The sequence below is a fragment of the Sphingomonas sp. P3_C6 genome, from assembly GCF_056402595.1.
Map to the genome: position 1 here is coordinate 55984 of NZ_JBFUHB010000011.1, position 56150 is coordinate 112133.

Genomic DNA, 56150 nt, shown 5'->3' on the forward strand with positions numbered 1-56150 from the left:
TGAAGCGGCCATGGTTATAGGCATAGGTCGCGAACAGCGTCAGCGCCTCGGACGGCACGTAGCGGAACTGCCCCTCGAAACCATAGGACCGCGCCTTGCCGGCATTGGTCAGGATGAACTGCGTGCCGACCTGCTCGGTCGACTGGAAGTTGTTGTAATTGTACAGATAGATCGACCCGTCGGCGAACAGCTTGCGGTCGGCCAGCGCGGTCTTCACGCCGACCTCATAGCTGTCGACCGTCTCTGACGGCAGGACCTTGAAGTTCGGCGTGGCAAAAGGAGCGCTCGGGGCCGAGACGCTCAGAACCTCGGGGCGGCGACCCCGGGCATAGGTCGCATAGAAGCTGGCGTCGCTGCTCGCCTCGTAACGCGCCGTGGCACGCCAGGTCAGGCCCTCGTCCTTCAGGCCCTGGTCGAAACGCGTGCCGTTGCCGACGGTCGGCTGGAGCCCGATGCCGAAAAAGGGCACTGCGCTGGCAGGCAGCGTGTTGAGCACGGCCCCCGGCAGCGCGAGTGCGCCGAGCAACTGGGTGCGCTGTGCGACCGGCAAGCCGAGCGCGCCGATGAAACCGCCCAGGATCGACCGGCCATTGACCACCGAAGCGGTAATGCCGGTCGTCTTGTCGTCATGGCTGTACCGTATGCCGCCACCGATATCGAACCGGTCGGTGACATGGATGGTCGCGTCGGCAAACACATCGATGCTGTTGGTGCGGGCGTAGTTGGTCGACGTCTCGAGATGGTTCGCCTTGAGGTTCTTCGCGATGCCGGTCGCGGTCGCCGCGTCGAGCGCGAAGCCACTTGCCCCCGCGACGCCGCGCAGCAGCTGCGCGGTGAAGGCAGGGTTGCTCAACACGCTCAGCGGCGCCGGGTCGGTCGCGGGCCGGCCGGGGATCAGCCCGCCGCCATTGAGCGCGTTCGCCACGCGCGCCAGGGCGACCCGCTCGTCGAACGAGGCAGGCGTGCGCTGCAGCCCGTCTTCATGGAAATAGGTGCCGCCAACAAACGCCGTCAGCCGCTCGCTGTCATAGCTCAGCCGCAGCGTGCCCATGCTCTGGTTGCCGCGCGCATCCTCGGCCGCGGTCAGCGCCGGCAGCGAGATACCGTCGGCATCGAATATCTCGAGCGCGTCGAACCGGCGATAGGAGCCCATCGCGTTGAGCGACCAGTGATCGTCGATCTTGTAGTCGGCGATGCCGGTCGCGCCCCACACCCTGCGGTTCAGCCCGAGCGGCGCGCCATTCTCGAAGCCCGGCTGCGGCGCCAGCGCCGCGCCCGAATTGCGCCCGCGATCACCGATCACCGCGCCCGTCACCGGATCGGTCGGGTTATAGGCGATCGACTTGAACGGCGTGCCGTTGGCGTGATCCTCCTGGTAATTGCCGATCAAATCGACGGTCAGGTTGCCCGGCGCCCAGCGCAGCGAGCCGCGAATCGCCTGGGTATCGACCGAGTTGAAATCCTGATCGTGGCCCGAACCCAACAGATTGTCGACGAAACCGTCACGCTTCTTCGAGCGGCCGGCAATACGGATCGCCAGCGTGTCGGTGATCGGCGCGTTGGCGGTCAGATCGACCTGATACGCGTGGAAATTGCCGTAGCTCGCATGGAAATAGCCATATTGCTCGCTCGGGTCGGCCTTGGCCTGGACGATGTTGACCGCCCCGATCAGCGCGCCGCGACCATAAAGCGTCGATTGCGGCCCCTTCGCCACCTCGACCCGCTCCAGATCGAACAGCTCGACATAGGATCCGCGCGACTTGGAGATGGAGACGCCGTCCTGAAAGACCGAGACGCGCGGCTCGTTGAACGCGCTGCCGCTGTCCGAGGTGATGCCGCGGATCACGAAGCCCGGATTGTTCGGCGACTGGTTCTGCACGACGAAGCCGGGCACGTAGCGCGACAGCTTCTCGAAATCGGTGATGCCCAGATCGTCGAGGAAGCGGCCGGAATAGGCGGTCAGCGCGATCGGCACGTCGCGCGCATTCTGGCTGCGAAGCTGCGCCGTCACGACGATCTCGCCCGCATCCGACGCGTCCTGCGACGCCGCAGCAGCCTCGGGCGCTGCCTGAGCATGAGCAGCAGATGCAAAAGCCAGCGCCGGCAGACAGGTAAGCGCGAGAATCGTCGAACGAATGGTCATGGAAAGCCCCTTATGTGTTTGAAGGGGCGGGTAAGCGGCAGCTGCGTCGCCTATGTTGCAGTGCAGTGACCGTTATGTTGCACCGCGAAAGAATTGCGATCTAGCGATCCGGTCTCGGCGGCGCGACTTTACGCCGCCCGGAGCGCCTCGGCAGCGGCCTCGCGCTGCACGATCGGCCGGAACACGACACTCAGCAGCATCAGGTCGTCGCCCGAGCCCGCCGGCGGCGGCATCAGGGTGAAGGCGCCGGGTGACTGGCAGCGGTACAGGCTGCCGCCCACCGCCTCCATCGCATCCGGGATGACCGTTGCCGGGATCGGCGCGTCAGCATCCGGGGTCGCTTCGGCGAAGTCGGCGACGCGGTGGAAGCTCATCTCCTCCAGCTCGACATAATCATAAAGCTGCCCCCAGCTTATCGCCGCCGAATAGGCCGACCGGCCGACCGGCACGCTGGCGGCATAATAGCCGTCATGGGTCGCCCACGCCTCGACCTCGATGATCGCCTGGCCGCGCTGGTCCATCAGGATCACGGGTAATTTGATCGGCTCGCCGTTGAAATCGGCGCCCTTGAAATCGAGCTGGAACCGGCTGGTGACGAGGAACGACAGGCTCAGCGGCAGCCCGTGGCGGCGGAACTCGCCGGGCAGGAACATGCGGTCGGCCGAGCCGGTGTAGAGCAGGCCGCGGCGGCGCAGATCGGCCCGCGACGCCACCGGATCGATCATCCTCACCTGCTGAGTGCTGCCGCAGTTGAAATCATGCTCGAACGCCTCGAACACGCCAAGCTCGGCATGCGAGGGCAGGAACAACAGCCGCCCCAGCAGCCCCGTCGCCGCGATCCGGCGCGCTTCGACGCCGTCGGCGCGCGAGATCGGGCCGGCACCGCGCCCGCTCCCGGCATAGGCGACGCACGCCGCCTGGACCGTATCGCGCGTCGCGCTCTGCAAGGTCTTGATGCTTTCCGTGGCGCGGACCGGCTCGCCATTCGCCTTATAGTCGACGACCGAGCCCTGTGCCCTGGTGCAAAGCTGCTCCAGCAACGAGATCGGCCCGCAGATTGCGTCGAGCACGCGGAAATCGCTGCTGCGCGTATCGAAATACCCTGCCTTGTCGAGGCCGCTCGGCGCCTCCTCGCGCAGCACCAGATAGCGGCCGGCGACATGCAGCCCCATGCGCTCGCGCAGCACCGGCTCGACCAGATTCTGCACCGATCCGTTATAACCGAGATCGGCGAACACCACGGCATCGCCCTGCGCCACGCCGGCGCGCTCGAGATGCGCGATCAGCCGCTCGGCGAAACGCGCCGATCGCGTGACGATCTTCGCGACATTCGATGGCTGCAGGACCGATCGGACAAAGGACCTCGCGCTTCCCGACAGGCCGGCCGGCGCGATCTTGGCGATCTCGTCGGCGTTGAACAGCAATTGCTTCGCGATCGAACGCGCTTCGGACCCCGGCGGCACGCGCGACAGATGCCGGCGGATCGCCGCCTCGTCGCAGAAGCTCGCCCGCATTGCGGCCATCCGGCTGATCTCCACCATCTGGCTGGCATCCTCGCCATATAGCGCGCCATGGACGCGCGCAGGCAGGTAACCGTCGCGCAGCAGGAACAGCAGATGTGTCTTGCGGCCAGTCGTCGCGGCCACCGCCGCGACCTCGTCCTGCAGCCAGTCGGCATAGGCGGCGAACAACGGCCCAAGCACGTCATGCCCCAGCGCAACCACGGGATCGTCGTCGGCCCGCAGCGACACTGCGGCGCGATGTGGCTGCCACGCCGGCAGGGAAGCGCGAATGCGCGGATCGAGCACCGCGGCCACCGCCGCCTCGAGACGGAGCCGGTGGCCGGCCTCCGCGTCGAACTGGACGAAATGCACCGCGGTGATACCCAGCGCGGCGGGCGCGGTCAGGTCCGCGGTGAGATTGTCGCCGATGTGCAGGATCTGCTCCGGCGCGCAACCCAGCGCTGCCAGCACCGGCTCGAACAGGCCCTGTGCCTTGCTCGCGCCATGCTCGGAAGAACAGAAGACATGGTCGATAAGGCTAAGGATATGCTCGCCAGCCGCCGCGCCGATCAGCGTTCGGAGTTGCGCCTCGGAAAGATAGGTATCGCTGACGATGACGACGCCCAGCCCGCGCGCCTTCGCATCCTCGATCAACGCCATCACCGGCGCAAAGCCGAAGCAATGCCGCGTCTCCGCCTCAAGCTCGGCCGCGGCGGACGCCGCCGCCGCGTCCGCGCAGGCCGGGTTGAAGCGCGCATGGATCATCTCGATCGAGATCTCGGTCCGCCCGGTATCGAGATGCGCCGCGCGCCGCGCCGCGGACTCCGCGCGCTGCCGCGGCTGGATCGCACCGCCGTCCAGAGTCAGGTCGACGAAAACATCGGCCGGCGCGTTGGTGTCGCGCCACAACAGCGTATCGAAACAGTCGAGCGACAGGTAGCGAAGCCCCGTCGGCGCGCGATCGAGCAAGGTCGGCAGTTCATGCGCACGCGCGGTGTTCATCGATATATCCGTCGCCGATAGGGTCAGCCGGATATCGCGAGCTTTGGTTAGCAAGCCGTTAACCCTATTGCCCGGCAAGCGTCGGTTCATCCCTTTTGCGGTCAGGATCGTTGTCCGGCCAGGAAACGGGCGATCATGAGCTATCGACAATCGAGCCCCAGGGACCGCGTCAGGGCCGCCCTCATCGCCGCGGCGCTGCAGGGCCTGCTGGTCTATGCACTCGTCGCGGGCCTCGCCGTGCATGGGTCGCGCCTGGTCGAAAGCCCGCTCACCCTGTTCGGCGTGCTCCCGCCCCCGGCACCGCCGCCGCCCGAGAAGATAACGCCCCATCCGATCCGCAGCACGAAGCCCGAAGGCGCCGCCTCGCCCGCCAATCTGCGGTCGAAGGCGACCGAGATCGTTGCACCCGTGCCGATCGTCCAGGTGACGGTGCCGCCCCCGATCGTCGCCGCGCTCAAGCCCGCGACCGGCACCCAGGCCTCGACCGGCGCGGCCGATGTGCCAGGACCCGGCACCGGCGCCGGCGGCGAGGGAGACGGTACGGGCAGCGGACGGGCGGGCAATGGCGACGGCGATGGCGGCGACGGGACGCCCCCGCGCCTGATCCGCGGCCGGCTCAAGGATTCGGACTATCCGCGCGCCGCGAAGGAGGCGCTCGTCTCTGGCACGGTCGCGGTGCGCTATGTCGTCGCGGTGAGCGGCCGGGTGACCGAATGCACCGTCACCACCTCGAGCGGCAGCCCCGAACTTGACGAGACGACCTGCCGCCTCATCCGGGAACGCTTCCGCTTCAAACCGTCAAAGGACGAGCGCGGCACGCCCGTCGACTCGATCATCGTGGAGAATCATAGCTGGCTGATCAACGACACACCGGAACCAACCCCCGCCCCCAGGCCTTGAGCACTAGGTGGCGGGCTGCACTGGAAATCCCTATTCTGTTCATCTCAGGGCGACTATCGGCGTGCCACATGCCTCGCACAAACGCCACGAACGACAGGAACATGATGGCTCATATATTCGGCAAGGGTGACAGGCACGGGCCTGCGCGGTGGTTGACGGCCTGTGCGATCGTCCCCGCGCTGCTGGCCGCCCCGGTTCAGGCCGGGCAGCAGGCGACCACGCCTCCGCCGGTCGTCCGCACCCTCCCGGCGCCCCCGGTGAAGCCGGCGACGCCGCAGCTCCCCATGCCGGCCCTCACCCCGGCCCAGGCCGATCAGCTCCGTGCCATGCTCGATGCCAATGCGACCGCGCAGGGCCTGCGGTCGGCGCCGGCGACCTCGCCCACCCGGCTCGACGGGAACGCGCTGGTCCGCGCCGTGCTCGACCACGCCCGCGCGGTCCATGCCGGCCGGCTCGACACCGCCGACTTCAACGCCGACTGGGGCCTTCGCCCGCCGCCCTACGATCCCGCACCCGGTTTCGCCGATGCCGTCCGCCGCGACCGGCTGTCGTCCTGGATCGCCAATCTCCCGCCCCCCTATGCGGGGTATGACGGGCTGCTGAAGGGCCTGGCCACCTACCGCGCGATCGAGACGGCTGGCGGCTGGCAGCCCGTTCCCGCTGGGCCCGATCTCACCCTCGGCGCCAAGGGGCCGCGCGTGCTCGCACTGCGCCAGCGGCTCGCGGTGGAGGACAAGGATGTGGTCGCCACCGGCGACAGCTTCGATGCCGAACTCCAGACAGCCGTTCAGCGCGCCCAGCGCCGCTACGGACTCAATCCGGCCGGCGTGGTGTCGACCCAGACCCTCGCCGCGCTCAACGTCCCGGCGATCGACCGCGTCCACCAGATCATGGCCAATCTGGAGCGCTGGCGCTGGCTGCCGCAGGAGCTTCCGCGCGACCGGATCCAGGTCAATATCGCCGCCGCCGTGCTCACCGTGTTCGACGGCGACACGCCGGTCATGTCGATGCGCGCGGTCACCGGCCGGCCGGGGGACGAGACGCCGATGCTGTCCTCGACCATCAACAGCATCGTCATCAACCCGCCCTGGAACGTGCCGACCTCGATCGCCACGAACGAGCTGTGGCCGAAGGAAAAGAAGAGCCCCGGCTATCTGAAGCGCAACGGCTTCAAGGTGATCGACGGCACCCGCCTGCAACAGGCGGCGGGCGACCAGAGCGCGCTCGGCCGGTTCAAGTTCGACTTCAACAACCGCTACGCCGTCTATCTCCACGACACCCCGTCGCGGGCGAAGTTCGCCAGCTTCAGCCGCCTTGCCAGCCATGGCTGCGTACGCCTGGAAAAGCCGGCCGAGCTGGCCGAACTGCTGCTGAAGGCCAATACCGACTGGCCCGCCGAGGCGATTGCCGCTCAGGTGGAAAAGGGCAAGACGCTGCGGGTACCCTTGACCAATCCGGTCGAGGTCTATTTGCTCTATTGGACCGCCTTTGCCAGCACCAGCGGCCAGATGAATTTCCGTGCCGATCCTTATGGCTGGGACAAGACCCTGGCCGCAAAGATCGAGGCGCGGTCGTCCGGCCGGCTGGTCCTTCCTGAACTCGAGGAGTTGACGAAATCATGAGAATGACCCGGGGTAAGATCGCCGCCACGGCCGCCGGATTGCTGGCGCTCACCGCGCTGGCCGGCTGCGAGAAATCGACGCCCGAGCCTGCCGCACCGGTCGAGAATATGGTCAATGAGGCCGAGCCGGTGAATACCGTCGCGCCGGTGGAAACACCCGTGCCCGAAACCACCAACCTGACCGTCGCCGAACCGCGCGACGCCCCGGTCGATCCCGACGCCCAGACGCTCGACGATGCCGACGCCACCGGCATGACCGCCCGCGTCCGCCGCGACGAAGCGGCGGCGAACGAAACGATACAGTAAGCCCTCACTTCGAAAGCCCCTCCCCGTTCGTGCTGAGCCTGTCGAAGCACTGTTCTTTCTTGCCGCGAGAAGAACGGCTCCTCGACAGGCTCAGGCGAAGGGACGATGGCATTCCAAACCCCATCGACAACCCGCCCGAACCGCGGTTATCGCCCCCGCGATGAGCATCATCGCAACCATCATGAACGCCACCACCGGCGCCCCCATCCAGAAAATGACCTTCGGCCGCATGCCGCGCCCCGGCGCCGGATTCGTCCTTACCTCGGGCGAGCGCGTCACCGCCCAGCGAGTCGATGTGGGCAAGCCGGCACCCGGCAAGTTCGTCGCCCCGATCGACGTCTGGGTCACGCCGAAGGACTGATCGTCCTCGTGCCCCACACCGCCATGACGCTGCCCATCCTGTGCGCGCTCCTGGCGATCAACGCCCTCACGATTCTCCGCTTCCGGCAGGACAAGGCCCGGGCGATCGCCGGCGCACGCCGCATCCCCGAGGCCAGCCTGCTCGGCCTTGCCCTGATCGGCGGCACGCCCGGCGCCTTCCTCGCCCGGCGCCTCTTCCGCCACAAGACCCGCAAGCAGCCCTTCTCGACCTGGCTGATCCTGATCGCCCTCGCCCAGGCCGGAGCGATCATGGGGGCGGTGATCGCCTGAGGGTCCCACGGCTCAGTCTTCGTGAAGCGCCCTGTAGGCCATACGCTCCCAGACATTCGCCGCATCGTGTGGGAAGCCACGCCGATTGCCATCGGCCAGCATCCGGTCGGTGGGTGTCCGGAGGATCGTCAGCATACGGATGGCGGCCTGGATATAACCGGCCCTATCGTCATCCGACATCTCGTCCCATTGGGTATCGGCGTCGATCGACGCAGCGCCCGACAGGCTGGCGTGAATTCCTTTCGCGATGCGCATCAGCATGGTCATGCCGCTCGTCCCTCTTCCCGATGTGCTCTCCTTTTTTCCGGCCCTATGTCCGTAGGCGAGAAAGACACCATGAAATGACCGGCCGCGCAATCGGGCAAAAGCGCGCCGCTATCGCACCGATGCAGACGGGGCGAGCCTTGCTGTCGATCCGTCATGGACAAGCTATTTTGTCGAGCGCGGCGTTTAGAAACAACTCGTTCTTCCCGTTCCACCGGCGCGATTCAACCTTGCGCCTCGCTGGCGCACGCTCCCACCATGGCCCGCCCCTCACGCTACCGATCCGACTATGCCCGCCAGGCGCGCATGCTCTGCCGCCTGGGCGGTACCTATGCGGATCTCGCCGAAAGCTTCTCGATCAGTCAGGCGACGCTGTATCGCTGGCTCGAACGCCATGCCGATTTCGCCGCTGCCGCCGCGCTCGGCAGCGCGCAGGCGGCCAGCCCGTTCAAGCCGTCGCTCTACAAACGCGCCACCGGCTATGAGTATATGGCGGAACGCATCTACGCGCCGCGCAAGGACGGAACACCGGTCGTCGCCTATTACAGGCGCCGGGTGCACGCCGACGCGAGGGCGGCGTTCCGCTGGCTGCGCGTGCGCCGTCCTGAGGAATGGTGCATCAACGTCCGGCGGCGTGCCCGGCTTGCCGAGACGATGGACGCGCTGGTCCGAGCACTATCGCTGATGGACAGGTCAAGTGCCGAGTCCTTCGTCGCGGGCATCCTGCGACCCGCACCTGACGCCAGCATCTATTCTCATAACCTATCCACATCGAATACTCGAAAATCGCGTTCGGATATTGCGCGATTACCTGAATCCCTACGACTCGATGGCAATTCTGCTCCACACTATTCGTATCGTGACTTCGCCTGAAAAGACGCGAGCGAAAAAATCCATGGTGACGTAGGGTCGCAGAAATCTTCCACGATTATGCCCTTTACTTGCCGGCGACCCGGAATCGGCCCGGCCTCGTCGCAACCGCCCGATCGCAAGCTCGGCGGACACGCCGCTACCGGTCCGGGAAAGCAAATCGCCCGGCCATCCCACCCTTCCCCAACCCGACCCCTCTTGCTAAGGCCCGCGCGACTCTTCGCATTCGCACAACCCGGAGCGCGCTCGCGCGGAACCTTCCGCCTCCCCGCCGCGCCCGGCCAGACAGGGAAGGAACCCGCCCCAGATGACCGCCATTGGCCAGGATACGCTCGGCGCCCGCAAGACGCTCAAGGTCGGCTCGAAGTCGTACGATTATTATTCGCTGGCCGATGCGGCCGCGAAATATGGCGACATCAGCCGCCTGCCCTTCTCGATGAAGGTGCTGCTGGAGAACATGCTCCGCTTCGAGGACGGCAAGACCGTCACCACCGACGACGTCAAGGCGATCATCGACTGGCAGCAGGAGCGCCGCTCGGACCGTGAGATCCAGTATCGCCCCGCGCGCGTGCTGATGCAGGATTTCACCGGCGTTCCCTGCGTGGTCGATCTGGCCGCGATGCGCGACGCCATCACCAAGCTCGGCGGCGACGCGGCGAAGATCAATCCGCTGGTCCCGGTCCATCTCGTCATCGATCACTCGGTGATGGTCGACGAGTTCGGCACGCCCAAGGCGTTCGAGGATAACGTCGATCTCGAATATAGCCGCAACTTCGAACGCTACGAGTTCCTGAAATGGGGCTCCAAGGCGCTCGACAATTTCCAGGTCGTCCCCCCCGGCACCGGCATCTGCCACCAGGTGAACCTCGAATATATCGGCCAGGGCGTCTGGTCCTCGGCGAGCTGGGGTGATCACGGCGACGGCGCGACGATCGCCTATCCGGATACGCTGGTCGGCACCGACAGCCACACCACCATGGTCAACGGCATGGGCGTGCTCGGCTGGGGCGTGGGCGGGATCGAGGCAGAGGCGGCGATGCTGGGCCAGCCCGTCTCGATGCTCATCCCCGAGGTCGTCGGCTTCAAGCTGACCGGCGCGATGAACGAGGGCATCACCGCCACCGATCTCGTGCTGACCGTCACCCAGATGCTCCGCGCCAAGGGCGTGGTCGGCCGCTTCGTCGAATTCTACGGTCCCGGCCTTGATTCGATGACGCTCGCCGACCGTGCTACCATCGCCAACATGGCGCCCGAATATGGCGCGACCTGCGGCTTCTTCCCGATCGACGCCAAGACGATCGACTATCTGAAGCTCACCGCCCGTCCCGACGACAATGTCGAGCTGGTCGAGGCATACTGCAAGGCACAGGGCATGTGGCACGACGCCGACAGCGTCGACCCGGTCTTCACCGACACGCTCGAGCTCGACATGAGCACCGTCCAGGCGAGCCTCGCCGGGCCGAAGCGCCCGCAGGACCGCGTCTCGCTCAACAAGGTCGACGAAGTGTTCAACGGCGACCTGTTCAAGGTCTATCACAAGGAACAGCCGGTCCGCGCCGCGGTCGAGGGTCGTCCCGACGATATCGGTGACGGCGACGTCGTCATCGCCGCGATCACCAGCTGCACCAACACCTCCAACCCCTCGGTGCTGGTCGCCGCAGGCCTCGTCGCCCGCAAGGCACGCGCGCTCGGCCTGACGTCCAAGCCCTGGGTGAAGACCTCGCTCGCCCCCGGCTCGCAGGTCGTCACCGACTATCTCAACAAGGCCGGCCTGACCGAGGATCTCAACGCCCTCGGCTTCAACCTGGTCGGCTATGGCTGCACCACCTGCATCGGCAATTCGGGGCCGCTCGCCAGCGAGCTGTCGACCGCGATCAACGAGAACGACATCGTCGCCGCCTCAGTGCTGTCGGGCAACCGCAACTTCGAGGGTCGCGTGTCGCCCGACGTGCGCGCCAACTTCCTCGCCTCGCCGCCGCTGGTCGTCGCCTATGCGATCAAGGGCACGGTGACCGAGGACATGGTCGAGACCCCGCTGGGCAAGGGTTCGAACGGCGAGGACGTATTCCTCAAGGACGTCTGGCCGACCAATGCCGAGATCGCCGAAGTGATGGCCGCGAACATCGACGACACCATGTTCCGCTCGCGCTACGGCAACGTCTATGCCGGCGACGAGAAATGGCGCGGCATCGAGGTCGAGGGTTCGGACACCTATACCTGGCGCGCCGGTTCGACCTATGTCGCCAACCCGCCCTATTTCGACGGCATGACCATGACGCCGGCGCCGGTGCAGGACATCATCGAGGCGCGCCCGCTCGCTATCCTCGGCGATTCGATCACCACCGACCACATCAGCCCTGCGGGCTCGATCAAGGCGGACAGCCCGGCCGGCACCTATCTGCAGGAACATCAGGTCAGTCGCGCCGACTTCAACAGCTATGGCGCGCGCCGCGGCAACCACGACGTGATGATGCGCGGCACCTTCGCCAATATCCGCATCAAGAACGAGATGGTGCCTGGCGTCGAAGGCGGCATGTCGAAGTACGACGGCGAGATCATGCCGATCTACGACGCCGCGATGCGCTTCAAGGCGGACGGCACGCCGCTCGTCGTCATCGCCGGCAAGGAATATGGCACCGGCTCGTCGCGTGACTGGGCGGCGAAGGGCACCAACCTGCTCGGCGTGCGTGCGGTCATCACCGAGAGCTTCGAGCGTATCCACCGCTCGAACCTGGTCGGCATGGGCGTTCTCCCGCTTCAGTTCGCCGAAGGCATTACGCGCCAGACGCTCGGCCTGGACGGTTCGGAAAGCTTCACCATCCAGCACGTCGCGGACATCCGCCCGCGCCAGGATGTCGAGGTGATCCTCACCCGTGCCGACGGCAAGACCGAAACCTTCATGACCCGCTGCCGTATCGACACGATCAACGAGCTGGAATATTTCCTCAACGGCGGCATCTTGCAGTATGTCCTGCGCAAGCTCGCTGCCTGAGGAAGTCGAAGGAAGTATCATGCGCAAGGCGATTTTCTGGTCGCTCGCCCTCTCGATCGCCGCCGCGCCGGTCGCGGCGGCGGCGGAGGAGTGGAAGGATTTCGTGACGCCGGACGGCTATGCCAGCGCCATCTCGACCGATAGCCTCAAATCTTCCGGCACGCTGCGCTATTTCCGCCTGCGCGCCGGCAAGATCGGCGACTCGCGCTACGCGATCGCCGACGTGATGCTCGATTGCCAGAGCAAGATGCTGACGATCGGCCGCGCCGAACTCTACGACAAGGGCGTCCAGACGGGCGTCAGGCAGCCCGACCCGGCGCATCCCTTTGCCGAGCCGGTCGCCGACCAGCCCTCGGGCGACCAGATCCTGGCGACGGTCTGCGCGGGCTGATTCAACGGGCGATCGGCGCGGCATAGAAAAGCAGGCGCTTCACCGAGCCGCCCGCTGTTTCTCATCGTTTACCTCAACGTCACCCCGGCCTTGTGCCGGGGTCCACCCCTCCGCCTGGCAATGGCCGGCGTTTCGTAAACGCCACCGCGCGCGGATAAATGCATGCCGGAACGAGTCCGGCATGACGATAGTGGCTATTGCCCCATCACCGCCCGCGACCGCGCGTAAAGGAAATACACCAGCAGCCCGATCCCGTTCCAGATCAGGAACGACACCTGGGTCACATGCTGCAAACTCATGAACAGATAGCAGCAGCCAAGGATCGCCGCCGGTGCCACCACCCAGGCCAGCGGCGTGCGGAACGGCCGCCGCGCCCCGGGGCTGCGCCGCCGCAGCACCAGCACGCAGGCGGCAACCGCGACGAACGCGACCAGCGTCCCCGCATTGGCCAGCGAGGCGATCACGTCCAGCGGCAACAGCCCCGCCAGGATCGCCACGAATACCGCCGTCACCGCCGTGATCCGTGCCGGCGTTCCCCGCTTCGAGATCGCAGCGAGCGACGGCGGCAGGAACCCGTCACGCGCCATCACCAGGAAGATGCGGCTCTGCCCGTACAGGAATGCCAGCAGCACAGTCGGCAACGCGATCGCCGCCGCCGCTGCGACCACCGTCGCCACGCCACCGCTGCCCAGTTCCCGCAGGATCAGCGCCAGAGGCTCGGCGCTCTTCGAGAAGACAGTGTAGTGCACCGCCCCGACCGCCGCCGCCGCGACGACGATATAGATCAGCGTACAGGCAAGCATCGACCCGACGATGCCGATGGCGAGGTCGCGCTCCGGATTCTTCGCTTCCTCCGCCGCGGTCGAGATCGCATCGAAGCCGTAAAAGGCAAAGAAGATGATCGCCGCCGCGCCCATCACGCCGTATTTCACGCCGTGATCGTCGGCGACGCTGCCGAAGCCGCTCGGCGCGAACGGGTGCAGGTTCGCCGCATCGAAATGCGGTAACGCCACCGCGACGAACAGAGTCAGGGTCGCGATCTTCAGCAGGACCAGCGCGCTGTTGATCCGCGCACTCTCCCGCGTGCCGAGCATCAGCAGCCCGGCAACCACCGCGATGATCAGGATCGCCGGCACGTTGATACCCGCATTGGTGAGATGCATGCCACCTTCGGTTACCAACGTCGGCCCGTGGGTCATCCAGTCGGGCAGGATGATGCCCAGCCCCTTCAGGAACCCGACCGCATAACCCGACCAGCCGACCGCGACGGTCGACACTACCAGCGAATATTCGAGGATCAGGCTCCACCCGACGAACCAGGCGATGATCTCGCCCAGTACCGCATAGCTATAGGTGTAGGCGCTGCCCGAGGCCGGGATCATCGTCGCCATCTCGGCATAGCAGAGCGCCGCGCAGGCACAGATCGCGCCCGCCACGGCAAAGCTCAGCAGCACCGCCGGCCCGGCCCGGTCCGCGCCGACGCCGATCAGCGTGAGGATGCCCGTCCCGACGATCGCGCCCACGCCCATCGCCACCAGGTGCGGCCAGGACAGGGTCCGCGCCATGCGATGCTCGTGCGGCTGATCTTCCGCAGCAACGATCGTCTTCAGTCTGAACAGGCTCATTCCATCCCCCGGGATTTTGGGCAAACCTAGGCCTCTTCCGAGCATAGGCGCAATGCTGGCGCACGCGATTGCGGGACGCTACAGCCCGGTCAACAGGTTTCAGGAGAGACGACTATGGACATGACGCTGGACTTCGCCCTCGGCGAGAATGCGGACATGATCCGCGATGTGACCCAGCGCTTCGCCAGCGAGCAGATCGCCCCGCTGGCCGCAAAGATCGACGCCGAGGACTGGTTCCCCAGGGAGCTGTGGCCGGCGATGGGCGAGCTCGGCCTGCACGGCATCACCGTCGAGGAGGAGTTCGGTGGGCTCGGTCTCGGCTATCTCGAACATGTCATCGCCTGCGAGGAAGTCAGCCGCGCCTCCGCCTCGATCGGCCTCAGCTACGGCGCACATTCCAACCTGTGCATCAATCAGATTCGYCGCTGGGCGAACCCGGAKCAGAAGGCGAAGTAYCTGCCCAARCTCGTYTCGGGCGAGCATGTCGGCAGCCTCGCCATGTCYGAAGCCGGTGCCGGCTCSGACGTCGTCTCGATGAAGCTTCGCGCCGAAGAGACCGATACCGGCTATGTGCTCAACGGCACCAAATTCTGGATCACCAACGCCGCCTATGCCGACACGCTCGTCGTCTACGCCAGGACCGGCGAGGGCAGCCGCGGCATCACCACTTTCCTGATCGAGAAGGACATGCCCGGTTTCTCGATCGGCCAGAAGATCGACAAGATGGGCATGCGCGGCAGCCCCACCGCCGARCTGGTRTTCGACGACTGCGAGGTCCCGCACGAGAATGTCATGGGCCCGGTCAATGGCGGCGTCGGCGTGCTGATGTCGGGCCTCGACTATGAGCGCACCGTGCTCGCCGGCATCCAGCTCGGCATCATGCAGGCCTGCCTCGACGTGGTCATCCCGTATCTGCGCGAGCGCAAACAGTTTGGCAAGCCGATCGGCGCCTTCCAGCTGATGCAGGCCAAGGTCGCCGACATGTACGTCGCGCTCAACTCTGCCCGCGCCTATGTCTATGCGGTCGCCAGGGCCTGTGACGCCGGCAAGACCACGCGCTTCGACGCCGCCGGCGCGATCCTGCTTGCAAGCGAGAACGCCTTCCGCGTCGCCGGCGAGGCGGTCCAGGCGCTGGGCGGTGCCGGCTACACCAAGGACTGGCCGGTCGAACGCTTCCTGCGCGACGCCAAGCTGCTCGATATCGGCGCCGGGACCAACGAGATCCGGCGGATGCTGATCGGCCGCGAGCTGATCGGGGCACAATAGAACTCACCGTACCGGCCGGCCCGCCGAAATGGCAGGTGGGTAAGTCGGCTATCGCCTAGCTCCACCCGCCCTGCCCGCGCGCATCGGCGGCGCGGATCTGGCCCCGTCTTGCGGTCGATTCTATCTTGGGCGCCTCCGTATATCTACGTACCAGGACGCCATTGATTCAGGAGCGAAAACAAAGGAACTATTGGGTCTCGATAGATTTTCCCGGTCGGTAATCATCGCGGAGGACAGGGGCGCACAAAGTGAACCGCATGAAAGTCGCGGGATTTGGGGAATGCTGAAAACCAGGTGGGTGGCCGGAGGATTTGTCGTCCTCGCCCTGTTGCTTGACGTCACCGCCTTTTGTGGTTGGGTCATCGACAACGAGACTCTAAAAACATTTGGAGTCAACGGCTTCCCGCTCCGTCCCTGGGCGGCGGTGAGTTACCTTTTCCTTGCGCTCGCCGCGGCGGCGTCCGTGGAAGAAAGGAGGCGCATCGCCGCCATTTTCGCGATCGTCCCGAGCGTGATCGCCACCTGGACCTTCCTGCGCTATCTGGGCGTCATTCAGTTCGACCTGTACCGGCCATTCTTCCCGCACCAGCTCGCGCGCGACGGCCTGCCCCATCCCGGGCTTCCCTCGATCGGTGCGTCCCTCTCCTTCCTGCTGCTGTCTGGCTCGATCCTGCTCACGCCAAACCGTCTCCGGCGCATCGACGACATCAACATCCTGCTCGCAGGCACTGCCCTGCTCGGCGCCGCCACCGGCAGCGTCATTATCCTTTTTTCGCCGTCTCAGGCTGGTGCCTCGGCCGAATTCCTCAGCTCTCTACCCGCCAGCCTGATCGCCCTGTCGATCGCCATCGCCCTGATCATTCCAAGATCGGAGCGCGGGTGGCAGGCGCTGCTGGCAGGCGGCGGCGACGAATGGCGATCGTTCCGGCGGGCAATCCCCGCGATCCTCATCCTCCCTGTCCTGCCCTCGCTCGCCGCCCTCTGGGTGGTTCGCTACCATCTGCTGCCCGAGGCCGGCGCGGACATCGCCCTGGCGGCGGGCAATATCCTGATCGTCGCCGGCCTGATCGCCTGGGCGACATCGCGTGTGCTTAGGCAGCAAGGCGAACTCTCCTATCTCGCCCGTGCGCTGGATACGTCCAACGTCGCCCTGGTCTATCCGAACGGCGTGATCGCCCATTGGTCGGTCGGCTGCGAGCGCCTTTACGGCTATTCGCGGGAAGAGGCCGTGGGGCAGCGCAAATATGAGCTGCTGAAGACGCGCTCCGCCGGCGACGGGGTTCCCGACCTCATGCTCATGGGCGCCGAATATGAGCAGGAGCTGATCGAGGTTCGCAGTGACGGCACCGAGCTATATGTTATCGAGCGCCAGCAGCCCGCCGACATGCCCGATCGCGAGCCGATGATCATATTGAAACTGCTCGACATTACCGAGCGGGTCCGTGCGGAGACCGCGCTCAGGGAAAGCGAGCAGCGCCTCGCGCTGGCGACCGCGGCGCACGAGGTTGGCGTGTTCGAGTGGGACGTTGCGAGCGGGGCGCTTCACTGGTCGCCAGGCGCCGAGCAGCGTCTCGGCCTCGAAAGTGGTGCGATCAGCGACTTCGAAAATTGGCGCGCGCTGATCGTGCCGGAAGACGAGCAGGGCCTGCTCGATACGATTGCTCACGCGATTGCGAGCCGCGCCGACAAGTTCAGCTTTCGCTACCGCCTCCGACCGGTCGATGGCCTCTCCCGCTCGATCGAGGGGTCGTCGCGGTGCATCTATGACGGTCAGGGCAATCTGATCCGCACCGTCGGCGTCTGCCTCGACACGACCGAGCGCGACACCCGGGAAGCCGCCCTGCGGGCGAGCGAGGCGCAGCTGCGCTCGATCCTGGAGACGGTGCCCGACGCAATGGTCGTGATCGACGAACACGGCATCATCCACAGCTTCAGCAGTGCGGCGGAGCGGGTCTGGGGATATCGGGCCCATGACGTGGTCGGCCGGAACTTCACCATGCTCGCCAGCGAAGAAGAAGGGCAGCGCTACGCCACGGCGCTGCGCAACTATGTAGAGACCGGTCACACCACGGCTGTGGGTCGGACGGTGCCGGGCACAGGCCTGACCGCCGACGGGCGGGTGTTTCCGGCCGAGATCCAGGTCGGCATATCCCGCTCGGGCGGCGAGCTGCGCGTCACCATGTTCTTCACCGACATCTCGGAGCGGCTCGATACCGAGGAGCGGATGAGCGACCTCAACAACGAGCTGGCGCACCTGGCGCGCCAGGGCGCGATGAGCGAGCTAGCGGCAGACCTCGCGCACGAACTCAACCAGCCGCTCGCCGCCGTTTCCAATCTGGTCGCCACGGCCCGCATGATGGCAGAACGCGGCGACGAGTCGGCCGGCATCATCGACCTGTTGAAGATCGGCGGCGAGCAGACGCTCCGTGCCGGCGAGATCATCCGTCGCATGCGCGCCTTCATGGCCAAGCGCGACGTTGACATGCATGCCGAACCACTGGCCGAACTGGTCCGCGACACGGTCGACCTGGTGATGGTCGGCACCCGCCCGTTCGACATCCGCCTCGATTTCGATTTCGACCCGGCCGCGCCACGCATCTTCGCCGACCGGGTCCAGGTGCAGCAGGTGCTGGTCAATCTGCTGCGCAACGCGATCGAGGCACTGCGCGATCTGCCCCGCGCGAAGCGGCGCATCTCGATCACCTCCCGACGCGTCGATGACGGAATGGTCGAGATCGAGATGAGCGACAATGGCTCGGGCATTCCTGCCGAAATCCTCGATAATCTTTATGAACGTTTCTCGACCACCAAGCCCGATAGCGGCACCGGGATCGGCCTGTCGATCTCCCGTCGGATCGTCGAGGCCCATGGCGGCAGGTTGGTCGGCGAGAACCTGTCCGGCGGCGGCGCCGCGTTTCGCTTCACCTTGCCGCTCGCCGAGGACGCGCTCGAGAAGGAGGCCGTGTGATGCCGTTCAGCGAAAGACACCGCGCGCGGTAAGAGCATGCAGATCGACCTGTATTCTCAGATCAACCCGAGCGCCCTTGCCCGCATTGCCGCGTCCGTACGATTGGCAGCGCCGATCGCTGCCAGCGCCTGCGCGACATGGGTCTTCACCGTCGCGGGTGAGAGATAGAGGTCCCGCGCAATCTCCTTGTTGGAATAGCCGAGCGCCACCAGCCGCAGGACATCCGCCTGACGCGCCGTCACCACCGGCCTGATCATGCGGGCGGCGGGCACCTGCCCATCAGCCTGGGCGCCTGCAGCCAGTTCGGCGACGCGGGGTGGCATGTACCGGCCGCCGGCAAGTACCAGCTCGATTGCCGCCAGGATGATTTCAGTGCCCGATGTCTTGGGCACGAAACCGGCGACCCCGTCTGCGATCAGGTCGAGCAGCAGCCGGTCGTCATGCGACCCGGTGATCACCAGGACCGGCATGGTCGGTGCCACGCGGCGCAATTCGGCAATACCCGTGCGTTCTTCGGCACCCGGCATGGTCAGGTCGGCGAGACACAGGTCGGGTGCGGCCACTGCCTTGTCCCACGCCTCGGGGAAATTGCCTGCCTGGGCGATCGTCGCATGGGGCCAGCGGCGCGCTACCGCACCGGCCAACGCCTCGCGCACGAGCTGATGGTCGTCGCAGATCAGGCAGCTTCGCATGCAGGCTCCGATAGCGGCATCGGCACCGATGTGATGCGGTGACCGAAAGGCAGGCTGATCAGGAAGGCGGCACCGTGCCGCCAGCGCCGGTCGAAGCTCAGGCTGCCCTGTTGCAGGTCGATCAGCCGACGCGCCGAAGAGAGACCGAGACCGAAGCCGCCGCGATCCTCCAGGCCATGGTCGGAGCCTTGCGCAAAATCCTCGAACAGCCGCTCGACATCTCCCGCTACGATGCCGCGCCCATTGTCGATTACCCAGAGCTCGACCGAGCCTCCGCGCAACCGCGCCCCGACGAGTATCCGTGTGCCCCGAGCATGGCGGATCGCGTTGCCGACCAGATTGCCCAACGCGCGCTGCAGCAGGCGCCCGTCGCCCCGCGCCACGATACGACTCTCCACCAGGGTCAGGCTGACGCCGGCCGATGTGGCGGCCGGGCCATGTTCGAGCACGACCGCATCCACCACCTGGTCGATCGCGATGTCTCCGATCTTGGCCACGACCGCACCCGCATCGAGCCGCAGATGATCGAGCATCGTCTCGAGCAGGGCCTGGACCGACTGGAACGCACTCTTCGCCCCACGCGCGCTGCGGGCTCGCAAGACCGGATCGGCGGTCTCCAGTGCCTGGTCCATGAAGAGATGCGCTGCCTGGATCGGCTGTTGCAGGTCGTGCGATGCCGCCGCGATGAAGCGCGTTTTGGCGTCGCGTTCGGCGCGGACGATGGCGAGCGCACGTTCGAGCGATTCAGCCGCGTGCTCGGTCAGCGCCCGCGCTTCCGAGGCCTCGTCCGCCGCACGCCAGATCAGGCCGCGGATGCCGACGATCGCGGCACCCGCCATCCCGAGGAAAGCGGCAAGCGGCACGGCATAAGGCAGGTCGTGAGTCACCACGAACGCCGCCAGCGAGACGATGAGAGCAAGGCATCCCACGACTGAAAGACCATTGCCGCCGGCCATCATCACCATCGCGACGAACCAGACATAGAGAAAGATGGCGAACATGCGCAGATCGTTGCTGGCGGGTGGCAGCAGGATCCACACGCTCGCCGCGATCCCGCCGCAAAAGGCCATCATCGCGATCTGGGTCAAGCGCACCCAGAAGCGCGCCGTTCGTGACACTCGCCAGGCGGGTACCGCAAAGGCCGCGAGCAGCAGGCAGAGGCAAAGGACGCTCGCCCCCATAAAGCCGAGCCAGCTCCACAGCAGCGCGGGATCGACGATGGCCGCAAACTGCGAATGGACGAAGACCAGCACGGTCGTCATCACCACGATACCCACGATCGTCGTGCGGCCCTTGCCCTGAAGCTCCTCGACCTGCTCGAGGCGCAGCTTCACGCCGGGTTCGGGCATGGTGCGCAGTGCCATTCGGTGATGTTCCCCCGCACTCGCCCATCCGGTTCGGCCAACCGGCCGATACGTTCGGGCAAGTCCTCCGTCTAATCAACAATTCACAGGCGGTTTCAACGACTTTCTTCGAGAAAGCCGGGGGATCGTCTCGCGCCGGATCAAGACGATACCGGCTGATCGACAGGTAATACCCGGGGGTTCTTATGCGTATCTCGACCATAGTGGCCGGCCTGATGGCCGCATCTTCCTTTTCGACCACGGCTTATGCCCAGGATGGCGAGGATGACGGCAAGGGTTTCTATGCCGGCCTCTCCGGTGGGATCGCTGCGGTGCAGAGCACCGATATCCGGTATTACGACACCGGCGGCACCTTTGGCGGAAGCGGCACATCGGACAGTGTGGACGGACGGATCCACACCAAGAGCGCGGCCGAGTTCAAGGGCGTGCTCGGTTATGATTTCGGCATGGTCCGCACCGACGTGGAAGTTGCCTATCAGCGCAACGGGGTCAGCGCGCTGAGCATCGACAGGGTCAATGGCGCTGCCGTGAAGCTCGACGCTGGCGATGTCGCCGATGTCTGTGACTATCTGGAAGTCAGCGGCTGCGCACTTTCCGGCAACACCATCACCATCGGCAATGGCGGCCGGGTCCGCCAGCTCTCGGCGCTGGCCAATATCTGGCTCGACCTGCCGATCGGCAGCGTGATCACACCCTATGCCGGCGGCGGCGTGGGTGTGACCGGGTTCGAGATCGACGGCGAGGGCAAGGCGCGTTTCGGCTGGCAGCTCGGCGCGGGCGTCGCGGTTCGGCTCAACAGCCATATCGCTCTGACGGTCGATTATCGCCACCGCCAGGCCAAGGGCGGCAACCTGCCCTATGACGCCGTATCCGGCGCCGATGTCGGCAACATCCGCACCAACAGCGGCAGCGCCGGTCTTCGCTTCACTTTCTGACCTGACCAGCCGGGCCGTCGAGCGCCCGGCAGTGCCATTGAACCGGGGGAATCCAGCATGCGTCGTACCTTAGCCAGCCTGATGATATTGGGCATGATTTCCGGATGCGGTGGCGATGATTCCACCGGCACTGGCGGCGGGGGCGGCAGCGGCTCCACCGCGGATACCCAGGCACCCGTCGTCACCCTGTCCGCACCGGCGACCGTGGAAGGCGGCCTCACCATCGCGCTGACGGCCGCCGCCACCGACAATGTCACGACGGGCCTGACCCCGGCCATCACCTGCACGGGCGGCACGCTGACCGGCACGATGCTGGTTACCCCCATCGTGACCGCAGCAACGACGATCAACTGCACTGCCACCGCTACCGACGCGGCGGGCAATACCGGCCGTGCGAGCGTATCGATCAGCGTCCAGCCGACCACGGTTTCGCTCAAACAGGCTCCGGGGACGAGCGCCCTGTCCCAGGGCAAATACGGCGCATTGTTCGCCGAAAACCTGCCGCTCGACCAGGCCAGCTATATGGGCAAGCTGGGCGGCAAGGACGTGACGCTCTATCGCAGCGACGATGCCAAGACCCTCGTGTTCGTCACCCCGACCGGCGTGCCGGCCGGCGCACAGACGATGACGGTGACGATCGGCAGCCGCAGCTATAATTTCACCGTCCAGATATCGGCACCCGCCGATGTGACCAATCCGCGCACCGTGGTGCTTGATTTCCTGACGACTCGGAAGAACGAGGCGCAGGCCTTCCTGTCCTCAGCGGGCGCGTCGCTGAGTGCCGCGGCACGGGCAGATCTCACCGCGAAGATCAACCAGCTGCAGACCGGCATCAACACCATCGACAGCTTCTCCGCCGATGACCTGCGCAACGCCGCCATCTTCATCCAGGCCAATCCGTTTCCAAGCACCGCCTCGCTGTCGGCTTTCGGGCCGGTGCCGTTTGCGGCCGACAGCCGGAAGTGCAGCAACGCCTCCGACATCTTCCTTTACAGCGTCGTCACGACGATCGCGGCCGCGAAGGTCACCACGCTGGCGGCAGCGGGTGTCGGCACGGGCATCGGCGCGATCATCTTCGCGGGCGGCGCGGTGCTCACTTATCTCGCATTCGACAAGGGCGTGCTGAAGTCGCTCGACGCGATCGCCGATTATTGCTTCGACATCGAACAGCTCCGCCTCTCGACATATAATTACCAGCCGACCAATGCCTTGGTGGCAGGGCGGGCCCTTCGCTACGTCACGGCGACGCAGGCGGCCACGCGGCTCGGCTTCTCCAACGATGTACCCCGGACATTCCAGGTCCAGCAGCACCGTTCGCTGCTCGCGAACGTCGCCGCCACGATCAAATCCTCGACCGACAAGCTCTACGCACTCGCCGTCGCCAACAATTACGTGCCGGCAGCGCTGACCAACATGGTCAACCGCGTCGGCGGCTATGACGAAAACCTGCCCGCCGCGACCGTCGCTCTAAGCGGGATCACCGCCGGCGTGACCGGGGCGGCATCTGGCAGCGGAGACGTCCTGACCTTGCGCTTCAAGGCGGTGAATGCCGACCAGGATAATATCGACTTCAACTTCACCGTCACACCGGCGGACAGCAATCCCCTTCCGGTGGAGGCAACGCTCACTCTCGCGCTGCCCAAGGTCAACGATGCAGCCATCAAGGTTACTCAGGGCCAGCCGACCGCGTCGAGCGTGCAGGTCAGCGGCGCCGACAGCCTGGAACTGGTCGAGAGGCCGACCAAGGGCAATGTCACGCTGCAGAATAATGGCAGCTTCACCTATACGCCGACCGGCCAGGCATTCGGCGACGACAAGTTCACCTATCGCGGCAAGAACGCCAATGGCTTCTCGAAAACCGCCACGGTGCTGGTGACGATCGAGCGGAAGTTCGACGGCGCCTGGAAGATCACCAGCCGCTCCACCACCACCAGCCAGTCACAGGCCGGCCTGTGCCCGAACGAGACCAAAACCTTCACCATCATGGTCAGCAAGGTCTCCGACACCCAGTACACGACCTCCTATGGCGGCTTCCCGATCACCCTGACCATGTCGGGCAAGGACGATCCGTCCGGCCTCAGCGGCTCGACCACCGTCACCTATGATGACAGCCCGGGCAAGACGACCGAGACGGTGAACGCCAGGATCCCGAATAGCACGCAGATCACGGGCGACGGATCGTTCAGCTATGCCGGGCCGAACAATACCCGGTGCAGCGGCACGACATCGATAAGCGGGGTGCGGCCGTAGACCAGGGGGTTACGGCGCCCGGCGCCGCCGCTGCAGGCGACTCCCTCCTTGCATCGGCGGCGCCGCCAAGAGCTTAGGCCGGAAAAATCGCGGAATGTCTTCGACCCGGTCATTCCGTGAACCCGATCCGGCCCGAGGGAGGGGCGGCGACCGCGAGGTCGTCGCCCCTTTCCTGTCCCAATCCATCGATATGGAGGCTTTCCGGCAACCGGCGATACGGGCCATTCCAGGTCCTCACCGGTCAAGGCCGCGAGAAAGAAGACCTCTATTGACCGAGCATGCCCAGCGGACCGGATCTGTCGACACCCTGACAAAGAAGCTCGCCGAGAATGGCTATGTCAGTCTCTCCGCCGATGCAGTGCTGGCCCATCTCGGGCCGGATGCCCGCCAAGCCTGGGACAGGTTCGCAGCCTCCTGGGGCACCCTCGGCCCCGATCTCTATATGGCTGATGGCGGCCGGTACCGCCGCCGCCGGCATGCCGCCCTGCGGGTTGCCGGTGACACGGTCACCCTCAAGCCGCGCCAGCCCCATTTTCAGAGCCGCGACTACAACCCGCTGAACGGCGACGTGCAGCGCTGGTTCGAGCCGGTCCTGCCGGAGACGCTCGCCAATCCCGTCCTTGATGGGATACTGAAGTCCTGGACGCCCGTTATCTCGGCCGCCGGATCGCATCCGGTCGATCAGGCCTGGCATGTCGAGCTTCATCAGTTCCGCATCGAGACCTCACCGGCCGAAACGGGCCGCCCCACACCCGAAGGGCTTCACCGCGACGGTGTCGACTGGGTCTTCGTGATGCTGGTCGATCGCCGCAACGTCTCCGACGGCGTCACGGAGATCGGCACTGCAGACGGTGAGCGAATCGGGCAGTTCACCCTGGGCACGCCCGGCGATGGAGTCCTGCTCGACGATCACCGCATCCGCCACGGCGTCACGCCGATCAGGCCGGTCGATCCTGCCGAACCGGCATGGCGCGATGCATTGGTCGTTACCTGGCTCGCCGAGGCTCCCCAGCCAAACGAATGACGCGGTCGATGATGGCAGAGGAGGGACGCGAACAATGCGACAATCGACGGACTCATTCGAATTCCTCACCCAGCGCCAAGGGCTGAGCGAGATCACGGACGCAGTGGCCGAATGGGTCGCCCGGCAGGGGATCGCCGAAGGACTGCTCACGTTGTTCTGCCGTCACACCTCGGCATCCCTGCTCATCCAGGAAAATGCGGCACCGGAGGTGCGGTCTGACCTGGAAGCTTTCTTCGCGCGGATCGCGCCCGAGGATCCGAACCGCTACGCTCATGACGATGAAGGGCCGGACGACATGCCAGCGCATCTTCGGGTTGCCCTCACCCAGGTCCAGCTGTCCATCCCGATAATCGACGGCAAGCTCGCGCTCGGCACCTGGCAGGGTATCTATCTTTTCGAGCACCGGCGCCGGCCCCACCGACGCTCGATCGCCGCTCATATCATCGGTGAGTGACCTCCGGGAAACGAGGTCTGGCTGGGGCGGCAGGGTTCGAACCTGCGAATGGCGGCATCAAAAGCCGCTGCCTTACCACTTGGCGACGCCCCAGTGAGAACCCGTCAGAACCACCCGACGGGAACCGGTGAGCGGAGGCCTTTAGGCATCGCAACCGATTCCCGCAACGGGCGTGATCGTCTAGCCTAGTCGAGCCGCTCTACCCAGCCATGCTGGTCGGGCGTCTTCCCGCGCTGGATGTCGGTCAGCGCGTTCAGCATGCGCAACGTCGTCTGGCCCGGGCCGCCGGTGCCGATGGTGAAGTCGCCGCCACGCATCTTCATCTGGGCGATGGGCGCGACCACCGCGGCGGTGCCGCAGGCGAATGCCTCGCGCAGGCGGCCGCTTTCGGCATCGGCGCGGCATTGCTCAATCGAATAGGGCTCTTCCCGCGCGGTCAGGCCCATGTCCTTTGCCAGCTTCAGGATCGAGTCGCGGGTGATGCCGGGCAGGATCGTACCGGTCAGCGGCGGCGTGGAGATGCTGCCGTCATCGAACACGAAGAAGATGTTCATACCGCCAAGCTCCTCGATCCAGCGGCGCTCGGCCGCGTCGAGGAACAGCACCTGGTCGCAACCCTGACGGATCGCCTCCGCCTGAGCGACCAGGCTGGTGGCATAGTTGCCGCCGCACTTGGCAGCGCCGGTGCCGCCCGGTGCGGCGCGGGTATAATCTTCCGACACCCAGAGCGTGACAGCGGATGCGCCGCCCTTGAAATAGGCGCCGACCGACGAGGCGATCACCGCGTACAGATATTCTGCCGACGGCTTGACCCCGAGGAACACCTCGCTCGCGATCATGAACGGACGCAGATAGAGCGATCCGCCATCCGATGTCGGGATCCAGTCATGATCGATCCGCACGAGCTGGCGGATCGACTCGAGGAACAGCTCCTCGGGCAGCTCGGCCATCGCCATGCGCTGGGCCGAACTGCGGAATCGCGCCGCATTGGCCTCTGGCCGGAACAGCGCCGTGCCGCCATCGGTCAGGCGATAGGCCTTCATGCCCTCGAAAATCTCTTGCGCGTAATGCAGTACCGCGGAGGAGGCATCCATCTGGAACGGCGCCCGCGGCTCTACCCGCGCATCATGCCAGCCATCGGTCTCATTGTAGCGGATGGTCACCATATGGTCGGTAAACACCCGTCCGAAACCGGGATTTTCCAGCAGACGTGCCCGCTCGTTTACATCCACGCGGCCCGGATGCGGCACCTGGGTGAAGGTCAGGCCAGTGCCGGTGCTCTCGTCGGTGGTTGTGTCGAGCATGGTTCCATTCTTACAATTTGATACAATTTCGGGGTTGAAGCCTAGTAGGGAAGCCGCCAAATCCGGTCAACATGGCAGCCCCGTCAACGACCGCCTCGCCGCTTTTCCTGCGGGAGCCCGAACTCCGCCGCGGAATGGAATTACTCTATTTCGGCAACAGTCACCTCACGCGTGCGATTGATCGCGGGCTGGCGGCGCAGGGCCTCGGCCGGGCGCACCACCGCGCGCTCTATTTCATCGCCCGGCAGCCCGACATGACCGTCAGCGACTTGCTCGCGCTGCTCGCCATCACCAAGCAGTCGCTCGGCCGCGTGCTGACCGAACTTGGCGAGCGTGGCCTGGTCAATACCCGCCCCGGCGAACGCGACCGGCGCCAGCGCTTGCTACGCCTGACCGATGCCGGCCGCGCACTCGAGAACGAGCTGTTCGAGGCACTGCGCGAGCGGCTTTCGGCGGCCTATGCCAGCGCGGGGCAAACGGCGGTCAGTGGTTTCTGGGCAGTGCTGGAGGGCCTGATCCCCGAACATGAGCGCCCCCGCGTCGAGAGCCTGCGGGACTAGTTTTCAGGATCGGCGCGCCGCAGCCGCCATTTCGGCATTGCGCCGCGTGGCCGCGGCTAGGGTCTCGCGCATCAGCACCTTCAGCGCATCGTCGCGGTCGAGCACGTTCAGCCCCTCGCGAGTCGATCCGCCGGGACTGGCGACCCGATCGGCCAGCACGCCCGGCGAAACATCGGCCTGAGACGCCAGCATAGCCGACCCCTCGACCGTGGCGACCGCCATGCGCTGTGCCTGATCGGCCGGCAGGCCAAGCGCCTCGCCGCCAGCGGCCAACGCATCGATGACCCGGTAGAGAAAGCCCGGGCCGCTCCCCGACAGCGCGGTCACGACGTCGAACAGCTTTTCGTCCGCCATCCATTCGACCAGCCCGAGCGGCGCCATCAGGGCAGAAACCGCCTCGCGCGTCTCGGCGCTCCCGGTGTCGGAATGAAGCGCGACGACGCCCTTGCCGATACCGACCGGCAGATTGGGCATCGAGCGCACGATCGCCCCGGCGTCGAAGCGGCCGGCCAGACTGGCATTCTCCACGCCCGCAAGGATCGACAGCAGCACCGGCACGCCAGCCAGGCGATCCGCATAACGGCTGGTGATCTCGTCGATCTGTTGCGGCTTCATGCCGAGCATCACCAGATCGGGCAGTGGCCCCTGCGGCAGGTCGCGGGACTGGCGCACGCCGTCAGGCAGCACGCGATCGACCCGGTTGACCACATAGACCCGGTCGGCCGCGATCGCGCCGCTGGCAATCCATTGCCGCAGCATGGCGCCGCCCATATTGCCGCAGCCGATCAGCCAGATCCTGTCGATGGTCACTTCCAGCCCCCGAACGCGCGTGTCAAAAGGTCAGGCTTCGCCCTGGGTCTCGGTCATCGCGGCAGCAAGTGCTTCCTTGGGCGTCTTGCCGCCCCACAGCACGAACTGGAACACCGGGTAGAAACGCTCGCACTCGTCGATCGCCGATTCGACCAGCAGTTCGGCCGCGCCCAGCGACATGGTGCCGTCCTCGCCCTCGATCATCGCCGCATGGCGATAGAGCAGGATGCCACTCGACGACCAGAGCTCGAAATGGCCGACCCAGAGCTGCTCGTTGATCAGCCCGATCGCCTCGTAGATCGCGCTGCGGCGTTCGTCGGTAACGCGGATGTCCGGGAAGGCGAGGAACTGGATGACGCTGTCCTCGTCACGCCACAGCGCCCGAAGCTCATACTGAGTCCAGCTGCCCTTGACCTTGGCGATGACCTCGTCGTCCTGGCGCTCATGCTCCCAGCCATGCGCCGAAAAATAGCTTTCGAGCATATCGATGGGCGCGGCGTCGTCGCGTTCATAATCGGCTTCGTCAAGCATCACGCCATGCCTCCCGTTGCCATCATGACACCATATGTGGTGCCGCGATACTGCCGAACGCACAAGGCAGAGGTGGACAGACCTGTAGAAAAAACTGTGGAAAAGATCGTCAGACTCCTGCTTTGGGCTTTTTCGGTGCGGCAGCGCCAGCCTTGGCCTCGAGCGCGTCGAGCCGTGCGCGCAGCGCATCGGCATCGTCGCGCGCGGCGGCCGCCATCGCCTTGACCGCCTCGAACTCGTCGCGGCTGACGAAGTCGAGACCGCCGATCCATTCCTTCGCCCGCGAGCGTGCGCCCTGCTCTGCTTCGCGACCCATGCCGGCCAGCGTGCCGGCCGCGCCGTTCATGAACTTCACGAAATCGTCGAAAATCTTGTTGTCGGATTGCATCGGATGATCTCGCAAATACGGTCTAGAGATTGATGATTTGGGACGTCGAGGACGGCGGCACAAGGGTTTCCGCGCCAGGATTGAGCTCGGATATCCGATAGGTCAGCAACCCGGCATAGACCAGCCATACCAGGTACGGCACCATCAGCCATGCCGCGCTCGACCTGATTCGTCCGAACAGCATCGTCGTTGCGAACGCAAGCACGAACATCGCCGCAATCGTCACCAGCGCCCAGGTCACCTGATGCATGCCGAAGAACAAGGGCGACCAGACCAGGTTCACCGCCATCTGGACCGCAAACAGGATGATCGCCGGGCCACGCAGCCGCGACCCGCGCGCATGGATGATCATCGCGAGCGCGATGCCGAGCAGGATGTAGATCGTCGTCCAGGCAACCGGGAAAACCCAGTCGGGTGGAGTTTCGGCCGGCTTCACCAGTGCCGCGTACCAGCTGTTGGCCGATCCGCTCGGGGCGATCCGTGCCGATGTGAACCCCAGCAGCAGGATGAATGGGACCGTCACGACCGCCCAGCGCATGAACGCCAGCCTGAGCTGCTGTTTCGATGCGATTTCCCTCAAGCTTCCAAACCCTTCCAGTCCCGCACGCCGATGGTGCTCGCCCGCGCGAACAATTGCCCTCGCGAACAGGTGAGGCTCTACTATAGAATAAGGCGGGCGTAATTCCTCGGTTAAATTTCGCACTTGCGAACGGAACCTGTCCCGCCATGTTTCAGGCCATGTCACCGCGAGGTCGTTTGGCCGCGATCAGGAATTCGATATTACCCTCCGGGCCGGTAATCGGACTTTCCACCACACCGTCGACTTGCCAGCCGCGCGATTCGACCCAGGCCGCAACCTCGTCACAGACTCGCCGGTGGATCGCGGGGTCACGCACCACGCCGCCCTTGCCCACTTCCTCGCGCCCGGCCTCGAACTGCGGCTTCACCAGCGCGAGCAGTCGCGCACCTTCCTTTGCGAACGTCAGCGGCACATCCAGCACCTTGGCGAGACCGATGAAGCTCGCATCGCAGACGATCAGGTCGACCGGCTCGGGTATATGCGCCGCGGTCAGGATACGCGCGCTGGTCTGTTCATGGACGATCACGCGCTCGTCCTGGCGCAGTTTCCAGGCGAGCTGGTTCGTACCGCTGTCGACCGCATACACCCGCGCCGCGCCGCGCGTGAGCAGCACATCGGTGAACCCGCCGGTGGAGGATCCGACATCGATCGCCACCGCGCCCGTCACGTCCCAGCCGAAATGGTCGAGGCCGTGCGCCAGCTTGATGCCACCGCGCGACACCCAGGGATGGTCGCGGCCGCGCACGTCCAGCACCACCTCCCCAGCCAGTTGCTGCCCCGGCTTGTCGATCTTGCGATCACCCACGAACACCAGCCCCGCCATGATGAGCGCCTGCGCGCGCGTCCGGCTCTCGGCAAGGCCGCGGTCGACGAGGATCTGATCGGCGCGAAACTTGGCCATGCCATGCCCCTACCAAGCCGAGTCGCGGCGGCATAGCCCCGCCGGGGCGGCCGCGGAACACGGTGGAACCGGCCTGGTTCGCGACGAGATAAGGCCCCGTTTCGGATCATCGCAGCGCCTGCGCATTTGGTCGCAGCGCCTATTGCCTATCATAATAGTAGGAATAAATTTGCGGTGGGAGGCGTGGTCGCGCGGCGTCCCCCTAGAACTTCACGCGGCCACGTCTCTCCCCTCTTTAAGGAGTGCGTATCATGGGAAGCTTTTCGCCCCACGACCCGGCCCAGCCCACGATCCTGACCGTCCCCGGTCTTGGCGGATCAGGCCCATCGCACTGGCAGAGCCTGTGGGAAAGCGCCCGGCCCGATACGGTCCGGGTCGAACTCGGTATGTGGAACACGCCGCACCGCAACGCCTGGGTGACAAAGCTCGACCAGGCGATCAGGTCGGCCCAGGCGCCCGTCATCCTCGCCGCGCACAGCCTTGGCTGTCTCGCGGTCGCGTGGTGGGCCGAACTGACTCGCCAGCCCTATGGCTGGCCGGTGGCCGGCGCGCTGCTGGTGGCGCCGGCCGATGTCGATCGTTCGGATGCTCAGGTCGATCTGAAGGCGTTCGCGCCCACCCCGATCGCTCCCCTGCCCTTCCCGTCGATCCTCGTCGCCAGCCGCGACGACCCGTGGATCGAGATCGAGCGGGCGCACAGCCTGGCGGCGGCATGGGGCAGCCATTTCGTCGATGCCGGCGCGCAGGGGCATATCAATGCGGCCAGTGGTATCGGCTGGTGGAGCGAGGGGCAGGAACTGCTCCACCGCGTCATCCATGCCGCCGGCGACCGCAAGGGCCACCCCCGCGCACCGGGCGACGCCCGCTCGATCCTGGCGGTCAACGCAACCGACGCGGCGCAGACGCATTATCTGGGCGAAAGGGCCTGACACCATTTCCGTCTCCCTGTCGGGAACGGGGAGACGGTCACTCCAGAAACAGATAGCCCGCGTCGAACTCGGCAAAGCTGCGCAGTCCTGCCCAGTCTAGGATCGTCGCGGTGCCCGAGCGGAATTCCAGCAGTCCCTGCTCGCGTAGCTGCCGCAGCATCCGGTTGGCATGGACCGGAGTCAGGCCGGTCGCATCCGCCAGATCGATCTGGGTCAGCGGAAACGCGAAGCGCATGCCATCGGTCATGCCGATCCGCTCTAGCCGCATATACATTTCGCAGAACAGGTGCGCGAGCCGCACCGCCGCCGAGCGCGCGCCGACCGAGACGATCCATTCGCGGTTGATCGCTGCGTCGATCAGGGTCGATCGCCACAGCAATTCGGTCAGCGTCGGGGATTGTTCGGTCAGGGCGCGGATCGCCGGATGAGGGAACAGCGCGACCTTCACTGACGTCAGGGCAGCGACCGAATGTTCGAGGCGTTTCAGCGGATAGCTGTGCAGATCGACGAAATCGCCGGGGATATGGATCGCCAGGATCTGCCGCCTGCCCTCGGGCGTATCCTTGTAGCGTTCAACAAAACCTTCGAGCAGCAGGGTGCACTGGGTCAGCGGCACCTGCTGGCGTACGATGATCTGCTTCGGTCGATACTCGGTTGTACGGCCGACCGCCGCCTCGAGCGATGCAGCCTCAGCCTCGCTAAGTCTCGGAGTCTGGTGGGTTTTCAGGAAATCTCGTATGTACATCCCTACACCTTATCGGAACCGTCCGGGTCGCGCCTGCGTTTTTGTTAATCCGGGAAAGGTAATTTCACTATGCCAACAAAAGCCCATGATGTCCCTACCACTGTTACGGCAGAGGACGGGGAAGTGATGCTGGACGGCCCGGACGGACTCGCTGTCTCCTTCACACCGGACGCAGCGTCGAAATCCGCCGTCGCGATTGCTGCCGCCGCGAGCGAGGCGCAGCGCCAGTGCGGCGAAGTGAAGACACCCGACTAACTCGCGTCCATTTACCAGTCCAGGGAGGGCCACCTTAACCATGGGTGCCTCAGTGGGTGGCGATGCCCTTCGCCAAACTCTTTCGCAGCCGATGGGCAGCGCTGATCTGGGCAGGCGGCATATTGTGGACCGCCGTCGACGTCGCCGGCTATGATCAGCCCCGCAAACCCGACGACCAGACCAATGCCGTAGGTGCGCCGACCGATGCGACGGGCGAGGCGATTCAGAACAGCGACCTCGTCGCTCTCGCCGCGGCCCTGAACGCTGACTAACCCAAATTTAGCCCTCGACTGGTAAGGGATGTACTTACCTCGGGCGCGTTCGCTTCAGCGCCCGGCGAACATGAACGCCGCCGCCCCGATCAGGCAGACGAACGCGCCGGCGTGCCGCCAGCTCAACGGCTCCCCCAGCACCGCCACCATGAACACGCCGAACACGAGCAACGTGATCACCTCCTGCGTCACCTTGAGTTGCCCACCGCTCCACCCCGCAGCATAGCCGAGCCGGTTGGCCGGCACCGCCAGACAATATTCGAACAGCGCAATGCCCCAGCTTATCAGGATCACCCAGATCAGCGGCTTCGTCATCCCGCCCTTGAGGTGCCAGTACCAGGCGATCGTCATGAAGCAGTTGGAGGCGACGAGAAGCAGGAGTGTCGGCATGGGTGGGATCCAGCAAAAGATCGGGCGGGCCTAGCATGTACCGCGCGCGCCGGGGAGCTTATGTGGGGGACTGAGAAACACTCGTGCTGCCTTGCCCATCCCGTTCCACCGCGAAGGCGAAGGTCAGGTCGGCGAGGCTCAGGTAACGGCGCGAAATGCCGGTCAGCAATCACCCTCCGGCGACGTGCCTTCGCCACATGATCGTTGTGGCACGGACCCGCGACACCGCGATCATCAGAATGCCTATTCGTTTGACCGGCAAGCCAGCGGTGGCAGCTTGGGCTGTGTAAAGATCGCATCCTGGCCCTTGCCGCGCAGCTCGTAACCGCGCGCCGCATACCAGATGCCCGAGCCCGGCCGCTGACCCTTCAGCACTGCGACCAGCTTCCCGGCCGATCGGATCGTCGCGGTATCGGCGCCATTGTCGAAACGGACGTTGAGGCGGCTGCCGTCGACACAGCGATAGCTCGCCGTGACGATGTCGGATGTCGGCGCGGCCACGTCCCCGGCGGGTTTACCGCCCGCCTTCGGTTTGAAATCGGCACTGCGGATATGCCAGCTCTTCTGCGCTGCAGTGGCGCCATCGATATCCCCGACACGGTGCAGCGTGACGCTGCCCAGCATATAAACCGGCGTCGCCCCCTGCTTCAGCCGGCCATAGAGCTGCACCGGCACCGTCACATAACGTTGCCCGGCACCGGCCTCCACATCTCCCGGCGCGCCGATATTGGCGTGATATTCGGAATATTTGGCGAAGCTCGCGGCAAACGCCTCGGCGCTCATGCCGGACGCCTTGCCGCCATCGTCCCACAGCGCCCAGGCCTGACGGTATTTGCCCTCGCCGAGCAGCGCATAATAGGTCTGGACGACGTTGGCCGCCCCCTGCGCGCTGTGGGGCGTGAAGGGCGCCTCGGACAACGGCGTCCGGTCGTCGGGCAGGCCACCGGGTGTGCCCGGCTCGGGCGGCATCAGCGGCGCGGGCGTCGCGATGGCGCCCGGTGCTGGCTCTGTCGCCGGTGCCGCCGCCTGGTCTCCCGCCTGGCCATTGGCATAGGCGTCCACGCTGCCCTGCGCCTGCACCGCAGCGGTGTTGATATCCACCGCGTTGCCGGTGGCGGGCTTGTCGGGCGAGCAGCCGGCGGCGAGGATCAACGGGAGCGCGACGAGACACCGCATGAGATCAAGACCTTGTCGGTTGAAGGGGAACGCCCAACGCGGTGCGACGCGCCGGTGTTCCCCACCAACCCTATTCATTCGACCTTATTCAGCCGCGTCGTAATTCCGGAACCGCTCATTGCCGACAAAGCCGAGCTTGGTGATGCCGGCCCGCTTGATCACCGCAAGCGTCTGGTCGAACCGCTCATAGCGTGCCGCTCCATCGGTGCTGAACTGCAATTGCACATTGGGATCGGCGCGGATCGCGTCGAGGCGCGCGCGCAGTCCCGCAAGGTCCATGTTGGTGCCGTCGAGCGAGATCTGACCGGCGGCGTTGAGGTCGATGCGGTGGATGGTGTTGACCTCGGTGCTGGGCACCCCGCCCGTGGGCAGGTCGATCGGCACCTTGTGAGTCATCATCGGGATGGTGAGGATCAGCGTCACGATCAGGACGAGCAGCACGTCGATCAGCGGCGTGATGTTCAACGCCGAAAGCGGCTCGGGATCGGCAACGCGGGACCGCCGGTAGGTCAAGGCTCGTGCGCTCATCAGGTTCTCCCTTAAGATGGTGACGTTACACCATATCATGTAACGAGCCGGCGGCAAGCTATTTGCAGCGGATGGTGTGTCATTGGTCCGACCCGCGACTGCGCCTCACTTCAGCGATCGTGATCTGGGGCAGGCTGCTCGCGACGGCCTATGCCTCTTTCCCGTATCGAAGGATCGTGACCGGGCTTGCCCCCTTTGCCGTATCGGACGCCAACCACAACAGCACAAAGGCCTGGCCGTCGCGCGAAAAGCCGAAGCCCCGCCCGCCGCGGGCTCGCGCCACCGCCTCTATCTCCGGCAGCGCCTGCCAGCCCTTGGCCCGTTCGCCATACCAATGCAGGATCGCCGCAAAATCGGTGCCGGCGGGCGCGGCCAGATGCTCCTCGACCGGCTTGCCGAAACGGCCGCGCAGCGACTGGTCGACCCGCCCGATCAGATGTTCCTCGACGCTCGCGACGTGGTCGCCGAACGCATATTCGGCCGGCCGTGCGATCGGTGCCGGGGGGTCAGGCAGGGTCATGGCACTCGGCTCCTTCGGGCCGCACGCAGCCAGCATCACCGCCGCGGCAACCGGCCCCAGGCGATACCGAAGATGTCCGCCGGTCACGGTTCGGCGGTGCGCTGCACGCGGCTCAGCGTTGTGTTGAACGCATCGGCGACCGGATCGCCCACGCCAAGCTCCTGCGTGTTCGGGTCCTGCGGCAGCGCTGCCCGCTCCAGCTTCTGCGCCGGCGTAGTGCCTGGGTCGTTGATCGCGCCGCGCACGGCGAACTGAATCCATTCCTTGCCGACACTGGCGGCCGTGCCGACCGCCTTGCCACCTACGCCGGCCTTGTCGACCACGGTGAGCACCGATTTGAGCACCGCCGTCACCACCTCCTGCTGCGCCTTCACGTCCTTCGAGTTCGCTGCGGCACCGGCGTAGACAGCCCCGGTGAAATAACCAAGCGTGCCGGCATTCTCGCGGCGCTCCTGCCCGTTGACGGTGGTCGTCTGGTTGAGCCGGCCGATCGGATCGCCCTTCAGATCGTTGCCGAACTGGAGCTTGGCCATCTGCTCGCCGAGCTTCGCCTCCTTGTGATCCGCGATCATCACCTGGGCATAGGCGGCGAGATCGGAGCCGTCCTGGGTAGTGGTGTTATAGGTCAGTTCGCGCGTGATGCCGGCCGTGTCGCTGTCGAGCAATTTGATCATCGAATCGGTAACGGCGGAGAGAGTCGCGTTCCGATCGGGCGAATTCTGCCCGAGCCCGACAGCCTGGGTATCTCGCACCGTACGCAACGCATCTGCGCCCGCGTCGAAGATCTGCGCCTTGAGATCGGGGTTCGAGATGCTGGCCGCGGCATTCATCACCGACTGGAACCCCTTGGGATCGAAGCTGGTGATGACGCCACTCTGCGAATATTGGTTGCTCTGATCGATGCTGGTGCTCACCACCGCACGAAGCTGGTCCTGGCTGAGCGCACTGAACGCAGCCTGCGCCTGAGACCCGCGCATCGATCCGATCACCTTGCCGATCGCCGATGCCTCGGCATCCACTTCGTGCGACCAGGAGCCGCCAAGGGTCGTGCCGCTCAGCCCCTTGCCGTCAGTCTGGCCGGCAAGTGCCTTCACATAATCCACCTTGATCGAGGCGGCGGCGTGAGTGGAAACGGCATCGGCCAGTTCGCCCACCCGGTTATAGCCGTCCTCGCCGCCCGATGCCTTGGCGAACGCGTTGCTCACGCTCGCAAGACTGTTGCCGTCCAGCTTGCCCGCCAGGTCGGTGAACAGATCGCGGCGCTCGCCATCGGTATAGCCGCCATTGCCGAACCAGGATCCGTCGACCGCCTCGGAGGCGAAGCGGTCCAGTTCACCGGTGCGCTGCAATTCATCGACCACGGCGTCGGCATCGGCCGAGGTTAGCCCCTTGAGCCGCGCGGCGACATCGTTCACCTCGCCATGCGTGACGGTGTTGAACCACCCCGACGTGTCCAGCTTGGCATGGATATCGTTATAGGCGGACTGCTGCGTTGCGGTGAGCGTCACGGTCCCGACTCCTCTGATGACCCGGGGGCGTTGAAGCACATTCCGCCATATGCGGCTCTCAACGATATGTTTAGGTCGAGGCCCGGAACAACGAACCGCCGACTCTGTTACGACACGCCGATTGCCGGCTTGTGCCGATAAGCGTGGAAAGGCGCGCGCCGCAGCAGCCAGTCGATCGCGCCGGTGTCGATGCTCACGCTCGGACAAAGCACCGGCATCGCCATGGAGTGGTATCCCCGCTCGAGTCCGCCCTAGCCCCTGCTCGGCGGCCGGCCGATGCCGTCCCGTTTCGATCCGGCCGCGAATGCCGTTGCCTTCGATGGGGAAGGGTCGCTCACCCCCCGGTGACAGGCGCCACCGCATCACTTCTCATATTTCCAGTTGCGCCTCTTGCCCTCGCGCAGCAGGTTGATCGCCTCGGCGACGCGCTTTGCCTTGGTCTCCGGACGCTTTGCCTCCCTGATCCAGTCACAATAGTCGCGGCGGCAGCTTGGAGGGAACCCGTCGAAGGTCGCGGTCGCCGCCGCATCGCCCGCCAGCGCGTCGGCCAGTTCCGGCGGGACTCCCAGTTCAGCCTTGGACGGCTTCGCCTTGCGCTTGATGGCGCCGTCGCCCGCATCGACGAGAGCGGCAGCGGCGCGGATCATCTCGTCGAACTCGGCATCGCCGGGCAGGTCCGCGATCGAGGTCAGCCGGCCGAACTGGCCCATCGCCTCGCCTTCCTGGCCGGTCGTCAGCGCGTCGCGGCGCCAGAACCCGAAGCTCGCATGCGCCTTGAACCCCGACATGATTGCCAGCGGATGCCCTTTATAGTCGAAGAAAGGACGGCTCCATTTGACCGTCTCGACCACCTCGGGACAGGCAGCGTGCATACGCGCGCGGATATGCAGCAGGATCGGCTTCGCGAATTCGGCCTGCTTCTCGATATAGGCATCGGTGCGGGGATCGGTCGGCATGGCGGAGCTCCTAGCGCCGCAGATTCTATTCAGTGGTGGGAGGGCCGGTCAATCCGCCCCTCCCGCGCCGGGTCACGGCTTCAGCGTCGCGTCGTCCGCATCTCCCAGATCCTCTTCGTCGACATCGTCGTCGTCGAAATCTTGCTGGAGATCGTCCTCGACCAGATTGTCCTCATCCTCATCGGCATCGGGATCCTCTTCGCCGACCTCGTCGCTCTCCATTTCGAGATCGTCCTCATCGTCGTCGTCATCGCCGATATCGGGCGAGAGATCGGTGAGGATCGTACCATCAGTCGGCCCGTCGCGCGTGACCTCGAGGATCTCCGCACGCTGGCTCTCGTCATAGCCTTCCTCGTCGAAACCGTCGTCGCCGGTGCCCTCGCCGGGCACCTGATAGCCGCCTATGCTCATCGTCCGTCTCCCAGCCGCAGGATTGCGGAAGTCATCAACGCGAACGAGACTAGATCAAAGCGGTTCCGCCGTCAGCGACGAAGCGCGCTCAATGCGGCCGGAACAACCTGCCGCGCTCGGTCACTGCGGTGATGCAGAGCGTGATGACCCCGCAGCACAGGGTACCAAGGTGCAGCGGCAGGGTCGTGCCCGCAAAGGACTGCCCGATCGACATGCCGATCACCGCGCCGAAGGTCACGCTGATGAAGCCCTGGATGCTCGACGCGGTACCGGCAATCGCCCCCATGTCCTGCATCGCCATCGCATTGAAATTCGCATTGGCCAGGCCGAAACACCCCATGGTCAGCGCCTGCAGGACCACGAACAGGATCAGACTCTCCCCGCCCAGGAACCAGTTCACCACGTTCACGCTGGAGATCAGGATCAGCGCCACCACCGCGCTGTGCGACAGGAAGCGCGAGCCGAGCCGCATCACCAGACGCGAATTGAGCAGATTGGCGGCCGCCATCATGCCCGCGGTGCCGGCGAACACCAGGTTCAGATGCTTCTCGGCGTCGAAGACCGTGGTCACGATCTGCTGCACCGAGGTGATGTAGCCGAAGAGCGCGCCCTGCAGCATCGTGCCTGCCAGCGTATAGCCGAGCGACCAGCGATCGGTGAGGGTCGTGCGATAGCCCTCGATCAGGCGCCCCACGGAAAAGGGCGTGCGCTCGCCGGCCAGCGTCTCGGGCATGCGCACCGCGAACCACGCCAGCACGATCGCGGTCAGCACCGCGATCACGCTGAAGATCAGCCGCCACGATCCGAAGAACAGGATGAACTGGCCGAGCGTCGGCGCCAGCACCGGCGCGATCATGAAGACGATGATCGCAAGGCTCATAACCCGCGCCATCGGCCGGCCCGAATAGCAGTCGCGCACGATCGCGATCGTCACCACACGGGTCGCCGCCACCGCCACGCCGCCAAGCAGGCGAGCGATCAGCAGCAGCTCGAAACTGCCCGACAGCGCGGCCACGACATTGCCGATGCCGTACAGGAACAGCGCCGACATCATCACCGGCCGGCGGCCGAACCGGTCGGCCAGCGGGCCATGGATCAGTTGCCCGGCGCCGAGCCCGATCAGATAAATCGCGATGACATATTGCCGCTCATTCTCGGTCGCGACACCAAGCCGCTCGCCGATCGCCGGAAGCGCCGGCAGCATCGTATCGACGCCGATCGCGCCCAACGCCATCAACGATGCGACCATCACGACGAACTCGCGAAAGCCGAAAGGCGCCATATTGCGGGATTCGAGCGAAGATGCGGCATTCATGCGGAGGCCTGTCGCAGAAGCTTCGGCGAAGGTCACCCCCAGTTTCGCCCCGAAAGCTTGACGCCGCGCGCATCCGGACATAGTGTATTACTATAGTAATTCACCTTTGGAGACCGCCTCATGCTTCGTCCCCTGGCTGCCGCGATCCTGCTCGCCGCCTCGCTCTCCGCGTGCGACGGTTCGAAGACGGGCACCTCCATCTCGATCAACAGCACCGATTCGGACGGCAATGTCGTGGCCAGCATGGACGGCAATACCGGCGCGGTCGCGATCAACGTGCCGGGTTTCTCGGGCAAGCTCAATCTGCCCAAGATTCATCTCGACGCGGGTGATTTCGACATGAACGGCGTGCATCTTTACCCCGGCTCGACCATATCGGGCATGAATGTCGAGGCACACAGCGACGGCAAGCCCGGCAAGGGCGACGACACCGGCAGCATCCGCGTCTCCTTCGAAAGCCCCGCTGCCCCGGCAACGGTGCGCGACTGGTTCCAGCAGAAGCTCAACGGCGCCGGCTTCACCGTGGCCGCGAACGGCAACGGGCTGACCGGCACGACGGACGAGAAGAAACCGTTCAAGCTCGACCTGACCGCTGACGGCGACGACAAGTCCAAGGGAGTCATCACGCTCAACTAACGACGCGATTGTCCTCGGCATGACCAGCGCGCCGAACGGCGGAGAGGCGGCACCTGTTCGGCATGCTGCGTTGTCGCTATGCTGGCGTTCTGCCTGACATCATGGACGTTCATCATGCTCGATACCCCTTCAGCCCAGGTCCCGGCTCTGTCTCTCAATGACGAGGCGACGGATCCGGACGCCTTTGCCGCCGCGCTCGGCGGGTCGTTCGAACGCTTCGGCTTCGCGGTCATCGCCGATCACGGCATCCCGCAGGACCTGATCGGTCGCGCCTGGAGAGAGACCGCCGAACTGTTCGCGCTGCCCGAGGAGGAGAAGCGCGGCTATTTCACCCCGGCCGGCGGCGGCCAGCGCGGCTACACCCCGTTCAAGACCGAGATCGCCAAGGACGCGACGCATGTCGACCTGAAGGAATTCTGGCACGTCGGGCGCGAACTGCCCGCCGGCCATCGTTTTTCCGCCGACATGCCGGCGAATATCTGGCCCACCCGGCCCGAGGGGTTCACCTCGACCTTCCTGGAACTGTTCACCGCGTTCGACCGCGCCGGAGACCGGCTGCTCTCGGCCATCGCGCGCCATCTGCGGCTCGCCCCCAACTGGTTCGATCACGCGGTCGAGGACGGCAATTCGATCCTGCGTCTGCTCCATTATCCGCCGATCCCGGCCGATGCCGAAGGCGTGCGCGCCGGCGCGCATGAGGATATCAACCTCATCACGCTGCTGCTCGGTGCCGAAGAGGCAGGCCTCGAACTGCTCGACCGCGACGGGCGTTGGCTCGCGATCCGCCCGCCCGAAGGGGCGATGGTCGTCAATGTCGGCGACATGCTCCAGCGCCTGACCAACCATGTCCTGCCCTCGACCACCCACCGCGTCGTCAATCCGCCACCCGAGCGCCGCGGCCATTCGCGCTATTCGATGCCCTTCTTCCTCCACCCGGCCCCCGATTTCCTGATCGAGACGCTGCCCGGGTGCATCACCGCGGAGAACCCGAACCGCTACCCGACCCCGATCACCGCGCACGACTATCTGCATGAGCGGCTGGTCGAGATCGGGCTGGTGAAGAAGTAAAAATCGGATCGGGAAAGAAATAGATTTCGTCACCGCGGACTTGTTCCTGGGTCCACTCCTCCGCTAGCGCAACCGCGAGATAGATCCGGGGCATGTCCGGGATGACGAAGGTGGAAGACGAATGACCAAGCCCTTGCGCGTCGCACTCGCCGGACTCGGCACCGTTGGCGGCGGCGTGATCAGGCTGATCGACGCGAACGGTGCGCTCATCGCCCGCCGCGCCGGCCGCCCGATCGAGATCGTCGCCGTCTCGGCGCGCGACCGCGCCAAGGATCGCGGCGTCGATATCGGCCGCTTCGAATGGGTCGACGACACCACCGCCCTCGCCCATCATGAGGGTGCCGATGTCGTGGTCGAACTGGTCGGCGGCTCGGACGGTCCCGCCCTGACGCTCGCCCGCGCGACGCTGGCTGGCGGCAAGAGCCTGGTCACCGCCAACAAGGCGATGCTCGCCCATCATGGCTTCGAACTCGCCGAAGCGGCCGAGGCGGCCAAGGTCGCGCTCAAGTTCGAAGCAGCGGTCGCGGGTGGCATACCGGTCATCAAGGGCCTGCGCGAAGGCGCCGCCGCTAACGAGATCGCGCGGGTCTATGGCATCCTCAACGGCACCTGCAATTTCATCTTGTCCAAGATGGAGGCCGAGGGCCGCGATTTCGGCGAGGTGCTTGCCGAGGCCCAGGCGCTCGGCTTCGCGGAAGCCGATCCCAGTTTCGACATCGACGGCGTCGACGCGGCACACAAGCTGTCGATCCTCGCCAGCCTCGCCTTCGGCACGCGCCCGGCCTTTGCCGATGTAGCAACCAGCGGCATCCGCCATCTGCTCGGCGCCGATATCGCCGAGGCTGCCGCGCTCGGCTACCGCGTGCGCCTGATCGGCATTGCCGAGAATGGCCCCGGCGGCCTGTTCCAGCGCGTCCATCCGCATCTCGTACCGACCACCCACCCGCTCTCGCACGTCACCGGCGCGACCAACGCCGTGGTGGCCGAGGGCAATTTCGTCGGCCGCCTGCTGTTCCAGGGTGCCGGTGCCGGCGACGGCCCGACTGCGTCAGCGGTGGTCGCCGACCTGATCGATATCGCGCGCGGCGAGTTCGGCCCGGCCTATGCAATGCCGGCCGCGTCGCTCGCCGAGCATAGGCCCGCCGACGCCGGGGAGCGCCGCGGCCGCGCCTATGTTCGTTTCACCGTCGCCGACAAGGTCGGCGTGCTGGCCGAGATCGCCGCGGCGATGCGCGACGCCGGCGTCTCGATCGAGAGCCTGATGCAACGCGGCGCGATGCCCGACGGCACCGTGCTCGTCGCCATCGTCACGCATGAAGGACCCGAGCGCGCCGTCGCGCAGGCACTCGAAAAGCTGCGCGGATCGCAGAGCCTCGCCGGTCAGCCGATGTGGATGCACATCCTCGGCTGACGGCTGCGACCGTCGCTATCGGATGACGGCAGTGGCCGGAACACCCGGTGCCGCGCTGCCCATATGGATGATCGTCCGGGTCCGGCGCGGACAGATGGTCTGGCCGATCAGCGCGCACCGCGTACCGTCCTCGGCCAGCGCCATGTCCTTGTCGGTCGGCTCGCCAGTCTGGGGGAGGAGCAGACGATAGCGCGAGTCAGGATTGGCCGTGACGCATATCGGGTCGCCGGCACAGCCGATCGACTGCGGCTTGATCACCGACATCGAGATCGGCTTGCGCAGCCGCCGCGCCTTGCGTGTCACGCGGACGGTCCGCACCACAGGCGGGCGCGTCACCCGAACGCGCTCCGCAACCGGCGGTGCCGCCATCAGCAACATGGTGAGCACGAGCATCGCGGAAATCCCCCTCGGTTATCGAGGGCATAACCGCCAGGACGAGGATAGGTTGCGCACTTTTTCAGGGGGCCAGCGGACGCTCCCCGGCAAGGTGGAAACCGCCGGTACCGACCGACACGCCGACCTTGCCGCAGCCGACCAGAAAGATCGACTTCTCCTCGCAATTGTCGGTGCGGGCAAGCATCCGCTCACGCTCCGCCGGCACGCCCTCATTCTTCGGATCGGCCGGGTCGCGCTCGATCAGTGGCACGCGGTACCGATCGGCGTTGCGTCGCCCGCAGACCATCACCTCCTGCGGATCGACCGCTGCGGCACAGCGCGGGCCGGCTGCTGTCTTCTGGCGATAGCGGTTGATCGCATCGTCGGGCGTGGCCGGCGCCGCCTGGAGCAGGACCAGCAACGCCGCGATCATCATTTAGCAGTCCCCGCCACAGCCGCCTTGGCTCCCTCGGGCGGCAGGTCGTCGAACTGGATCGGCACCCGGTTCGACTTGTCGGGATGTTTCCTCAGCGCATCCTTCACCAGCCCGACCGCTCCCGCCACCATCGGGATGATCGGCGGCCCGAAGCTCGTCTGGCATCCGCCCTGCCGTGCTGCGCACGGCGTTCCCTGCGCGGCGAGCGCCCCGCGGCCGGTCATCTCGCGATTGACGGGCGCCGGCCCTTCCGACACCGCCTCGCCGGGAAGCGGCAGGCGCTGGCTCGGGAGCGCGTCGCCGCACACCACGACGTCGCCATTCTGTGCTGTGCCGGCACCGCCATCGGCGGCCGAACTGTCGGCTTTTAGGGAAGGCCGGCACGGTTCGTCCGGAACCGGCGCCAGGATCGACCAGCGCTCAGGCTGGGGCGCGGGTTTCGCCGTGGGCACCGGTACCGCCTGCAGGGCGAGAATCGTGAACAATGCCAGCATGATCCGCGACTCCCGACGCCGCGTCCATCATGCAGTGCCGCCATTCCGCGCGCAAGTGGAGGTATGACCGATCAGGCGGTGATCGGCGCCACGCCCAGTCGAGGAATCTCGATCGCGGGGCAACGGTCCATCACCACTTTCAGCCCGGCCGCCTCGGCGCGCGCCGCCGCTTCCTCGTTGATGACACCAAGCTGCATCCACACGGCCTTCGCACCCACCGCGATCGCCTGGTCGACCGCTTCTCCCGCAGCAGCCGAGTTGCGGAAGATGTCGACCATGTCGATCGGGTCGCCCAGCTGCGACAGTTCGCGGAACACGAACTCGCCATGAACATGCTCGCCGGTGATCTGCGGATTGACCGGGATCACGCGATAGCCGTGCGCCTGCAGGCTCTGCATAACGCGATAGGACGGGCGGTCGGGCCGGTCCGATGCGCCGACCAGGGCGATGGTGCGCGTCTGTTCGAGCAGCGCCTTGATCTCTGCGTCGCCGGTGATTGGCATCCTATCCTCCCTGTTCGATCCAGTGGAAAACGCGTTGCGCGATGGCCGAAAACGCCAGGGATTCAACCCCGTTCCCACTCGCGGGTGGAACGCCCGCATCGGAGGCCGAACGGATCGCCATGTCGAGCGGGATGCGACCGAGGAATGCGATGCCGAGCGCATCCGCTGCCGCCTCTGCCCCGCCGCGACCAAAGGGGTCGGACACCTCGCCGCAATGCGGGCAGATATAGCCCGCCATGTTCTCGACCAGGCCGATGATCGGCACGCCCGCCTTGGTGAACAGGTCGATCGCACGCTTGGCGTCGATCAGGGCGAGGTCCTGCGGCGTGGAGACGATCACCGCGCCCGCCGGCTTGTGTTTCTGGATCATCGTCAGCTGAACGTCGCCCGTGCCGGGTGGCAGATCGATCACCAGCGTGTCCTGCGCCGACCAGTCGGCGTCGATCAGCTGGCCGAGCGCACCCGCCGCCATCGGCCCGCGCCACGCGATCGCCTGGTCGGGCGCGACGAGCTGGCCCATCGACAACAGCGGCACGCCATAGGGCGTCGGCACCGGCTCGAGCAGCTTGTCCTTTGCGGTCGGCCGCGATCCCTGCACGTTCATCAGGGTCGGCTGCGACGGCCCATAGATATCGGCATCGACCAGCCCGACCCGCCGGCCCAGCGCCTGCAGCCCGATCGCAAGATTGGCCGACACGGTCGACTTGCCCACGCCGCCCTTTCCGCTCGCCACGGCGATCAGCAGGCGCTGGGTCCGCTGGCTGGTGAGCGCGATACGCACCGTCGCGATCCCCTCCACACCCTCGGCCGCGGCACGTACGTCTCGCTCGATCGCCTCACGGGCCGGCTCGCTCAGCCCGGTGACTTCGAGAATGATGCTCGCCCGGTCACCCTCGATCCGCGCGGTCGCGCGTGTTCCGGCAATGGGGTCGAGGGCAGCGTTCAGCAGGGCGATATCGGTCATCGTTGCGCAGATAGGGCGACTAACGGCGCTTGCCACTGTTTTTCCGCGGCTACGGTCTTATAAAGGACTGATGACGACCCTTCCCCGCTGGCTACAGCGTTTCACCATCCATCAGTCCGACAATCCCAAAAGCCCCTGGGGCGGCGGTGGGTCGGACAAAGGTGGGGCCGGATCCGGTAGCGGCTCGGGCGACGGCAATGATGGCGGCCCGCGCAATCCCTGGTCGGTGCCGCCGCAGGGCCGCCCGCGCAGCGCCGGACCGAGCGCACTCGACGAATTCCTGCGCCGCGCCCGTGGCGGCGGTGGTGGCAACGGAGCGGGCGGCGGTGGCCGCCCGCGCATTCCTGGCACGCCTAGCCCCAAGAATCTTTGGATCCTCGGCACCGGCCTGATCGTGCTCGTCTGGGTCGGCTTCACCAGCATCCATGCGATCGCCCCGCAGCAGCGTGGCGTCGTCACCTATTTCGGCCGTTATGCAGGGACACTCGATCCGGGGTACCGTGTCACCCTGCCCGCGCCCTTTGCCGACGTCACCAAGGTGGACGTGCAGAATTTCCGCACCGAGAATTTCCCCGACGGCGGCGGCGAGGCCGAGAATCTGATGCTGACGGGCGACCGCAACATCATGAACCTGTCCTTTTCGGTGCGCTGGAACATCAGCAACCCGGACGACTATGTCTTCCAGATCAAGGATCCGCAAAGCACCGTGCGCGCCACGGCCGAAAGCTCGATGCGCGAGGTCGTCGCCAACATGACGCTCGACGAAGCGATCGGCGCGGGCCGCCCCCGCATCGAATCCCAGGTGCAGGATCGCATGCAGCGGATCCTCGACGAATATAAGTCGGGCATCCGCATCCAGGGCGTCGCCGTGAACAAGGCGGTCGCGCCTCAGGCAGTGAGCGAGGCGTTCAAGGAAGTCACCGCGGCGCAGCAGGATGCCGTCGCAGCCCGTACTTCGGCGCAGGGTTATGCGCGGCAGCTCGTCGCGAAGGCCGAAGGCGAGGCGGCGCAGTTCGACAAGCAATACAGCCAGTACAAGCTTGCCCCCGAAGTCACGCGCCGTCGCATGTATTACGAGACGATGGAGGACGTGCTGGCGAAGACCGACAAGACGATCGTCGAGGTACCCGGCGTCATGCCCTATCTCCCCCTGTCGCCCGGCGCGAAGAAACTTCCCGAGGCGGATGTCACCGTGAATGGAGCCGCACGATGAACGGTTCGCTCCTTCGCAACCCGGTGACCATCGGCATCCTAGCCATGCTGGCGGTGATCCTGATCGCAAGCACCTTCGCCATCGTGCCGGAAACCAAGCAGGCTGTGATCCTGCGGTTCGAACAGCCGGTGGGCAAGCCGATCAACGCCTACCGCCGCGGCGAAATCTTTGGGCAGACCGGCGCGGGCCTGATCGCCCGCGTGCCGTTCATCGATCGGATCGTGTGGGTCGACAAGCGCGTGCTCGACGTCGACTATGACAACCAGCAGGTTCTTTCGTCCGATCAGCTTCCGCTCGAAGTGGACGCCTATGCGCGATTTCGCGTGGTCGATCCGCTGCGCATGGTTGTGACCGCCCGCTCGGAACAGGGCGTGACCGAGGCGCTTCGCCCGCTGCTTGGCACCTCGATCCGTAACGAGCTCGGCAACCAGCCCTTCGCCACCCTGCTAACGCCCGAGCGCGACGAGGTGATGGAGAATATCCAGGCCCGGCTGCAGCGGCTCGCGTCGCAATATGGGGTCGAGATCGTCGACGTTCGAATCAAGCATGCCGACCTGCCGAGCGGCAGCCCGCTCGATTCGGCGCTCAACCAGATGGCGACCTCGCGCAAGCAACAGGCGCTGACGATCCGTGCGGAGGGCTCGAAACAGGCCCAGATCATTCGCGCCGAGGCAGAGGCGAACGCGTCCAACATCTATGCGACGGCGTTCAACAAGGATCCCGATTTCTACGACTTCTACCGCGCGATGCAGTCTTATCGCCGCACCTTTGGGGCGGACGGTAGCACGCCTACCGGTTCGACATCGCTCATCCTGTCGCCCAACAATGCCTATCTGAAGGAATTCCAGGGCCGTCGTTGACGGCGAAGCTTTCAGACGGTTCATATTCAATCGCCGTTCAGCAACCATCCGCGACACGGACGGTTGTCGCGATACGGCAGACGAGAGGAAACGACTCAAGTGCGCTACGCTTACGCCATTACCGGTGCCCTGCTCCTGAGCGGCGCCGCCGCTGCGATGACGCTGGACGCCCCAGCGGGTCAGGTCGCACAGAACGAGCCCGGCACCATCGCCGCCGCCGCCCCAAAGGCAGGCGCGCCGATGAGCTTTGCCGACATGGTCGCCACGCTGCAGCCTGCGGTGGTCAACATCTCGACCACGCAGCGCGTGACCGTGCAGCAGCAAAATCCGTTCGCCGGCACGCCGTTCGGTGACCTGTTCGGCCAGTTCAACGGCCAGGGCGGGGGCGGCAGCAGCGGCCAGCCGATCACGCGCGAGGCGCAATCGCTCGGCTCGGGCTTCATCATTTCGCCCGACGGTTATGTCGTGACCAACAACCATGTGATCGCAGCCGGCACCAAGGGCGCGACGGTCGAATCGATCAAGGTCACGCTTACCGACCGGAAGGAATATACCGCCAAGCTGATCGGCCGTGATCCGGCCTCCGATCTCGCATTGCTCAAGATCGAAGCGAAGGGTCTGCCCTTCGTGAAGTTCGGCGATTCGGCGCGAGCCCGCGTGGGCGACTGGGTCGTCGCGATCGGTAATCCGTTCGGCCTCGGCTCGACCGTGACCGCCGGCATCGTCTCGGCGCTGCATCGCGTCACCGGCCAGGGCGGTGCCTATGACCGCTTCATCCAGACCGACGCGTCGATCAACCAGGGTAATAGCGGCGGCCCGATGTTCGACCTGAGCGGCAACGTCATCGGCATCAACTCGCAGATCCTGTCGCCGACCGGCGGCAATGTCGGCATCGGCTTCGCCATTCCGGCGGAAGAAGCCAAGCCGATCATCGACACGCTGATGAAGGGCACTGCGGTGAAGCGCGGCTATCTCGGCGTCGGCATCCAGCCGATCACCGAGGATATCGCCAACGGCTTCGGCCTGCCAGCCAACCAGGGCGAGCTCATCGCCAGGGTGGAGCCGGGTGAAGGCGCCGACAAGGCCGGCCTGAAGCAGGGCGACATCGTGGTCCGCGTCGGCGGCAAGGACGTCACGCCCGATCAGACGCTCAGCTATCTCGTCGCCAACTCGCCGCCCGGCACGCGCGTGCCGCTCGAGGTCATCCGCGACGGCAAGCGCCTGACGCTCAACGCGCTCGTCGGYACCCGCCCGTCAGAGGAAACCCTCGCTGCCGGGCTGAATGGTGACGATGACGACGGTCTGCCCGACGACAACGCGCAGTCCGGCCAGCAAGCGAGCGCGAGTGCGATCGGCTTGTCCGTCCAGCCGCTGACCCCGCAGATCGCCCGCAGCCTAAGCCTTGATTCGACGGTGCAGGGCCTGGTGATCGTGCAGGTCGATCAGTCGAGCGATTCAGCAACCAAGGGCCTGCAGCGCGGCGACGTGATCATCTCGGCGAACCGCGTGCCCACGCGAACCGCCGCCGATCTCGCCGGTGTCATCACTCAGGCAAAGGCCGCGGGCCGTCCGTCGGTCGTGCTGCTCGTCCAGCGCGGCAAGACCCCCGGTCGCTTCCTTGCGGTGAAGATCAAGTAACGCCGTTCCCCCCCGCACAGCGGGGGAGGACGATAGCAAAGCTGGTGGGGCCCGGAGCGCGACGACGTCGCCGTTCCGGGCCCTTCGCCATTTAAGGCCCCGGTCGGTTGCGCCGCAGGAATTTGTTTCCATCTTCCGCCCGTCCCGAAATCGCGCGATACCGCCCATCAAACTCCGGAGGACCTATGGCGGACGGCAGCAGCATCTTCATCGGCAGCAATGCGAACGGGCAACGCCAGCAACTCGAACTGAAACGCGCCAATCGCCACGGGCTGATCGCCGGCGCCACCGGCACCGGCAAGACCGTCACCATCCAGGGCATCATCGACGGCCTGTCCGCCGCGGGCGTCCCCTGTTTCGTCGCCGATGTGAAGGGCGACCTGTCCGGCCTCGCCATGGCCGGATCCCCCACCTCCAAGATGCATGAGACCTTCGCCGCCCGCGCGAAGGAGATCGGCTATGACGACTGGCATTATGCCGACAATCCGGTGCAGTTCTGGGATCTGTACGGCGAGCAGGGCCACCCGATCCGCACCACCGTCTCCGAAATGGGGCCCCTGCTCCTCTCCCGCCTGATGGACCTGAACGAGGTGCAGGAGGGCGTGCTGACCATCGCTTTCCACGTTGCCGACAAGGAAGGGCTGTTGCTGCTCGATCTGGACGACCTCCAGGCGATGCTGGTCAATTGCGGCGAACGCGCCGACGAGCTCACCACCACGCTCGGCAATGTCTCAAAGCAGAGCATCGGCACGATCCAGCGCTCGCTGCTGCAGCTGCGCAGCCAGGGCGGCGAGAATTTCTTCGGCGAGCCGGCGCTGACGATGAGCGACTTCATCGGCGTGGACGACAAGGGCCGCGGTATCGTCAACATCCTTGCCGCCGACAAGCTGATGGCGAGTCCGAAGCTCTACGCCACGTTCCTGCTCTGGCTGATGAGCGAGCTGTTCGAGAGCCTTCCAGAGGTCGGCGATCCCGACAAGCCGGTGCTCGCTTTCTTCTTTGACGAAGCCCATCTGCTCTTCGCCGACGCGCCCAAGGCGCTGCTGGAGAAGATCGAGCAGGTCGTCCGCCTGATCCGATCCAAGGGCGTCGGCGTCTATTTCATTACCCAGAACCCGATCGACATTCCCGACACGGTCGCCGGCCAGCTCGGCAACCGCGTCCAGCATGCGTTGCGCGCCTTCACCCCGCGCGATCAGGCCGCGGTTAAATCGGCAGCGACCACGTTCCGCGCCAATCCGGGCGTCGATGTCGAAAAGGCGATCACCGAACTGAAGGTCGGCGAGGCACTGGTCTCGCTGCTCCTGCCGGACGGCTCACCCGCCCCGGTCGAGCGCACCCTGATCAAGCCACCCGCCTCGCGCGTCGGACCGGTTACGCCGGTCGAGCGCGGCGTAATGATCCAGACCGATCCGATCGGCGCGAAATACGATACGCTGATCGATCGGGAATCCGCCGAGGAGATCCTGGCCAGCAAGTCGAAGGAAGCGAGCGCGGCTGCAGCCGAGGCAGCGGCCAAGACCGAGGCGGACAAGGCGGCCGCGCTTCAGGCCAAGGAAGATGCCCGCGCCGCGAAGGAGGCCGAGCGCCAGCGCATCGCCGACCAGCGCGAGGCGGACCGCCAGGCGAAGCTCGCTGCCCAGCAGCAGAAGGAGGCTGAGCGCGCCGCGGCCAACTCGCCCTGGAACCGGGCGATCACCTCGGCCACCCGCTCCGCCTCGTCGGCAGTGGGTCGCTCGGTCGCGAACGAGGTATCGAAGGCCGTGTTCGGATCGTCGCGCGGTGCGGGTTCCGGCATCGTCGGCGGGCTGGTGCGCGGGATCCTGGGCGGGTTGTTCAAGGGGCGGTAAGCGCCAGGCAGCTGCGCGGCCTGCCGTCGAGAAGGACAGCAGGCCGAACGGCTGGATGCGCGTCAGAAATTGACCCGGATGCCCCCGGAATAGCGGCGACCGAACCGCTCCCACTCGATCGTCTGGACCGTGCTGGTAGGGCTGGGCGTACCGGTCGCGGTGAGCAGATTGCCCGGCTCCGAATAGCGGCGGCCCGGCTGGTTGAGCACGTTCGAGACGTCGGCATATATTTCGAAATTCTTGGTGATGGCATAGCGCGCCGAGATGTCCATTTCGTCGTCGGCGGCCCAATAGGTGTCGCCGGCGTCGGTCAGGTCGTCGGCAATGCCGTCGAGCCAGGCGCTGCGGCGCTGATACTGCACGCGGAGCGACAGGCCGTATTTCTCGTAATAGGCGCCGACATTGTAGATCAGATCGGACGTGCCGGGCAGCCGCACCTTGCGTGCCTGGACGGCCCCGATCGCAGGCTTGGTCACTTCGCTGTCATTGGCCGTGAGGTTGGCGGAGATGCCGAAGCCACCCATCCAGCCGGGCAGGCCGAGATCGCTGGTCCACGGCTCGATCTGGAGCTGTGCCGCCACCTCGGCGCCGAACACACGACCGTCGCCACCATTGGTGATGCCCGTGAACACATAGGAGGAACGATCAATCCCGCTGGTATCCAACGCGTTCGAGCCGAAGGTGCGCGTCTGGCGGTACAGCACGTCCTTGACCTTCTTGTAGAACAAGCCGGCCATCAGATAGCCCTGCGGTCGAACATACCATTCGAAATACGCATCGACGCCGTACGCGCGCTCGGGCTTCACGGCCGGATTGCCACCCGAAATCGACTGGTTGGTATCGTTGACTACGACATTTGGACGTAGCTGGTCATAGTCGGCACGCGCGGCGCCCGAATTGAACGACAGCCGCAGCTTCTTGCTATCATCGACATTGAAATTGAGGTGAAGGCTCGGAAAGACCAGTGTCTGGCTTGATTCAGCGACCACCGGCCCGGTGGTGGCGCCCACCGTGGCGATTGCCTCGCCGCGGTTCTTCAGGTGCTCGACCCGGACGCCTCCCAGGATCGAACCCCAGTCATATTTCACGGTGCCCATCACGAAGCCGGCATAGACCTGCTCGCGCACGCTGTAATTATTGGCGGTGTTGGCCGTGAAGACGAAATTGGCGCGCGCAGCGTCGGAAACCGCGCGCATCTTGTCGGTGTCGAAATAATGGAAGGTATAACCGAGCGGAATCTTACCGGCGAAGGGGTCGTTCAGCGCGAACTGGTTGAAGTCGTTGGGCAGGCCGACCGTGGCGAACTGCGCCGCCGTGCCGAGCAGTATCTGCTTCTCGTCCGCGACCTTGGTGCGCTGATCGAACTGAAAACCCGCCTTGAGCGTCGCGTCGCCGCCGAGAAACGCCGTGCGCTTCGAGAGGACCAGTTTGCCGGTATAGGCGTCAGTCGTGTCGACCGCGTCGAGCACCGTGAAGGACGAAGGCGGCTTGGTGAAGCTGTCGATCGCCGTCACCGGCGTGCCGGCCTGATAGCGCGTCGGGCCGCTGAGCTGGTTGGTGGTAAAGAGGGCCAGGCGCGAGAAATTCGGGTCGCTGAAATCATAGCTGACCGTGGGGCGTAGGGTGCGGGTGCTCGGGCTGTCCCACGCGACTTCGCCCACTACCGAGCGATCGTCCTTCGACTGGGTATAGTTGCCGACCCAGGCGAGGTGCCAGCTGTCGCCGAAATCATGATCGCCAGCGAGCGTGTTGGTGAAGATCGACTGGCGGAAGGCGCGTAGGGTCGAGCGCTGACGGATGTCGATGCCGTAGACCGTGCCCTTTTGCGGGGTGTTGCCGATGCAGATATCGGCATAGCCGCTGGTGGTCGGCGTGGTGTTCACCGTCGTCGGGCAGGCGGCGGTGTTGGCGACCAGGTCGCCCTGGCGATCGTCCAGGTCGAAACGGTAATTGTCGCGCGCCTCATCGTCCGTGAAGATCGTGTAGATCGACCGCAGCGAGATGGTGTTGTCGGAATCGGGCTTGTAATCGACGCGGCCGGAGACAGACCAGTTGCGGCGAGTAAGGCGATACAGCTTGTTCTCGGTCTCGTGCGCCCAGAAGCGCGTGGCGTTGCCGGGCCGCTGGTCCTGCGCGACGCGCTCGTAATCATTCTCGAAATTGTCGGTGATCATCGCGCGCTGATAATAGCTGCCCGAGAGCAGCACGCCGACTTCACCGCCGCCCAGGTTGAAGCGGTCGGACACGACGGCCGATCCTTCATATTGCTTGCGGTTGCCGAGCTCGGCGATGCCGAAGCCGGCCTTGCCCGCGAAATGCGCGCCCTTGTAGTCGAAGGCCGAGCGCGTGATGACGTTGACGTTGCCGGCCACCGTCTCGCCCGGCATTTCCGGGGTCACCGCTTTCGACACCACGATCTGCGACGCGATCGCCGAAGGGATGGAATCGAAGCGCGCATCGCGGCCCTCGGGGCTGACGATGTTGATGCCGTCGAACGACAGGGTCGTCCAGTAATTGGGCGCGCCGCGCAGCGAGATGTAGCGCGCCTGGCCCTGGTCGCGCTCTACTGCGACGCCAGGAAGCCGCCCGGTCGCCTGGGCGATGTTCTGATCAGGCAGGCGACCGACGCCGTCGGCAGCAGCGACCGTGACGAGCGAATCGGCGTTCTTCTGAACGGCAAGCGCGGACGCTTCCGACTCCGCGATAGGGCGAGCGCCCGTAACGACGATATCAGTCGAATCGTCAGTGTCGGGTGCCGGTTCGGCACGTGCCGCCGTCAGCGGCTCCTCCGCGCACGCAGCAGATACGGGCAGCAGCATTGCTGCAACTGCGCAGCCTCCCAACAGCATTCCCTTGCGAATCATCTTTGCCCCCTTCGGCGATCGATTTGACCGGATATGCCGCACGTGCGAACGGCCGGCTCGTGCTGCCGATAGGAGTCGAACATGTCGTGGAAACTTTATTCTAGTTACATTTCAATGACATTTTTGTTGCTTACGGGTTGCACCGCGAAGGAGATGCCGGTGGCGACGCAGCTTGCGAACGCCCTGCCGACGGTAACCGTTCACGCATCGGGAGAGACCGAAGCAGTCGCCACCACGAATGCCGATGCGGCCGATGACCCAGCTATTTGGCGCAACGCAGCAAATCCGGCAGCGAGCCTGATCGTCGGCACCGACAAGAAGGCCGGGCTCTATGTCTACGACCTGGACGGCAAGGTTCGCGACTTCAACAATGCGGGATCGGTCAACAATGTCGACCTCGCCGAACATGGCGGCCGGATCGTCGTCGCGGCGAGCGACCGGAGCGATCGCGCCAATGCCCAGGTCGCGCTGTTCGCGCTCGACGGCAATGCCGGCAAGCTCACCGCTCTCGGCAAGGTGCCGGCCGGCGCCGGCGAGGCGTACGGCATTTGCCTGTATCGCACGCCCGACGCGCTCTACGCCTTCATGGTCGCCAAGGACGGGACGATCCGGCAGCTTGCGCTCGATATGAGCGGCAAGACGCCTCAGGCGAAGATCGTCCGCACGATGAAGCTTGGCACCCAGTCCGAAGGCTGCGCGGTCGATGCCGATACCGGCCGCCTCTACGTCGCCGAGGAAGATGTCGGCCTCTGGCGCTTCGACGCACGTCCCGATGGCCCGCTCGAACCGGTGAAGATCGCAGCCGCCGACGGCCGGCAGATCGTCGCCGACGCCGAGGGCGTCGCCATCGCGAAGGACGGCAGCGGCGGCTATCTCGTCGTCTCGAGCCAGGGCGACAATGCCTATGCGGTCTATCGCCTTGCCGATGACAGCTATGTCGGCCGTTTCCGCATCGCGCCCGGCACGTTCGGTTCGACCGAGGAGACCGACGGCATCGAGATCGCGACCGGCGATTTTGGCCCGGCCTTCCCCGATGGCATCATGATCGCGCAGGACGGGGTGAACGCGCCGCGGGCACAGAACTTCAAGCTGGTGCGTTGGGACCAGATCAAGGCCGCCTTGGGCTTGTAAGCGGCGCTTACCGGGGCGTAGGCTCGACCTTCGGCACTGCAACAAAGGACTCGTACGATGGACGCCACTCTCGATCTTCACCAGGATTGGGGCGCTGCGGCCGAGGCCGAGCTTGCGGATGTCGTCGAGCTGCGCCGCGCCATCCATGCCGATCCCGAGATCGGGCTTCACTGCCCGCGCACCTCGGAGAAGATCAAGGCGGCACTGGCCGGACTCCCGCTCGAATATCGCGAGGGGACCTCGACCACGGGCTTCGTCGCCATCCTGCGCGGCGGCCGCGACAATGGCCGCACGGTGCTGCTGCGCGGCGACATGGACGCCCTGCCGATGGAGGAGGAGACGGGGCTGCCCTTCGCCTCGCAGGTGCCTGGCGCGATGCACGCCTGCGGGCATGATGCGCATACGGCAATGCTGGTCGGCGCCGCCCGCGCGCTCTGCGCCAGGCGCGACCGCCTCTCGGGCTCGGTCGTCTTCATGTTCCAGCCCGGCGAGGAAGGCTATCACGGCGCCCGCTACATGATCGAGGACGGGTTGCTCGACGAGCCCCGGCCCGAGGCGGCGTTCGCGCTGCACATCATGCCCAACGCCCCGGCCGGTGTATTCTGGAGCCGCCCGGGCGCGCTGCTCGCCTCGACCGACGCGCTGAACATCAACGTGCGCGGAAAGGGTGGCCACGCCGCGATGCCGCATGAGGGGATCGATCCGATTCCGGTCGCCTGCGAGATCGTGACTGCGCTCAGCGCCTTTGTCGCCCGCCAGATTCCGGTCACCGATCCTGCCGTGCTGTCGATCACGCAGATCAACGCCGGATCGGCCTATAATATCGTGCCCGACGAGGTGAAGCTGAAGGGCACGCTGCGCACCCTGTCCAACGCCACCCGCACCAAGGCGCGCGAAGGCCTGACCCGCATCGCCGAGCATATCGCGATCGCCCATGGCTGCACTGCCGAGGTAGTGATCGACGATGGCTATCCCGTTACCATGAATGACCCGCGCGCCCTCGGGCTGATGCGCAGCGTCGCCGAGGATCTGGGCGGCCCCGAGGCCTGGCACACCATGTCCGCACCCATCATGGGCGGGGAAGACTTCTCCTATGTCCTGCGCGAAATTCCCGGGTCGATGGCGTTCCTGGGCGTGGCGCCCAAGGGCAGCAATGCAGCGGCCAATCCACCGCTCCACAATACCCGCATGACCATCGAGGAAGAGGTGATGGCACGCGGCGTCGCAATGCACTGCGCGGTCGCGGAGCGGTTTCTTGACAATGGACTGGACTGAGACGCTCGACCGAGACGTTTCCTCGCCTCCGGATTTTCCAACAAACCCCGCTGTTCCTGGCTGTTAATTGGCGGATATTTTTTCCTGGCTGTTATGTCGGCTTCCGCAGGCAAGATTTCCCTTCTCCGTCAAA

At 65.6% G+C, this 56150-nt stretch carries 54 protein-coding genes and 1 tRNA gene (1 of these 55 running past the window's edge); 27 read left to right on the forward strand and 28 right to left on the reverse strand.

Annotated elements, in window-relative coordinates:
• Together AC1DT7_RS12645 and AC1DT7_RS12650 are read right to left on the reverse strand one after the other, a co-directional pair.
• Positions 1-2143: the 5' portion of a TonB-dependent receptor gene (locus tag AC1DT7_RS12645; RefSeq protein ID WP_478036306.1), read on the reverse strand. The gene continues 419 nt to the left of window position 1, outside the view; the window shows 2143 of its 2562 coding nt (coding positions 1-2143); the start codon lies at positions 2141-2143; its stop codon lies beyond the left edge, outside the window.
• A 128-nt stretch (positions 2144-2271) separates the two neighbouring features.
• Positions 2272-4647, reverse strand: a complete 2376-nt coding sequence (locus AC1DT7_RS12650) for an HAD family hydrolase (protein ID WP_478036307.1) — start codon at positions 4645-4647, stop codon at positions 2272-2274.
• Between the two features lie 135 nt (positions 4648-4782).
• Between AC1DT7_RS12650 and AC1DT7_RS12655 the strand changes: the two genes are divergently transcribed.
• The 5 genes from AC1DT7_RS12655 (at position 4783) to AC1DT7_RS12675 (ending at position 8125) form a co-directional block, all read left to right on the forward strand.
• On the forward strand, positions 4783-5547 hold the full coding sequence (locus AC1DT7_RS12655) for an energy transducer TonB (protein WP_478036308.1): 765 nt from the start codon (positions 4783-4785) through the stop codon (positions 5545-5547).
• 104 nt (positions 5548-5651) lie between these two features.
• Entirely contained in the window at positions 5652-7169 is a 1518-nt protein-coding gene (locus tag AC1DT7_RS12660) for a L,D-transpeptidase family protein (RefSeq protein ID WP_478036391.1), read from the forward strand.
• A gap of 2 nt (positions 7170-7171) precedes the next feature.
• Positions 7172-7474, forward strand: a complete 303-nt coding sequence (locus tag AC1DT7_RS12665) for a hypothetical protein (RefSeq protein ID WP_478036309.1) — start codon at positions 7172-7174, stop codon at positions 7472-7474.
• 160 nt (positions 7475-7634) lie between these two features.
• Positions 7635-7835 (forward strand): hypothetical protein, encoded by a 201-nt coding sequence (locus AC1DT7_RS12670; RefSeq protein ID WP_478036310.1) that lies wholly within the window; start codon positions 7635-7637, stop codon positions 7833-7835.
• Between the two features lie 23 nt (positions 7836-7858).
• Positions 7859-8125 (forward strand): DUF1294 domain-containing protein, encoded by a 267-nt coding sequence (locus AC1DT7_RS12675; protein ID WP_478036393.1) that lies wholly within the window; start codon positions 7859-7861, stop codon positions 8123-8125.
• A gap of 12 nt (positions 8126-8137) precedes the next feature.
• On the opposite strand, the gene AC1DT7_RS12680 is transcribed toward AC1DT7_RS12675, so the two are convergent.
• Positions 8138-8392: a hypothetical protein gene (locus AC1DT7_RS12680; RefSeq protein ID WP_478036311.1), complete on the reverse strand. Its 255-nt coding sequence runs from the start codon at positions 8390-8392 to the stop codon at positions 8138-8140.
• A gap of 255 nt (positions 8393-8647) precedes the next feature.
• Between AC1DT7_RS12680 and AC1DT7_RS12685 the strand changes: the two genes are divergently transcribed.
• The 3 genes from AC1DT7_RS12685 (at position 8648) to AC1DT7_RS12695 (ending at position 12642) form a co-directional block, all read left to right on the forward strand.
• Positions 8648-9262 carry a hypothetical protein gene (locus AC1DT7_RS12685; protein ID WP_478036312.1) on the forward strand — a complete coding sequence of 205 codons (615 nt, stop codon included), beginning with the start codon at positions 8648-8650 and terminating at the stop codon, positions 9260-9262.
• Between the two features lie 304 nt (positions 9263-9566).
• Positions 9567-12251, forward strand: coding sequence for an aconitate hydratase AcnA (gene acnA / locus AC1DT7_RS12690; RefSeq protein WP_478036313.1), 2685 nt, complete (start codon positions 9567-9569; stop codon positions 12249-12251).
• A gap of 19 nt (positions 12252-12270) precedes the next feature.
• Positions 12271-12642 (forward strand): hypothetical protein, encoded by a 372-nt coding sequence (locus AC1DT7_RS12695; RefSeq protein WP_478036314.1) that lies wholly within the window; start codon positions 12271-12273, stop codon positions 12640-12642.
• A 194-nt stretch (positions 12643-12836) separates the two neighbouring features.
• Here the strand turns inward: AC1DT7_RS12695 and AC1DT7_RS12700 are convergent, their stop codons facing one another.
• Complete coding sequence (locus tag AC1DT7_RS12700; RefSeq protein WP_478036315.1) at positions 12837-14267, reverse strand: amino acid permease; 1431 nt, start codon at positions 14265-14267, stop codon at positions 12837-12839.
• Between the two features lie 114 nt (positions 14268-14381).
• On the opposite strand from AC1DT7_RS12700, the gene AC1DT7_RS12705 reads away from it, so the two are divergent.
• Both AC1DT7_RS12705 and AC1DT7_RS12710 read left to right on the forward strand, forming a co-directional pair.
• Entirely contained in the window at positions 14382-15533 is a 1152-nt protein-coding gene (locus AC1DT7_RS12705) for an isovaleryl-CoA dehydrogenase (RefSeq protein WP_478036316.1), read from the forward strand.
• Positions 15534-15813: 280 nt separating this feature from the next.
• Positions 15814-18501, forward strand: a complete 2688-nt coding sequence (locus AC1DT7_RS12710; protein ID WP_478036317.1) for a PAS domain S-box protein — start codon at positions 15814-15816, stop codon at positions 18499-18501.
• Positions 18502-18557: 56 nt separating this feature from the next.
• On the opposite strand, the gene AC1DT7_RS12715 is transcribed toward AC1DT7_RS12710, so the two are convergent.
• Both AC1DT7_RS12715 and AC1DT7_RS12720 read right to left on the reverse strand, forming a co-directional pair.
• Positions 18558-19193 carry a LuxR C-terminal-related transcriptional regulator gene (locus tag AC1DT7_RS12715; RefSeq protein ID WP_478036318.1) on the reverse strand — a complete coding sequence of 212 codons (636 nt, stop codon included), beginning with the start codon at positions 19191-19193 and terminating at the stop codon, positions 18558-18560.
• A complete protein-coding gene (locus AC1DT7_RS12720; protein ID WP_478036319.1) occupies positions 19178-20557 on the reverse strand; it encodes a sensor histidine kinase in 1380 nt (459 codons plus the stop codon). Before AC1DT7_RS12720 ends, AC1DT7_RS12715 begins: the two co-directional genes overlap by 16 nt.
• 185 nt (positions 20558-20742) lie before the next feature.
• Here AC1DT7_RS12720 and AC1DT7_RS12725 point away from each other — a divergent pair, with 185 nt between their 5' ends.
• The 4 genes from AC1DT7_RS12725 to AC1DT7_RS12740 all read left to right on the forward strand — a co-directional run bounded on the left by AC1DT7_RS12725 (position 20743) and on the right by AC1DT7_RS12740 (position 25220).
• Entirely contained in the window at positions 20743-21492 is a 750-nt protein-coding gene (locus tag AC1DT7_RS12725) for an outer membrane protein (protein WP_478036320.1), read from the forward strand.
• 57 nt (positions 21493-21549) lie between these two features.
• Positions 21550-23742: an Ig-like domain-containing protein gene (locus AC1DT7_RS12730; protein ID WP_478036321.1), complete on the forward strand. Its 2193-nt coding sequence runs from the start codon at positions 21550-21552 to the stop codon at positions 23740-23742.
• Between the two features lie 268 nt (positions 23743-24010).
• On the forward strand, positions 24011-24766 hold the full coding sequence (locus AC1DT7_RS12735; RefSeq protein WP_478036322.1) for a 2OG-Fe dioxygenase family protein: 756 nt from the start codon (positions 24011-24013) through the stop codon (positions 24764-24766).
• A 34-nt stretch (positions 24767-24800) separates the two neighbouring features.
• Entirely contained in the window at positions 24801-25220 is a 420-nt protein-coding gene (locus tag AC1DT7_RS12740; RefSeq protein ID WP_478036323.1) for a secondary thiamine-phosphate synthase enzyme YjbQ, read from the forward strand.
• An 18-nt stretch (positions 25221-25238) separates the two neighbouring features.
• Here the strand turns inward: AC1DT7_RS12740 and AC1DT7_RS12745 are convergent.
• Both AC1DT7_RS12745 and AC1DT7_RS12750 read right to left on the reverse strand, forming a co-directional pair.
• A tRNA-Gln gene (locus AC1DT7_RS12745) sits at positions 25239-25313 on the reverse strand.
• 92 nt (positions 25314-25405) lie between these two features.
• Complete coding sequence (locus AC1DT7_RS12750) at positions 25406-26524, reverse strand: branched-chain amino acid aminotransferase (protein WP_478036324.1); 1119 nt, start codon at positions 26522-26524, stop codon at positions 25406-25408.
• Between the two features lie 71 nt (positions 26525-26595).
• On the opposite strand from AC1DT7_RS12750, the gene AC1DT7_RS12755 reads away from it, so the two are divergent.
• A complete protein-coding gene (locus AC1DT7_RS12755; RefSeq protein ID WP_478036325.1) occupies positions 26596-27084 on the forward strand; it encodes a MarR family winged helix-turn-helix transcriptional regulator in 489 nt (162 codons plus the stop codon).
• Between the two features lie 3 nt (positions 27085-27087).
• Here the strand turns inward: AC1DT7_RS12755 and proC are convergent, their stop codons facing one another.
• The 5 genes from proC to AC1DT7_RS12780 all read right to left on the reverse strand — a co-directional run bounded on the left by proC (position 27088) and on the right by AC1DT7_RS12780 (position 30294).
• Positions 27088-27894, reverse strand: a complete 807-nt coding sequence (proC, locus tag AC1DT7_RS12760; protein ID WP_478036326.1) for a pyrroline-5-carboxylate reductase — start codon at positions 27892-27894, stop codon at positions 27088-27090.
• Positions 27895-27924: 30 nt separating this feature from the next.
• Complete coding sequence (locus AC1DT7_RS12765; protein ID WP_478036395.1) at positions 27925-28425, reverse strand: type III secretion system chaperone family protein; 501 nt, start codon at positions 28423-28425, stop codon at positions 27925-27927.
• 109 nt (positions 28426-28534) lie between these two features.
• Positions 28535-28813, reverse strand: a complete 279-nt coding sequence (locus AC1DT7_RS12770; RefSeq protein ID WP_478036327.1) for an accessory factor UbiK family protein — start codon at positions 28811-28813, stop codon at positions 28535-28537.
• Between the two features lie 22 nt (positions 28814-28835).
• A complete protein-coding gene (locus tag AC1DT7_RS12775; RefSeq protein ID WP_478036328.1) occupies positions 28836-29393 on the reverse strand; it encodes a TspO/MBR family protein in 558 nt (185 codons plus the stop codon).
• 151 nt (positions 29394-29544) lie between these two features.
• Positions 29545-30294, reverse strand: a complete 750-nt coding sequence (locus tag AC1DT7_RS12780) for a TlyA family RNA methyltransferase (protein WP_478036329.1) — start codon at positions 30292-30294, stop codon at positions 29545-29547.
• Positions 30295-30545: 251 nt separating this feature from the next.
• Between AC1DT7_RS12780 and AC1DT7_RS12785 the strand changes: the two genes are divergently transcribed.
• Positions 30546-31223 carry an RBBP9/YdeN family alpha/beta hydrolase gene (locus tag AC1DT7_RS12785; RefSeq protein WP_478036330.1) on the forward strand — a complete coding sequence of 226 codons (678 nt, stop codon included), beginning with the start codon at positions 30546-30548 and terminating at the stop codon, positions 31221-31223.
• Between the two features lie 37 nt (positions 31224-31260).
• Here AC1DT7_RS12785 and AC1DT7_RS12790 read toward each other — a convergent pair whose 3' ends face one another.
• Complete coding sequence (locus AC1DT7_RS12790) at positions 31261-31968, reverse strand: Crp/Fnr family transcriptional regulator (RefSeq protein ID WP_478036331.1); 708 nt, start codon at positions 31966-31968, stop codon at positions 31261-31263.
• Positions 31969-32091: 123 nt separating this feature from the next.
• Between AC1DT7_RS12790 and AC1DT7_RS12795 the strand changes: the two genes are divergently transcribed.
• A complete protein-coding gene (locus AC1DT7_RS12795) occupies positions 32092-32223 on the forward strand; it encodes a hypothetical protein (RefSeq protein ID WP_478036332.1) in 132 nt (43 codons plus the stop codon).
• 62 nt (positions 32224-32285) lie between these two features.
• A complete protein-coding gene (locus AC1DT7_RS12800; protein ID WP_478036333.1) occupies positions 32286-32495 on the forward strand; it encodes a hypothetical protein in 210 nt (69 codons plus the stop codon).
• A gap of 54 nt (positions 32496-32549) precedes the next feature.
• On the opposite strand, the gene AC1DT7_RS12805 is transcribed toward AC1DT7_RS12800, so the two are convergent.
• The 8 genes from AC1DT7_RS12805 to AC1DT7_RS12840 form a co-directional block, all read right to left on the reverse strand.
• Positions 32550-32885 (reverse strand): DMT family protein, encoded by a 336-nt coding sequence (locus AC1DT7_RS12805; RefSeq protein WP_478036334.1) that lies wholly within the window; start codon positions 32883-32885, stop codon positions 32550-32552.
• Between the two features lie 243 nt (positions 32886-33128).
• Positions 33129-34061: an MliC family protein gene (locus tag AC1DT7_RS12810; protein WP_478036335.1), complete on the reverse strand. Its 933-nt coding sequence runs from the start codon at positions 34059-34061 to the stop codon at positions 33129-33131.
• Between the two features lie 84 nt (positions 34062-34145).
• The gene (locus tag AC1DT7_RS12815; protein WP_478036336.1) at positions 34146-34589 is read right to left on the reverse strand and encodes an ExbD/TolR family protein; all 444 of its coding nucleotides are present in this window, start codon (positions 34587-34589) and stop codon (positions 34146-34148) included.
• A gap of 148 nt (positions 34590-34737) precedes the next feature.
• On the reverse strand, positions 34738-35109 hold the full coding sequence (locus AC1DT7_RS12820; protein ID WP_478036337.1) for a hypothetical protein: 372 nt from the start codon (positions 35107-35109) through the stop codon (positions 34738-34740).
• A gap of 83 nt (positions 35110-35192) precedes the next feature.
• Complete coding sequence (locus tag AC1DT7_RS12825) at positions 35193-36617, reverse strand: hypothetical protein (protein WP_478036338.1); 1425 nt, start codon at positions 36615-36617, stop codon at positions 35193-35195.
• A 362-nt stretch (positions 36618-36979) separates the two neighbouring features.
• Entirely contained in the window at positions 36980-37573 is a 594-nt protein-coding gene (locus AC1DT7_RS12830) for a YdeI/OmpD-associated family protein (protein WP_478036339.1), read from the reverse strand.
• Positions 37574-37645: 72 nt separating this feature from the next.
• Positions 37646-37984, reverse strand: coding sequence for a DNA primase (locus AC1DT7_RS12835; RefSeq protein ID WP_478036340.1), 339 nt, complete (start codon positions 37982-37984; stop codon positions 37646-37648).
• Positions 37985-38072: 88 nt separating this feature from the next.
• Positions 38073-39299 carry a multidrug effflux MFS transporter gene (locus AC1DT7_RS12840; protein ID WP_478036341.1) on the reverse strand — a complete coding sequence of 409 codons (1227 nt, stop codon included), beginning with the start codon at positions 39297-39299 and terminating at the stop codon, positions 38073-38075.
• Positions 39300-39419: 120 nt separating this feature from the next.
• On the opposite strand from AC1DT7_RS12840, the gene AC1DT7_RS12845 reads away from it, so the two are divergent.
• The 3 genes from AC1DT7_RS12845 (at position 39420) to AC1DT7_RS12855 (ending at position 42414) form a co-directional block, all read left to right on the forward strand.
• A complete protein-coding gene (locus tag AC1DT7_RS12845) occupies positions 39420-39935 on the forward strand; it encodes a hypothetical protein (protein WP_478036342.1) in 516 nt (171 codons plus the stop codon).
• A 114-nt stretch (positions 39936-40049) separates the two neighbouring features.
• Positions 40050-41003 (forward strand): isopenicillin N synthase family dioxygenase, encoded by a 954-nt coding sequence (locus AC1DT7_RS12850; RefSeq protein WP_478036343.1) that lies wholly within the window; start codon positions 40050-40052, stop codon positions 41001-41003.
• A 121-nt stretch (positions 41004-41124) separates the two neighbouring features.
• A complete protein-coding gene (locus AC1DT7_RS12855; protein ID WP_478036344.1) occupies positions 41125-42414 on the forward strand; it encodes a homoserine dehydrogenase in 1290 nt (429 codons plus the stop codon).
• Positions 42415-42429: 15 nt separating this feature from the next.
• On the opposite strand, the gene AC1DT7_RS12860 is transcribed toward AC1DT7_RS12855, so the two are convergent.
• The 5 genes from AC1DT7_RS12860 to AC1DT7_RS12880 all read right to left on the reverse strand — a co-directional run bounded on the left by AC1DT7_RS12860 (position 42430) and on the right by AC1DT7_RS12880 (position 45186).
• A complete protein-coding gene (locus AC1DT7_RS12860) occupies positions 42430-42807 on the reverse strand; it encodes a hypothetical protein (RefSeq protein ID WP_478036345.1) in 378 nt (125 codons plus the stop codon).
• Between the two features lie 64 nt (positions 42808-42871).
• Positions 42872-43225, reverse strand: a complete 354-nt coding sequence (locus tag AC1DT7_RS12865; protein WP_478036346.1) for a hypothetical protein — start codon at positions 43223-43225, stop codon at positions 42872-42874.
• Complete coding sequence (locus AC1DT7_RS12870; RefSeq protein WP_478036347.1) at positions 43222-43719, reverse strand: hypothetical protein; 498 nt, start codon at positions 43717-43719, stop codon at positions 43222-43224. The genes AC1DT7_RS12865 and AC1DT7_RS12870 overlap by 4 nt, the downstream gene beginning before the upstream one ends.
• A gap of 71 nt (positions 43720-43790) precedes the next feature.
• Positions 43791-44222 carry a CoA-binding protein gene (locus tag AC1DT7_RS12875; protein WP_478036348.1) on the reverse strand — a complete coding sequence of 144 codons (432 nt, stop codon included), beginning with the start codon at positions 44220-44222 and terminating at the stop codon, positions 43791-43793.
• A gap of 1 nt (position 44223) precedes the next feature.
• The gene (locus tag AC1DT7_RS12880; protein WP_478036350.1) at positions 44224-45186 is read right to left on the reverse strand and encodes an Mrp/NBP35 family ATP-binding protein; all 963 of its coding nucleotides are present in this window, start codon (positions 45184-45186) and stop codon (positions 44224-44226) included.
• Positions 45187-45256: 70 nt separating this feature from the next.
• On the opposite strand from AC1DT7_RS12880, the gene hflK reads away from it, so the two are divergent.
• The 4 genes from hflK (at position 45257) to AC1DT7_RS12900 (ending at position 50747) form a co-directional block, all read left to right on the forward strand.
• Positions 45257-46399 (forward strand): protease modulator HflK, encoded by a 1143-nt coding sequence (gene hflK, locus AC1DT7_RS12885; protein ID WP_478036351.1) that lies wholly within the window; start codon positions 45257-45259, stop codon positions 46397-46399.
• Positions 46396-47259, forward strand: coding sequence for a protease modulator HflC (gene hflC / locus AC1DT7_RS12890; protein ID WP_478036353.1), 864 nt, complete (start codon positions 46396-46398; stop codon positions 47257-47259). The genes hflK and hflC overlap by 4 nt, the downstream gene beginning before the upstream one ends.
• 99 nt (positions 47260-47358) lie before the next feature.
• Positions 47359-48897: a Do family serine endopeptidase gene (locus AC1DT7_RS12895; protein ID WP_478036354.1), complete on the forward strand. Its 1539-nt coding sequence runs from the start codon at positions 47359-47361 to the stop codon at positions 48895-48897.
• 248 nt (positions 48898-49145) lie between these two features.
• Positions 49146-50747 carry a helicase HerA-like domain-containing protein gene (locus tag AC1DT7_RS12900; protein ID WP_478036396.1) on the forward strand — a complete coding sequence of 534 codons (1602 nt, stop codon included), beginning with the start codon at positions 49146-49148 and terminating at the stop codon, positions 50745-50747.
• Between the two features lie 62 nt (positions 50748-50809).
• Here the strand turns inward: AC1DT7_RS12900 and AC1DT7_RS12905 are convergent, their stop codons facing one another.
• Positions 50810-53611 (reverse strand): TonB-dependent receptor, encoded by a 2802-nt coding sequence (locus AC1DT7_RS12905; RefSeq protein WP_478036355.1) that lies wholly within the window; start codon positions 53609-53611, stop codon positions 50810-50812.
• A gap of 81 nt (positions 53612-53692) precedes the next feature.
• Here AC1DT7_RS12905 and AC1DT7_RS12910 point away from each other — a divergent pair, with 81 nt between their 5' ends.
• Together AC1DT7_RS12910 and AC1DT7_RS12915 are read left to right on the forward strand one after the other, a co-directional pair.
• Positions 53693-54742 (forward strand): phytase, encoded by a 1050-nt coding sequence (locus tag AC1DT7_RS12910; RefSeq protein ID WP_478036357.1) that lies wholly within the window; start codon positions 53693-53695, stop codon positions 54740-54742.
• Positions 54743-54799: 57 nt separating this feature from the next.
• Positions 54800-56017 (forward strand): M20 metallopeptidase family protein, encoded by a 1218-nt coding sequence (locus AC1DT7_RS12915; RefSeq protein WP_478036358.1) that lies wholly within the window; start codon positions 54800-54802, stop codon positions 56015-56017.
• Positions 56018-56150: the final 133 nt, after the last annotated feature.

Excerpts from the sequence above, each read along its gene's own strand:
- AC1DT7_RS12655 (WP_478036308.1), top strand. The coding sequence starts at position 4,783 with ATGAGCTATCGACAATCGAGCCCCAGGGACCGCGTCAGGGCCGCCCTC.
- AC1DT7_RS12805 (WP_478036334.1), bottom strand. The coding sequence starts at position 32,885 with ATGCCGACACTCCTGCTTCTCGTCGCCTCCAACTGCTTCATGACGATC.
- AC1DT7_RS12720 (WP_478036319.1), bottom strand. The coding sequence starts at position 20,557 with ATGGCACTGCGCACCATGCCCGAACCCGGCGTGAAGCTGCGCCTCGAG.
- AC1DT7_RS12845 (WP_478036342.1), top strand. The coding sequence starts at position 39,420 with ATGCTTCGTCCCCTGGCTGCCGCGATCCTGCTCGCCGCCTCGCTCTCC.
- AC1DT7_RS12875 (WP_478036348.1), bottom strand. The coding sequence starts at position 44,222 with ATGCCAATCACCGGCGACGCAGAGATCAAGGCGCTGCTCGAACAGACG.
- AC1DT7_RS12665 (WP_478036309.1), top strand. The coding sequence starts at position 7,172 with ATGACCCGGGGTAAGATCGCCGCCACGGCCGCCGGATTGCTGGCGCTC.
- AC1DT7_RS12740 (WP_478036323.1), top strand. The coding sequence starts at position 24,801 with ATGCGACAATCGACGGACTCATTCGAATTCCTCACCCAGCGCCAAGGG.
- AC1DT7_RS12770 (WP_478036327.1), bottom strand. The coding sequence starts at position 28,813 with ATGCAATCCGACAACAAGATTTTCGACGATTTCGTGAAGTTCATGAAC.
- AC1DT7_RS12910 (WP_478036357.1), top strand. The coding sequence starts at position 53,693 with ATGTCGTGGAAACTTTATTCTAGTTACATTTCAATGACATTTTTGTTG.
- AC1DT7_RS12730 (WP_478036321.1), top strand. The coding sequence starts at position 21,550 with ATGCGTCGTACCTTAGCCAGCCTGATGATATTGGGCATGATTTCCGGA.
- AC1DT7_RS12815 (WP_478036336.1), bottom strand. The coding sequence starts at position 34,589 with ATGAGCGCACGAGCCTTGACCTACCGGCGGTCCCGCGTTGCCGATCCC.
- AC1DT7_RS12880 (WP_478036350.1), bottom strand. The coding sequence starts at position 45,186 with ATGACCGATATCGCCCTGCTGAACGCTGCCCTCGACCCCATTGCCGGA.
- AC1DT7_RS12695 (WP_478036314.1), top strand. The coding sequence starts at position 12,271 with ATGCGCAAGGCGATTTTCTGGTCGCTCGCCCTCTCGATCGCCGCCGCG.
- AC1DT7_RS12725 (WP_478036320.1), top strand. The coding sequence starts at position 20,743 with ATGCGTATCTCGACCATAGTGGCCGGCCTGATGGCCGCATCTTCCTTT.
- AC1DT7_RS12835 (WP_478036340.1), bottom strand. The coding sequence starts at position 37,984 with ATGAGCATAGGCGGCTATCAGGTGCCCGGCGAGGGCACCGGCGACGAC.
- AC1DT7_RS12680 (WP_478036311.1), bottom strand. The coding sequence starts at position 8,392 with ATGACCATGCTGATGCGCATCGCGAAAGGAATTCACGCCAGCCTGTCG.
- AC1DT7_RS12675 (WP_478036393.1), top strand. The coding sequence starts at position 7,859 with ATGACGCTGCCCATCCTGTGCGCGCTCCTGGCGATCAACGCCCTCACG.
- AC1DT7_RS12780 (WP_478036329.1), bottom strand. The coding sequence starts at position 30,294 with ATGGCCAAGTTTCGCGCCGATCAGATCCTCGTCGACCGCGGCCTTGCC.
- AC1DT7_RS12870 (WP_478036347.1), bottom strand. The coding sequence starts at position 43,719 with ATGCTGGCATTGTTCACGATTCTCGCCCTGCAGGCGGTACCGGTGCCC.
- AC1DT7_RS12810 (WP_478036335.1), bottom strand. The coding sequence starts at position 34,061 with ATGCGGTGTCTCGTCGCGCTCCCGTTGATCCTCGCCGCCGGCTGCTCG.
- AC1DT7_RS12905 (WP_478036355.1), bottom strand. The coding sequence starts at position 53,611 with ATGATTCGCAAGGGAATGCTGTTGGGAGGCTGCGCAGTTGCAGCAATG.
- AC1DT7_RS12820 (WP_478036337.1), bottom strand. The coding sequence starts at position 35,109 with ATGACCCTGCCTGACCCCCCGGCACCGATCGCACGGCCGGCCGAATAT.
- AC1DT7_RS12650 (WP_478036307.1), bottom strand. The coding sequence starts at position 4,647 with ATGAACACCGCGCGTGCGCATGAACTGCCGACCTTGCTCGATCGCGCG.
- hflK (WP_478036351.1), top strand. The coding sequence starts at position 45,257 with ATGACGACCCTTCCCCGCTGGCTACAGCGTTTCACCATCCATCAGTCC.
- AC1DT7_RS12850 (WP_478036343.1), top strand. The coding sequence starts at position 40,050 with ATGCTCGATACCCCTTCAGCCCAGGTCCCGGCTCTGTCTCTCAATGAC.
- AC1DT7_RS12750 (WP_478036324.1), bottom strand. The coding sequence starts at position 26,524 with ATGCTCGACACAACCACCGACGAGAGCACCGGCACTGGCCTGACCTTC.
- AC1DT7_RS12715 (WP_478036318.1), bottom strand. The coding sequence starts at position 19,193 with ATGCGAAGCTGCCTGATCTGCGACGACCATCAGCTCGTGCGCGAGGCG.
- AC1DT7_RS12765 (WP_478036395.1), bottom strand. The coding sequence starts at position 28,425 with ATGCTTGACGAAGCCGATTATGAACGCGACGACGCCGCGCCCATCGAT.
- AC1DT7_RS12865 (WP_478036346.1), bottom strand. The coding sequence starts at position 43,225 with ATGATGATCGCGGCGTTGCTGGTCCTGCTCCAGGCGGCGCCGGCCACG.
- AC1DT7_RS12790 (WP_478036331.1), bottom strand. The coding sequence starts at position 31,968 with ATGTACATACGAGATTTCCTGAAAACCCACCAGACTCCGAGACTTAGC.
- hflC (WP_478036353.1), top strand. The coding sequence starts at position 46,396 with ATGAACGGTTCGCTCCTTCGCAACCCGGTGACCATCGGCATCCTAGCC.
- AC1DT7_RS12830 (WP_478036339.1), bottom strand. The coding sequence starts at position 37,573 with ATGCCGACCGATCCCCGCACCGATGCCTATATCGAGAAGCAGGCCGAA.
- AC1DT7_RS12785 (WP_478036330.1), top strand. The coding sequence starts at position 30,546 with ATGGGAAGCTTTTCGCCCCACGACCCGGCCCAGCCCACGATCCTGACC.
- AC1DT7_RS12670 (WP_478036310.1), top strand. The coding sequence starts at position 7,635 with ATGAGCATCATCGCAACCATCATGAACGCCACCACCGGCGCCCCCATC.
- AC1DT7_RS12860 (WP_478036345.1), bottom strand. The coding sequence starts at position 42,807 with ATGCTCGTGCTCACCATGTTGCTGATGGCGGCACCGCCGGTTGCGGAG.
- AC1DT7_RS12840 (WP_478036341.1), bottom strand. The coding sequence starts at position 39,299 with ATGAATGCCGCATCTTCGCTCGAATCCCGCAATATGGCGCCTTTCGGC.
- AC1DT7_RS12855 (WP_478036344.1), top strand. The coding sequence starts at position 41,125 with ATGACCAAGCCCTTGCGCGTCGCACTCGCCGGACTCGGCACCGTTGGC.
- AC1DT7_RS12660 (WP_478036391.1), top strand. The coding sequence starts at position 5,652 with ATGGCTCATATATTCGGCAAGGGTGACAGGCACGGGCCTGCGCGGTGG.
- AC1DT7_RS12700 (WP_478036315.1), bottom strand. The coding sequence starts at position 14,267 with ATGAGCCTGTTCAGACTGAAGACGATCGTTGCTGCGGAAGATCAGCCG.
- AC1DT7_RS12755 (WP_478036325.1), top strand. The coding sequence starts at position 26,596 with ATGGCAGCCCCGTCAACGACCGCCTCGCCGCTTTTCCTGCGGGAGCCC.
- AC1DT7_RS12685 (WP_478036312.1), top strand. The coding sequence starts at position 8,648 with ATGGCCCGCCCCTCACGCTACCGATCCGACTATGCCCGCCAGGCGCGC.
- AC1DT7_RS12915 (WP_478036358.1), top strand. The coding sequence starts at position 54,800 with ATGGACGCCACTCTCGATCTTCACCAGGATTGGGGCGCTGCGGCCGAG.
- AC1DT7_RS12710 (WP_478036317.1), top strand. The coding sequence starts at position 15,814 with ATGCTGAAAACCAGGTGGGTGGCCGGAGGATTTGTCGTCCTCGCCCTG.
- acnA (WP_478036313.1), top strand. The coding sequence starts at position 9,567 with ATGACCGCCATTGGCCAGGATACGCTCGGCGCCCGCAAGACGCTCAAG.
- AC1DT7_RS12800 (WP_478036333.1), top strand. The coding sequence starts at position 32,286 with ATGCCCTTCGCCAAACTCTTTCGCAGCCGATGGGCAGCGCTGATCTGG.